The sequence below is a fragment of the Phormidesmis sp. 146-20 genome, assembly GCF_052939475.1.
In genome coordinates this window covers 1-49,793 of the sequence record NZ_JBJPHT010000054.1, presented here as the reverse complement: position 1 = coordinate 49,793, position 49,793 = coordinate 1, and the positions used below count along the sequence as shown (strand labels likewise).

The window sequence follows — 49,793 nt, the reverse complement described above, 5'->3', positions numbered from 1 at the left end:
CAAGTTGGCTCGTAGATTAAAGAATCCCCGTGCGTTCACGCCGGGGAGTGTCAAGACTCACAAGGCAATCTGGTTTTGTTAGCTGAGGAGTTAGCCCACGTCGCTCAACAGCAAGCCGAAGAAGAACGTCAACGGGCCGATCGCCTTGCCACTCGTCTGAGAGAATTAGGTATTGATCCTGACCAAGTTTAGTTTATGCTGACGGACATCGATCGGGTTGCAGTTCTTCTCCATGAAGGCATTCGGGGAACTCAGGGAAAAACGGGACTGGCTCTAATTCGCTATCGGCCAGAAACGATCGCCGCTGTCATTGATGCAGACTGTGCAGGAGAATCGTTGCAATCGCTTACGAATATTCCCTGTGATGCGCCGATCGTAGCCTCTGTTTTAGATGCACTAGCCTATCAACCGACGGTATTAGCCATTGGTATCGCGCCGTCTGGCGGACGGTTGCCCGATGCTTGGCTCTCGGAACTGAAGGAAGCGATCGCGGCTGGCATGTCTATTATGAACGGTTTGCATACGCGAATGTCGGCAATTCCTGAACTGCAAAATCAATTACAACCAGGGCAGTGGATTTGGGACATTCGGCAAGAGCCATCGGGGTTAAAAGTAGGAAGTGGAGTGGCGCGATCGCTTCCCTGCCTTAGAGTTCTTACCGTGGGGACGGATATGGGCGTTGGCAAAATGGCGACGAGTTTAGAATTACATCGGGCTTCTCAAAAACGAGGGCTGCGATCGCGCTTTTTGGGCACAGGTCAGGCTGGCATTATGATCGCGGGCGATGGCATTCCGTTAGATGCAATTCGGGTGGATTTTGCGTCTGGAGCAGTCGAACAGTTGGTGATGCGTCATGGCAATCAGGCAGACATTTTGCACATTGAAGGACAGGGTTCTCTACTCAGTCCGGCTTCAACCGCAACGTTACCGCTAATTCGAGGCAGTCAGGCGACCCATTTGATTTTGGTGCATCGAGCCGGACAAACTCACATCCGCACCTTTCCTGATTTTGCCATTCCACCGCTTGAAACTGTAATTCACCTCTATGAAACGGTAGCAGCCGCAGGCGGATCGTTTGCACCGACAAAAGTTGCAGGCATTGCATTGAATACAGCCCATTTGGATGAAGCAGCAGCGAGGGACGCGATCGCTCAAACTCAACAACAAACCGGACTGCCCTGCACTGATCCCGTTCGCGATGGTGCCGATGTGTTATTGAATGCAGTCGTGTGACGGGCGCACCATTTTATCTAGGAGACGGTCAAGAACGGCAGGCAGATCTTGGCAAAGTCCAGTATGCACCCGTGAAGTCTGAATGATGGTACTTCGAGACGCTACCAGCCAATAAAAACGCTCTCTCAAAGGCAGTTGACCGATCGCACCCGCTGGCAACCCTCCCGCACAAATTAGAGGAATTACCGCCAAATGGTCACGAATGGTTTCAAGATCTACATGGGGATGAATCGCACTCAATCGCTGTTCATCTAATTCGATCTGGGTTTTGAGAAACTTTCGAGGCGCACAGCAAACAATTACGGCTATTAGAAAACTGAAGTGCAGTTACACGCCCCGCCAAGAGTCTGCAACTGCACGGCTGCAAACTTTGGGTAAGTAAATCATGACATACAACGCCGATCGTAGTGATTTTGCGTCAGAGATTTCTGTGACCTATCGGGAGCGATTGAAGTGTTGGGTGATCGTTCGCTTATTACCGAGAATGCAGCGAGTGGTGGTCGATCGCTTTCACAAACGCGCCGATGCCGACGGTCATATGTACTTTTTACGGCAACAGATTCCCGACGGCACCTTTGTTGTAATGTTTGATGTGCAGATTGATCGCGTCGATCACGACTGTCTTTAGGCCGCTTTGGCTTTCTTGCTGCCTGCGATCGCTAACCCTATGAGCATGAGGGCGGCGATCGTTCCCGGTTCGGGGACTTTCTTTTGGATGGGAGTGGTGCCCACTTTAAGCTGATAGGCCAGCGCAGAATTGTTGGGTCTGGTTCCTGCCCAGGTCATCGTCGATTTACCAGTTAGCTTGAATGCGCCCGATATCTTGCTTAATTGCAGATAATCAACATCGCTGGAGGTAGAACCAGACGACAGCACATTCGTGATTGCTAGATTTTTGGACTTGGCATCGCTGAAAACTAGATTGCTCAATAACATACTGCTGTTAGCGGCAGCACGAGTGCGGAAGAAGATATCGCTCACAGCTCCACTAAATACATTACTGCTGATAGTTTGATTGCCGACGATGTATTTCACCAAAGAGCCGTCATACTCCAAAGAGAAATCAACCGCTTGCCCACTTGTCCACTGACGTTGTTTTTGATCGACGGGCAATAGATTGTTTTTAGGGTTTAGGAGATCGATTTCTTGAGTGCCGTTGGTGGCATTATTGCCGATGCGACTTTGAGCCACAAAGGATTCTGTAAATTTGCCTGTGGTAATGAGCTGCTCAAACCCTGAATCAGTCAACGTGGTTTGGGGAACGATCGTCGCAGCTTTGGCGTTTAGAGAATTGGCAGCTAAACCTGTTGTAGACAATACAAGCGCAACGAGTAACTGGTGGGGTTTGATCATGGATGTATTTAGTATCAGATATGACAAACGATGTAATTTTACTTTGCCCGAATATTTCTAGTTTTCAGGCTAATCTAGAAAATCTTCACGTTCCTTTCGCATTGGCTTTGCAAACATACAAACGAGTGGCAACAGCCGATCGCGACTTACAAAACGTTTAGACATTCTTTGTTGACTAGAGCGATCGGGTAACCAGTTCCATAAATGCACTGATGTTTATGAAAGTGACGTTTAAGATGTGGCTTGATTGGTAGAGCAAATCGCTACTTAATAATCGCCACCGGATAATCAGGATTAACAGGATTAGGAATTAAGCATTGATTTTTGTAATCTGGCAGGAGATCTAACTTTTCTAAAATTACTTGACCGATCAAGATTTCATCACCAACCACGAGTGCTTCATCAGTTGTATTGCGTCCTTCACATTCAATCATGATGCCTTCTGTAACACCTACCAGTTCTTCAGATCCGTCGGCAAATCGAGCAAGCTGCTGACCGCGAATTCGTAAACCCAACTGCTCTGCCACCGTTTGAGGAATAACTAACCTGACGGCTTCCGTATCGACCAATGCCCGTCCCTGATATTGGCGAAGCTGTTGTGGGGCAAGCACTCCACGCTTGATCATTTCTTGATCAGCAGAATTTGTGATTGTGACCTGTGTGTAGACTGCTCCCGTCTCTGTTGATTGAACTTGTTGAACCAGTGTGTCTCCTGATTGAGCGTGTTCTTGATTTGAGTCAATTTCTATCTCGCTGGTTTCAATTAAGAACTTTTCTGCCAAACGATCGTAGGTTCCCGGCCCGACAAACTGAGGAAATTTATGCGATCGACTGTATACCCAGACCAATTCTCCATTTTCCAGAATGCGGATATCGCTAAACCACTTGCATTTTGGAATTAACAATTTGCCTGCTTCGAGAGCATCTGTCCAGCGATCGTAGGTTTGAGAAAATCCAGGTGTAATAACTTTGAACATGGGAAAAGGGCAATCCAAACTCTTACTAGCAGTGTATCTGTTGCGACTCTTGAATCGCTGCTTTCTCAAATGAGTGGAGTGTGCATTGCTTGGTAAGATACCTTTGTAAGTTTTGATCACTCTTCACATGTCACCCGAAACAAATTCAGAGATGCAGTCCACGACGGGCGCAGATGCGATCGATGTTGCGATCGCTCAGGGCATTGATTTCGACGGTTCGCCTATTCCGACCGCCAAGCTTGACCTTTATACCAAAGTCATGGGGCTAGAAGCGGGTCGTCAGCGGAGCGGTGTTTCTAATACAATGCGCTCTAGAATCGTCCGAATTGGCGCAAAGCACATTCCCCAAGACGAACTCAACCAAATGCTCACCGCAGCCGACTTTGCCCCTCTCAAAGAGAAAGAAGTCGCCTTCTATTACGGCGGAAAATAAAGGGCGGGAAATCAACGACCTGTAGGCGCGGTTTGAACCGCCATATCCTATGACTGATCAATCCTTGTCTTTGCCCGCGATCGCTCACTCTGACATCGAAGCTGCCGCCAACCGACTGTTGGGAACGGCTCATCGGACTCCCGTTTTGACTTCGACAATGGTGAACGATCGCACGCGCAGTCAGGTCTTTTTTAAGTGCGAAAACTTTCAGCGGACTGGCTCTTTCAAATTTCGGGGAGCCTTTAACGCACTGTCGCTGTTGTCTGACGAACAGAAAAATCGGGGCGTTCTGGCCTTTTCTTCGGGTAATCACGCTCAGGCGTTGGCGCTGGCGGGACAAATTTTGCAGATTCCCGTCACGATCGTCATGCCCGATGATGCGCCTGCGGTTAAGCAAGCTGCGACCCGTGGGTATGGAGCCGATATTATTTTCTACAATCGCACCACTCAAAAACGCGAAGAAGTGACGCAGAGAATTGCTGCTGAACAAGGCTCAACCCTGATTCCCCCATTTGACTATGCGCCCGTGATTGCGGGACAGGGGACAGTGGCTCAAGAGTTGATTCAAGAAGTCGGAGAATTGGATATTTTGCTGGTCTGCTGTGGCGGAGGTGGGCTGATTTCGGGATGCGCGATCGCTGCTCACACGCTGTCTCCTCACTGTCAAGTGATCGGAGTTGAACCCAAAAAAGCCGACGATGCTACGCGATCGTTCTATAGTCGCACGCTGCAAACGGTTGAGAATCCGACCACGATCGCGGATGGGGCCCGTTCTACCAGTTTGGGAAATCTGACCTTTCCTTTGATTTTGCATTATGTGCAGGATATGGTGACGGTTTCAGAGGCGGCGATCGTGCGATCGATGTTCTTTTTGTGGGAGCGGATGAAACTTGTGGTAGAGCCAACTGGAGCCTTGGCCGCGACTGCTTTACTCGAAGGCATTATTTCGGTTCCGGATGCGCGGATTGGCGTGATTATCAGTGGCGGCAATGTTGATCTCAAGGAAGCCAGCAAACTCTTCTCTAAAACAAATTCCAAAACCAAACGTACGCCTCGACTGCCTCTGGCCCAAGAGTTGAGTTAATTAAAGTGAATTCGACGAAATACTTCGCTCTGACTGCAAATTCGGGAACGCCCCCTAAATCCCCCACAAGTGAGGGACTTTGAACTGGAATTCTTGTCTTAAAGTCCCCCAATTTTGGGGGGTTGGGGGGCAGTAGCGCTAAACAATGAAGCGAAAAACTTTATTGAATTGATATCACTTTTCTTATGCAGACTTTTATTACACAGCTTCGAGTTCGACATTATGAAATGGATGCTTTAGGACATGTTAATAATGCAGTTTATCAACATTATTTAGAACAGGCGGCGATCGAGCATTCTGAACATCTGGGCTTTTCGCTAGAACGATACAGAGAACTGGGTGGCGTTTTTGTGCTGCGGCGAGTTGAGATTGAATATTTGAGTTCGGCGATCGCAGGTGACAATTTAGAAATCAAAACTTGGTTAGAAACGATGAAGGGCACTCGCGCCACGCGCCACTATGAGATTCGGAGACAGGGTGAAGAAACGTTGTTAGTAACGGCAAAAGCGCTATGGGTTTGGGTCGATGAAACAATGCGCCCTCGACCGATTCCCAAAGATTTTTTGACTGCATTTGGCATAGTTTCTCCCTAGATCACAGCTTGGATGTTGCGGAGTCACAAGTTTTGCTAATTTCTCTATCAGATTGGGCAAGATTGGAGAACTTTACGACCGGCCTTCTCCGTGAATTGCATGTTTGCCCCTGTATCTAGTCAAGACCTCCTGCTAGAGAGGAAACTCTGATGCCCTCTACTAATTCGCCCTCTATCCTGCGCAGGAATGATCTGTTTATTTCTTATTCTCGTCGAGATAAGGAATTTGTTCAAATCCTGGATGCTGCCTTTCGCAAACTCAACCGCGATCCGTGGATCGATTGGGAAGACATTCCGGCTGGGGAAGAATGGCGCAAAGCGATCGCGCACGGCATCGAGAATGCAGACACCTTTATTTTTGTGATTACGCCTGATTCGGCCGCTTCTAAAGAATGTATCAAGGAACTCGAACAAGCGATCGCATTAAATAAACGCATTATTCCGATCGTTCGTCGCGAAGCAACAGGCGTACACCCAGTTTTAGCCGAGTTGAATTGGATCTTTTTTAGAGAAAATGATGACTTTAACATTGCATTTCGCAAGCTGATTAAAGCAATTAATACCGATTTAGCGCATGTGCAAGCTCACACTCGGTTACTGCGTCGAGCAATCGAATGGGAACACGGACGCGATGACGGATTTCTCTTGCGCGGAAAAGATTTGAAATCGACTGAAGAATGGTTAGCACAATCAGGAAAGAAAGAGCCGATACCGACAGAGTTACAGCACAAATACATTACCAAAAGTCGTGAAGTTGAGGCGGCCGATCAGCGACTTGCAGACGTAGGCCGTAGAGCAAAACAGATCGTTCGGTTGAGCGCGATTCTCTCTTTGTCGAGTTTGATCAGTGCAACCGTTGCGATCGTATTCGCAGTTCATCAAGCCAATCAAACGATCGACGAACGCAATCAACAAATCCAACAACTCAACACCAATATTGAAGCTAGAAAGAGCCAGATCGAGGGGCTAAATCTACAGCAGCGAAGACTCAATCAAGACAAAACCGTTTTGATCAAACAGCTTAAGAAGTTTGGCTTTACTGATAAAGGAGTCGAAGATCTGTTGGCCAGCTCTCCCGCAGAACAAGATTATCGAGTCGAGCAGATCAAAAAGGCTAACGACAGCTATCGTCAAACTATTGAAAAACTTGCGGCTCAAACGGATGGAAGCTCGATCGCCGAGACAACGCCCTCATCCGAAACGATCGCTCCTGTACCCTCTCCGATGCCTTCTACAACCCCTGCTGCGCCTGACCAAACTCAAATCATGGTGCAGAAATCTCAGCCAATTACAGTTGAATACTATCCCAAAGATGTTGACCCAGAAGCACTACAAGCAACGCTAACCAAACTGGGATTTAACCTGGAGATTAAAAAACCAGAAGTGACTGACATTCCAATTAACATTCTTTTATATGGCAAAAATGTTAGTGAAGATAATGTCAAACTGGTGGCTTATACCTTGATTCGGGCAGGGGTGCAAATTAAAGCGATTCAGCCTTTTACAAGACTGGCCGACGAGAAAGCGATGGTTATTCAAGTGGGTGCGCTGTCAGGACTAGAAGATAAGCCAGCCTTGGAGGTAGAAGAGATTCGATCGCAGTCCCTTCCTTTACCGCGTTAGAGAAGACGCAGACTTTAATGAATTCTACATCTTCTCTGTTGGCTATATTCTGTTGGCTATGATCCGAATTCGATGAGATTTATCGCTTCGTTATCAGCCCTTCTGCCCCCCAACCCCCCAATTTTGGGACTTTTAGATCAGATTCCCGGTTCAAAGTCCCCCAGCATTGAGGGATTCAGGGGGCTACCCGGATTAATCACCGTATCGAACAATTTCATCGAATTCACGTCATACCCAATCAATTTGTTAATGCTATAGATCCTTCGCCCCCTAAATCCCCCATTCTGGGGGACTTTGAGAATCCGATACTTCCGCAAAGCTGACGGTGTACAATCACATACGCCTCTGAAGTTATTACGCCTAATACCAAATCAACCAACAAACGATACTCATAAAAATCAGTTAATTAACCGATTTCCATCTCTCAGATTTGAAAAAAACCTATCAGGGAAGCCGTTTCAAAGTCCCCCAAAATGGGGGATTTAGGGGGCGAGGATCTGTATCAGTAACTAGTGAATTTGGTATAACTTTAGATGGAAGTCCTCGGAGTCTGATTTCCTAGATCAGATTTCGGGGCGCTTGATCCACCTGCGGAATATCTTACACAAATTTTTGGTTTTTTGGAATCCTAATTTTTTGAGAAGGAGCGATCGCGGTTAGTGCAGAGTGAGCGATCGTTTTTTGACTGTCGATTTTGAACAAACAAAACTCTTTAGTTATAAGAAATACTGAAGATTTTGCAACCCCTGATTTGCACCGAAGTATCATTTACGTAGTTCGGCTTAGATTCCTCAAGGAAGCTCTAGGTGCAGGCTATCGGAATAACTCGCAGGTTTTGGGAATCAACCTCAAGGCAAGTGTCCATTTATTAGGTCATTAGACTGCTCAACTTACTGTAGAAGCGCAGTTATAAGATTGTTGAAGCATAGTTGCCTTATCCATTAAAAATTATCCTCAAGGGTACTACGAGAGGCTAAATCTAAGACACATACTGGAAGTAAATTTACCCATCAGCAATGAGAACGCTCGGAATTTTGTCTGTCCATGATCATTTGCTTGCAAGCACTTACACTATTGATCTTTTAGTTGGGGATCTACCTATTGGAAACTAATTGTTGAATTACCAAACGTGGAGGAAACGATGAACCATAAAAAAGAATGCAATTTGACTGGTTCAGATATGACAGAAACTAAACTTGAATCAAGAACGATTGGAAAGATTTCAAAATTTTATGAGAAGACTCGGTGGCTCGTTTTTTTCTCAACCACTGCTTGCGTTATAAGCTTCTTGCTGCCCATCTCTGCGATCGCAGCACCTGTCATGACACGCTTCAAACCTAACGAACACGGCTTCAAATTCACAAACCGTTTCAAAAACATTTTCATTAGCGAACTCAATTGGACAACAAGTGGGCTATGCGGTGGAATGGCCTATTCTGCACTTGACTATTTCAATGCTCGAAGCCAAATTCCGCAGCAAGACTTCATGCCTGCTGAAGGGACAACCCTGCAAAGCTATCTCTACAATCGTCAGGTCAACTCGATCGAGCGCAATATTGATAAGTGGGCAGAATATGGGTTCAATCCCGGTGGGGCACGTAATCGCGAGTTCTTCAACTGGGGGCTTCAGTTTGGGGGAGGACGATTGGGAGAACTGCGCCAGCGTCTTGACCGAGGACAACCTGTACCCCTAGGTCTGCAATCCTGCGGTAGCGATTGTGGATGCCCAAAAGGTTGTCCTGGCAACCACCAGGTACTTGCGATCGGGTACGATTTGGGTGACTACACAGGCAATCTCAATGCTAATGCTGAAGATGTTTCGATTTTTGTGTATGACCCCAATTTCCCGAACCGAATCTTAACACTCAAACCCAACGTGGCAGGTGCCATGTACACTTACGCCGAAGAACCCAACAAACGCTGGCGTGCCTACTTTGTCGATACCAAATACTCGCGTGCTACGCCACCAACCGTTACAGACCGACCGAATGAGTTAGTCGTCCAGTTTGATACGGGAAGTGACGATTTGCGCGGTGGCAATGATAATGTCCATCTCTCACTGATTTTACGCACAGGTACTTCCATCCGGTTTGATAATATCAACGATCGCAAACGCTGGATTGACAACTCAAGTCAGTCTGTATCACGAACTCTACCCGCAACCCTTCAACCTGAAGATATTCTCGGTGTTAGGTTGGAAACAACCTTTAGCGGTGGAATTGGTGGCGACAACTGGAATCTTGATGGTTTGCAGGTGAGAGTGCGACTAGGGGGCAAGGGTCGGACGCTACTCACTCAAAAGGGAACACCGCTTTTCCGATTTACTGGCGATCGGCGTGTTCGCGAGTTTCGCTTCTGAAGGTTGCATTGTAAGATCCTGATTAGCTTGCATCTACCTCGCAGGTCTAAAAACTGTTGCACCGTATTGTTTAAATGGACTAATACCAACCATTAAAAGAAATCTGTTTAAGGTGGAGAGTGACTACTGATGCCTAAGACATCTTCAGAAGATCAAGAGAATCAGTCTAAGAAGAATAAACTTGACCCAACTATCTTTGTGGCGATCGTCACTTTGATTGGAACAGTGATGACTGCTGTATTTGCCAGCCCTGTTCTAATCGCATGGATTCAGAAAACACCTGATGCAAAGATCGCCTCTCCTCAACCAACATCTGAGCCGAGTGTTACCCCGAATACTGAGAAGCCAACCAGTAAACCATCGTCTTCACCGGATGTGATTGCAACGAACACACCAGCGCCAAAATCTACCCAAACAGTTTGTATTACATCGTTAGACAATCCTCAAGCACCAGTTGCAGTCGATGCAAATTCTCTCAGCTTTAGTGGAGGTTCTCGTTTACCTTTAGTGAGTGGTCAATTGATTCCTTTTACTAACATGAAGCAATTTCAGGTAACAGAAGTAACCACAAGTCCACCGCCTGTCATTAGCGTGACTTCTATAAAAGTTGTGATCACATTATTTGATGGCACGATCGTATCGGATGCTCTAAACGGTAATGGGTATTTGAATGGCAAAACAAAATTCGGTGGGTTTATAAAAGCTCTCCATAAAATCAAGAAGGTTGAATTCAAAGAACAGGCTGCTTGTTAGTAAACAATAAAGTGTATATGCTCTGTGTGCAAGTTAGACGTAATCTACAGATTGTATTTTAGTTTGTAGAATGCTCTAGCGACTCCACAAACCTGGTTCGATCGCTTGCAAAAACACATCTCCAAAACACACTACTCTGCACAAGCAATCCAAACCACACAATTAGAAGTGCTGTCAGATCAATGTTCAACTTGTCAAAGACAGCAAGACAATCACCAAAGCCACAACAGACGCTAAAAATAAAGTCGATCAAATTCCTATTAACGTCAGTTCGATAAAGTCTTTTCGCTTCGTTGTAAAGCGCTTCTGCCTCCCAAGCTGCCAATTTTGTGGGACTTTAAAGCAAGACCTCCAAATCAAAGTCCCTCACTCGTGGGGGATTTAGGGGGCTACCCGGATTGACAACCGCAGCGAAAGATTCCGTCGAATTCACATCATATTAAAAACAACTCCCCCCATGCACAATGACCCTTGAGAGGAGTTGTTCATTAGACAGTGCTAATCAGAGCTATGAACTTATGGAGCCGGAACCGCAACCCGATTATCAGGAACAATCTGCGTCTGATACGAAAACACCTCGCGACTACGCGGATTGACCGTCACCTTGAGCCACTGCACGTCGTTGTTGCCAGTTGCCGCACTATTGCCAAAGGTTTCAACACGAGTGAAATTCTCTAACCGTCTGCCTTGAGCATCCAAGAATGGTCTATCAATGCGGTAGTAGTGCGAGTCACCATGCACGTAGGCGATTGGCTTACGAAAAGCAACCACCTCGGCGCGCAATGCTAATAAAAATTCTTGGAAGCCATCGGGCTGTCCATCCGTCTGGGCAAGGGTTCTTGGGTCACGCAAAGCTGCTCTGGTTCCGTCGCTGAGATCCCACCCCGGATTGGCTTGAGAAATCAACATCACCGCCACCGAGTTACGTGCCTTTGCCACTCTAAAGGTCTCTTTCAGCCAGGCGATATTAGCTGCATTTCGGGCTGCATACTCCTGTGGGTCAGGCGCAGTGTCGCACAGATTGTTACACGAACCCTGAATGTTGAGTGTTGCATAAGTCACTCTACCAACTTCCCAACGGCGGTTTTCGACACAGGGCACGGCACCCTTTACACCGAGACATAGAGGCCCTTTTTGAACTGCCTGAGCCAGTTTACGCTGACCAAGAGAAAACTTTGTGCTAAAGAATATCTCTCTTTGACGATCGAGACGTTCGCGCGAGTTAAATGCACCATTTGAGGGGCGATCGCAGTCAGTCCAATCGTTGTCGCCTGGTGTGAAGATCGCGGGAGCTTTCAAATCGTTGAAGTAGCGAAGCGACTGGATAAAGAGAGCATCGTCGCAGGTAGTTGGCGTGACCGAGTTGGGCGTGGAGTTGCCTGCTTTCAGGTCGCCGTTGTGGGCTGTGAAGGCTAGTTTTTGCGCGTTCATGTCAGCAATCAGGTTAGGTACGCCTGTCTGCGCCTGCACGTCTGAGTAGGGTAAATCGCCCCAAAGTCCGATCGCGTATGATTCATTTCCGCCTTTGTTCTCTTTTTGGTTAGCCGATGCAAAACCGATCGTAGAACTTGTCAGAAATGGTACAGCCAGCGCCAGTACACACACTTTACGTAGCAAACGCGCCGTGGTGATGCGTTGAAACACTAAGTAGCCAAGCTTTGTCATCATCTATATCCCTAATTATTCTCTAAATCCGTGAGCGCCATTTTGGACAGGTAGCCCCAACCCGTTGCACTCTAGGTAGAAAATTAGATTACCGGATTGTTCAGGATAGATGGGTTACGACTGGGTTATGGACGGGTTACGAGTTCACTTTTTTATCAGTACTTTACAGATACTTCACAGATAGTTTACGACTCCTTCACAGACCATCTCCAGGTTTCTGGTTCCTCTCGGCTACTTGTTCTCAATTCTTTGAATATTTTGAATATAGAGATTGTGTCGCTGGTAATGATTAGTTGGCGACGAGTTCTTTGAGCGTTGTTTCGACCGATCGTGGGTTCCATCCGAGTTCTTTTCTAGCTTTGGCACCTGTGACACGGACACAGCGATCGTAGACATAGTGCACTCGCTCACGGTCGATCGGGGGTTGCCAGGAGAGCGATCGTCCGATTCCATCTAACACGGTTCCGACGACGCGCACGATCGATTCGGGCACTTCATATGGGGGAGAAATTCCGGTTTCTTGGCTAAAAACTTGGAACATGTCGCGAGTGGATAAATCGCCTGCTGACGCAATATAGTAGTCGCCCGGTTTGCCCTTTTCGGCTGCGAGGATCATCAACTCTGCCAGATCATCAACGTGAACTACACCCGTAATGCGATCGCCGCCTGCCCAAACTTTTAAGCGCCCCTTGAGAAAGGAATTGAGGACGGGCATAAAGTGAGGATCGTCGAGTCCAAAGATTCCAGAGGGCATGACGCTGACGATCGGAAAGCCTTGAGCCGCCGCTTGATCAACGAGTTGTTGTGCTTCGTATTTGGTGCGATCGTAGGCTGAAGAAAAGTTTTTTTGAACTCGTTGAAAGGTCTCATCGATTACTTTGCCTTGAGTGTCACCAAAAATGCCGATCGTGCTGCAATAAACCATCTTTGAAATGTTGGAAGATTGAGCAACTTGAAGGAGCGATCGGGTGCCTTCAACGTTGACTTGTTCCATTCGGGCCGCATCGACTAAACCCAATTCAACATAGGCTGCCGTGTGGAAGATCGCATCGACTTTTTGAATGGCTTGTTGGAGAATGGAGCGATCGGTAATATCGCCATAGATCAACTCAATCTTTGTACCTGCCAATCGGGATAGATCACTTGATTTTCTTGCCAATCCAATTACAGAATCTCCTCGTTTTTCTAGCGCTTTGACGAGATGAGACCCTGTGAAACCGTTTGCCCCTGTTACAAATGCTTTCATCTGAAAATAGTCCTCTGTTTTGTATCAGGTTAAACTAAGCTTTTTTCATACATTCGGTAGGTTTTGTAGATCTTTCCACCAGACGCTTCGATCAGTTTACGTGAGGGAGAATTGTCTTCATAGACCCAGGAAAGTTCTGCTCGTTTGTAGGGTTTTCCTTTTTTAATTCCGCCCGTCATTCCTAAATAAATTAGCCCTAACGGAACCATTTTTCGCCTAAATTCTGGAAGCGAACAGATGGCGATTACTCTTCCTTGATCGATCTGTCTACGGTGCCAGAGAAACTTGAGGATTCCTAACCAATTCAATTTGCCGTTGACGTGTTTGAGCGCGATATTATAGTCAGGCAATCCCATCCAAAAGCCGATCATTTCACCGTTGTATTCAGCGATCGGAAACACGTCCGGATCGACTAAACTTTGCAGCGATTTTGCTTCTTCTAAAAATTCTTCCTGAGTGCGCGGGGTCGAACTCCAGTTATTAGAAAAGGCTTTGGTAAACAACTGATAAAGGCTAATTGCATCTTTCTCAAATCCTTCTTTTGTATTCAAAGGACGAAACTTAACGCCTGATTTGCAAGCAATTTGATAGCCTTTTTCAAACTCTGGAGGCAACGGTTTATCTAACCGAAAATCATAAGCGTAGGCATCTTTTGCTTTGTGCCAATGATCCTGCTCTAAAAATTGTGGGTAGTAAGCGGGATTGTAGGGCATCATCACCATCGGCGGCGAGTCAAATCCATCAACCAAAAACAGACAATTGTTGTGAGTTGAAAGGTCGATCGGGCCTCTCACTCTCGTCATTCCCTGTTCTTTTAGCCATTCACCCGCCGCATTCAACAGAGCTTGCGCCACTTCAAACTCTTCAACACATTCAAAGAAACCAAAGATGCCGATCGCCATGCCTTCTCGTTCAACCAAGCGATCGTTGACGGCTGCGACAATTCGCCCGATCGGGGTTTGATTTCTAACGGCGATAAATTGCTGAAGTCTGCCGTATTGAAGAAAGGGATTGTCTGCCGCAAACTTTTTGGCTACATCACTTCGCAGTGGAGCAACCCAATTGCGATCGTTGGTGTATACAACGTTAGGCACTTCTAAAAACAGAGCTTTTTCTGCTGCATTGGTGACCAGAATAACCTGAAAAGAAGATGATACAGAATCTACAGAGTTTTTGATAACAGAGGGTTTCACGAGTAGACTATCTCCTCTAAAGTTGAAGTTATTGCTATGGAAAAATATACCAGGCTTTCAGCAGTCAAACGATTTGCAAAGTCATAAAATAAGCGATCGCCCCCTCGTTTAGAAGCGATCGCCCGTTCACCCATTAAACACCCAATCTGAAATTGTCTAAGCGCTAATTGTGGGTTGGTAAACCAGATCGCGACTCTTGACCATACCCGTCACCAAGCGATCCATCTCTTCTTTGGTGTGCAGGGCGTTGACGGTGATCCGAATGCGCGGCTTGGCGATAAACCAGATCGGAGACACCCAGATGCCAAAGTCCATCAACTCCCTGGCATATTCTTTGGGGTTGAGTTCGGGGGGCAACAACACAGGCACGACGTTGGTTTCGCCGATCGCCACAAAATCATTGGCCGCAAGGTGCGATCGCAGATATTTCGTGTTTTCCTGCAAGCGCTCTACCCGTTCTGGCTGATTGGCGACGAGACGAATGCTCTCTAAAGCAGCCGCCGCGGTCGGGGCAGGAAGCGAAATCGTGCCGATCGAAGTCGGGGACACATTCAACAGCGGAATCAGTTCCGGTACATGAGAACTAATCGCCGCCCCCGCTGATGCCGCAAACTTGGAAAATGTCGTCATAATCAACGGATTGACACCACGCGCGATCGCATCTTGAGGCTTGAGACCAAAGTATTCGTAAATGCCTCGACCTGTGGCCCCGATCGCCCCACTCGCATGAGCCTCATCCATGAGCAGGGTGCTGTCTGGATAATTCTCCAACACGTCTAACATCTGAGGCAGAGGCGCAATGTCACCATCCATTGAGAAGACCGCATCCGAAACCACCATGATGCGATCGTCCGGTTGAGCATAGCGTTTTAGCTTTCGAGCCAGATCCTCTACATCACAGTGACGATACGCCCGCACCCGCACCCTTGCACTATGCCCAAACATTTTTCCAGAACGAGTGCCCGCATTCGCCAGAGCCGTCACGATACAGCCGTGGTTCAACACATCCGTCAAGATCAGCGTTTCGCGGTTGTTTTGAAAGCCAGGAACCGGAATCGCCAGATGACAAAAGGCATCCATCAGCGCCTGCATCGCCATCCAAGCGTTGAGAAATAGCTGCGTATTCGGCAAATGCTTGAAGGCAGAAATTTCGTTTTCTAGCTGACGGTGGAGATCGATTCGACCACTTAGCACTGAGGTAGAACTATTAGACGTTCCGTACTGCAAAATGGCATCGATCGCCGCCTGTTTGACCGATTCTTCCTGGGTCAGCCCCAAAACGTCATTGGTACAAAAGGTGAGAACGGTACGGCGTTTGCCCGTTTCAGCCTCTTCAATTTCAACAAAGTTTCCTTGGCGTTTATGGCAGATGTACTCATCGGGGTCTAATCCGCTTTCGTACCAGCGCCGCACATACTCCTTGACAACTTGCACAGTTAGCTCCTCTCACCTTTCTAGATCGCGATTCCTCTGAAAAAATCCACCTGAGCAACCCCTTGCGGGTAACTCGAAGCGACCCCTTGCGGGTAACTCGAAGAGATCGCTTTGACTCAACAGTATATTTGCCTGCGAAAGATTTCGCTTATCAATCAGATACAAAGCTGGATATTAGAAACATGCATTTGATCGTCAATTGTCTGAATACAGCTTATCAGTAAGCACTCGAAGTCAGGAGGTACAAACTAATGATTCACAAAAAAAGACCGCCTGAGCCTCATAGCCAGCCGTGAATGACTGGGGGTACGACTACTCACAATAGGACGGTCTCGAACAGGATTTAGTTGCAATGAGCGATCGGAAGGAATGGACAAAATGCAAGTTTCTCAAATGCAAGTTTCTCATCAGCAGTGAATCAGAGACGGTTAGACAACAACGCTCAGGGGAGCGATCGTCTAAAAATGGGCCGTCCGCATGTCTCCTAAATTTACGTTGGTTCGATGAAGTTCTTTCGCTGCGTTGTTGAGATCTTCTGCCCCCCAAGCTGCCAATTTTGGGGGACTTTTAGACAAGATTTCTGGGTCAACGCTGATAACCGCAGTGAAAGATTCGATCGAATTTACGTTAAATTTCTGCGACCGCCCGTTCGATCAAGCGTCGCGCCAGGGTTTGCGTTCCGGTGTGGGTGTAGTATTTGACCGCCACATCTAGAAATGCGCCCACGTAGTCCAGTTTGTCGGCGGAGATATCGACGTACTTTTTGACGTTGCTCAACAGACTTTCTTGGGTCAGATTGCGAGATCCGACAAAATCGCCCATCCAGCCCTTTACCGAGTCAAAACTTTGGGTAATGAATCCCAACTGACCCGCAGGATTGCCACCGGGAATCAGCGGACTGACGCTTTTAAAGGTCTGGTTTTTTTGCAGTTCGTCGGGGCTGGTTTGAGAAATTGTAGACAGCCCCATGTTGATAAAGTCTGCGCCCAGCGGAATGATGCCGTCAAAGCAGACCAGGGCGGCCATTCGCATCAGAGACTCGCCGCTATAGTCGCCCAACGCCCCCAAAAAGTCGCCAATGCTGTCACCCGGAATGCCGTTAATCTGGCAAAAAGCCACCAGTTCGACGACCAATTTGATCGTCAGGTCGAGACTCTGGACTTTTTCTGGCTTGGGAGTCAAGTTGCCCAAAAATCCTAAAAATGAGATGTCTTGACCAATTTTGTTGGCCATGGCCGCCGCGCCCAAAGCACCCGCTGCGTTGTCTACGGTCTGATAGAGCCACATTGCCCGCTGATAGCCCTGAGATTCGTCATTGTAAAGGTAGACGGCTCGATCGCCGATCGCCTGGATCATTGCATCATCGCTTTCACCCGTCACCGCGCGAATCGTATTGGTAAAGCCTGTCAAATTTTGCCACTGACCTGGAATCACAAAATCCAGCGAGTTGAGCGCTGTCACCGTGGTGCCGCCTTTGGGCAATTCGTCCACCAGTTCAAAAATGGGTTTGCTCATGAATGCTCCTAGCTAATAACGGTTTTTAGGTCTTTTCAAGGGTTTCTAGCTGAGTTTTTCTAACCCTTTGAGGTTAAATTTTTGTAGCCAGGCTTCGCGATCGGCTGGGGTAAATGACGGATCGCGAGACTGAACTTTGACCTGATATTTGCCCACAAGCACGCTAGTAGTTTGGTTGCCCAGAGTGACCATTGGGTAGCCGCCGATTTTTTCGGTACTCTTGGTGTACTTTTGTGCCGATCCAGCAATACCCGTGGTGTCATTGATCGAAAGCATTGCTACATTTTTGCCGCCTTTATTGAGCTTGGCTTCAGCAAAACCTTTTTTCTCTTGAGAGAAAGTACGACTGTACCCCGCACTGGCAGCCGGGAAAAATTTATTAAATTCACTGCCTTGAGTCGCATCTTTCGCAACCGCAGTCACGCCTTTTTGAGTGCTTTCTTGTTGAGCTTGAGAAAATTGAGAGGGCGCTTTTGGCTGGCAGCCCGTCACCAACAGAACGACAGAGAGCAAGAGGGCAACCCCGACTCTACGCCAGTGTTGAACAGTCATTTGGTTAGTTCTCATAAGATGTGATGAGAGGGAACGTTTGCAGGAGATGGACAGCATTTCCATCGGGTACTTTTGTAATTTAATGCGATCGCACTCCGATTGGGCGACTGTGGAGACTACATTTTGCAACAAACAAAGATTATCGGCTCACAACTTTGGGCTGGGGCGTTTCGACTGGGCGCGACAAAGCGTGCTGTTTAAAGGCTTCGTATTGTCGCACCATCAGTCTTTGTACGGCGATAATTGCTGGATTAACTTCGACATAGCGGCGTTGAGGATCTTTGAGATAGTTTTCTTGTTCGCTCTCGATCATCTCGATGTCCTGTCTCAAAAACGGCATAAACAGCAGATTTGAGATAATGGGCTGCAAAATGGGGCGCAGCAAGTTGACCAGACGTTTGGGCAGGCGCACTTTGAGAAACATATAGGTAAACGATCGACTTTCTTGGGGTGCGATCGGCAGTCTCATCAAATACAGCGACGAAATGCCTTGTAAATCATTCACATAGTTGGGGTAGCGATAATCGACCGAAATAATTTGTGTGGTGACGCAATCGCTGACTTCTCCCAGTCCCAACAGCTTTGACAATACGCCTCGATAAGACACCTGATAGTCAGCCTTAACAGAATTTTCGGTCTCTTGCAGCTTGAGCAAAATTGGGTCGAACCAGCCTTGTAGATTTTTGTGTAGATAGCCGTGAAACACATCCATCGTGTTCTCATTGCAAATGGTGAAATGTGCTTTAAAGTGTCCGTTTATCGGAATCATCAGCCAGTCAGGGTCGTCATATTGAGGAATGTCGAGCAAAGGAGTCGTGTCTGCGAAAGCGCGATCGCCCGGAAAGATCCAGATCAGCCCATATTTCTCCTGTACGGCGAAGGGACGAAGTTGAGCGCAGGGGAGTTTTTGCCCAGACTTCCAGTAGGGAATATTTACACAGTTGCCTTCACCATTAAATTCCCAACCGTGGTAGGCGCAAGCGATCGCATCTCCTTTGACCTGTCCCTTATCCATCGCTACGCCCTTGTGAGGACAGACATTTTCAACCGCCTGTACCTGATTTTGACTGTCGCGAAAGAGGGCGATCGACTGTTGCCAAACCGTTACTGATAGAATCTTTTTGGGCTGCAAGTCGGTTGCCCAGGCCACTGCGTACCAATGATTGCCATTAATGCCAATTTCCCGCACCTGATTGCGAACTGCCTGACCTTTGAGAGTCGTTGCCAGTTCCATATGTTCACTCCTTGTGGGATGGATTGTGAGTATTATCAGCGATCGGGCGAGGGATGAGGGAGGGCTTTGCCCCGCATTCGCGAGGAGGGAGAACTTCGATGATCTGTTCCCCTTTGGGGTAATCCGCTTCGCAAGGAGGGAGGAGAATGGCTCTTCACTCTTGAAGCGGTGCAGTAAGATCGAGTCAGAATGACTTCACACTATCTTTACCTGTAAGCAATGAACTCCGATACTGTCACTCAGCTATTGCAAAAAGGGTTTCACGTCACGATCGGGGCAACCGCCTCCCTGGTCGAATCGCTGCAAGACCCTCAAAAGCGTGAGCAAAATCTTTCAAGGTTAAGGTCAGAGTTTAGTGAGTTAACAACACCATCTCTGGTCGAGTCGCTGCAAGACCCTAACAGGCGTGAACAAAATCTCATAAGGTTGAGGTTAGAGCTTGATGAGTTGACGCAAGCGTGGGCCCAAAAAGGCGAAGTCACAGAACGTGAAGCGCGGGCCTTTGTCGATACGATGCTGGCCCAGCGAAATCAGGGAACCTCGTCAACGACGACCGTCACGACGACTGCGACACCCGTTTCGACCATTTCACCAGAAGTACAGTTAGAACTCCAGGCGTTGACGGCTCAGTTGGGAGCGATTCGGGCTGAGTTAGAGCGGTTGCGGAGTGAGGAAGAGATGAGGGATGAGGGATGAGGGATGAGGGATGAAAAAATTGTGGCAATTGGCGTTGATTTTGGAAGTAGCTGATCGATTCAACGAGTCAGCCTTCTGATCGACCAAAAATGCAAAAGATCAACATCAAGTCAAGAGAAAACGAGGCTAATTCTTCTTTCATCCCTCTTCCCTCCTTTTATCCCTCACTTCAAAGCGCCCACAAAATCAGCCCTAGTGCAAAAGGGTTGCTCAAATTGGGGTGTTTGGGCAAGATTCGCAATGACAAGCCTTGAAGACCACTGGCAGAATAGGCGATCGTGCCTGTATAGAGGCTGTGGCCCTGGGTATCGGATTCTTGCCACTCCATCACAACCGGAACGCCATTTACGATTTCACCATCGGCGTTGAGTGTGCCTTGATAAAGCTCAACCTGTACGTCGCTGGGAGATAGAGAAGCTAGATTTAGACGGGCTTTGACGGCGATCGCTTGATTGACTTTGACATCGGCTGGCTCAGAAATGTCTACGGCTTCGATTTTGATGTCGTACCAGTGTTCAAACAGTTTGGCTTTCCAGGCGGCGAGATCTTTGGCGGGGGCAAACTGATCGGCGGTGAGATTGGCGTAGCGATCGCTGGCCGGAAAATAGCCGCGGGTGGCATATTCACTCACCATGCGCGCTGTGTTGAAGTGAGGGCAGTTTAAGCGAATGGTGTCCTTCATTTTGGCGACCCATTTGCGGGGCAAGCCGTCTTCGTCGCGATCGTAAAACAACGGGACGACTTCTTTCTCTAGCAAATCATAGAGGGCGTTGGCTTCTACGGTGTCTTGAAAGTTGATATCGTCGTAGTCTTCGCCATGCCCGATCGCCCATCCGGTTTTTACGTAATCGGCTTCGTCCCACCAGCCGTCGAGAACGCTGAGATTGGGCAATCCATTCATTGAGGCTTTCATGCCGCTGGTGCCAGAGGCTTCTCTCGGACGACGGGGTGTATTTAACCAAACGTCACAGCCTGCAACCATTAACCGCGCTACATAAATATCATAATCGGGAACAAACACAACATTGTGAACGCCACTGGTGCGAGTGTAGTGAATGAGATCGCGAATCAATTCTTTACCCGGAATATCTTTGGGATGGGCCTTGCCTGCGATCACAAACTGCACTTTATGACGATGGTTACCAGAGAGGATTTTGTGAATGCGATCGAGATCCCGCAAAAACAACGTAGCCCGCTTATAAGTTGCAAATCGTCGCGCAAATCCGATCGTCAACACCGACGGATCAAGCACTTCTTGCGCCTGTGCGATTTCAGTTGGAGAAGACCCCCGATCGCGCAGACTTTTCTCTAATCGATCGCGAATAAACAGCACCATCTCCGATCGACAGCGTTCATGATTGCGCCAGAGTTCTTCATCGGGAATAGATTTGACGCGATCCCAGATGGGGGAATAACTGGGGGCATCTGACCAACCGAGACCGAGGTAGCGATCGTACAGTTCTTGAGTGGGTTTTGCGACACAGCTTCGCGCATGAACGCCATTCGTAATTGACGTAATCGGCACTTCTTCTAAGGGCACTTGAGTCCACAGGTTTTTGAACATTTGCCGTGAGACTTGACCATGTAGTTTGCTCACCCCATTGATAAAGCCAGCCATCTTAATCGCCAAAATCGCCATGCTAAAAGGGGATTCCAAGTTCCCAGTTTTCTCGCGTCCTAGTGCCAAAAATTCTTCTCGATGTAAGCCAAAAATCGAGGCGTAGCGGCCGACTGAATGCATCAATTTGTCGGGTGGAAATAGGTCAATCCCGGCGGGGACGGGCGTGTGTGTCGTGAAGATCTGTGTGGCTTGGGCGACCTGTTGAGCTTGAGCAAACGTCAATCCGTCTTCTTGCATCATCAGGCGAATCCGTTCGAGTGACAGAAACGCGGAGTGACCTTCATTCAGGTGGTAGACAGTGGGATTCAACCCCAACGCTTTGAGCATCTGCACACCGCCAATTCCCAACATGATCTCTTGATCGATCCGCATGTCAAGGTCGCCGCCATAGAGTTGATCAGTGATGTCGTGATCGTATTCTTTGTTGGGTTCAATGTTGGTGTCGAGCAGATAAAGCGGAACGGTGCCTATTTGGACGCGCCAGATACGGGCGTAGACAGTGCGATCGGGGTACTCGACTCCAATTCTCAATTCTGCTCCGGTTTTATCTCGCTCCAAATGCAACGGCATGTTGTAAAAGTCGTTGATCGGATAGCGTTCTTGTTGCCAACCGTCAGCGTTTAAATATTGGGCAAAGTAGCCTTTTTGGTAGAGCAATCCCACACCGACCAGCGGCAAGCCCAAATCACTCGCAGACTTGAGGTGATCACCCGCCAGTACGCCCAAACCGCCAGAGTAGATGGGCAGACAATCGACTAGACCAAACTCAGCAGAGAAGTAGGCGTAGCATTCAGAGTGAGGTGTGAGGTGTGAGGTGTGAGGTGGGGTTTCGGTGGGGGTGCGGGTTTTGCGATACCAGGTGCGGTCTTGGAGGTAGTCGTCGAGTTGGCGATCGACTCGTTCCATTTGGGCAATAAATCCGTCGTCTTCAGCGACTTCTTGCAGGCGCTTTTGGCTGATTGTGCCCAACATGAGAACGGGGTTGTGGCGGGTTGATTCCCACAGGTCAAAATCGAGGCGACGAAATAAATCTTTAGTTTCTACATTCCAGTCCCATTGCAGGTTGTAGGCGATTTTGCGAAGCGGTTCGAGTCGAGTCGGGAGTGCAGGCGAAACGTTGAATGTCCGGATCGGTCGCATCACAGAATCCTCCAAAACAGCTAAAGCTATTCTCTCTTGAGTTTGAAGGAACTAGTTATTAATAAAACTTGAACTCGATATAAGTGGCTGCGCTGTGCAGATCTTCTGCCTCCCAAGCTGCTAATTCTGGGGGACTTTAAGACGAAACTTCTGGCTCAAAACTGTTCTATTGACTTACTCGAAATCTCAGGACGAACGACTCAGCCCTTCAGAAATTAGTCGAAATCGCTTGCACGGGGCAGGTGGGAATACACTGTTCACAAACGATGCAGCGCGATCGCGTAAAGGTCAATCTAAAAGTTTGGGGGTCAAGGGTCAGCGCCTCGGTGGGACACACGCCCGTACACAAGCCACAATCAACACAAGCCACTTCATCGATCACAATTTCTCGACTGGCAAATGACACGCCGATATCCTGCGATCGCATCCAATCCAGGGCGGCATCTAGCTGATCAATATCGCCCGACAACTCAACCACCAGTTTGCCAATCTGATTGGGCGCGACCTGAGCGCGAATAATATTGGCCGCTACATTAAAGTCTTTTGCCAATCGATAGGTGACAGGCATTTGTACAGAGCGTTTGGGAAATGTCAGCGTCACTCGTTTTTTCACAATCGGATTTTGGCAGATTTTGGCAGGTCATCTTCCCATTGTAGAGAGCAGATCGAGTGCATTCCTGAACTTCGGAGTTATGGAAATAGCATCTTTGTAAAGGCACGATCGCGATCGCTCAGTAGACTAGAAATACAAGACTACAAATACAGTGACTCTTCACAAGCATATGGCTACGGATTCACCCAACTCGACGACTCCTGCCCAAAATGGGACACAACTCAGAAACTTTTTGATCGTGATGGTGGCGATCGTGCTGACGGTTGCTTTTTCATTGGGGCTAAAAACTCAGACAACCTCAGTTTCACTTGATTCGATGGTTAAGGAGGCGATTCCTTTAGAGGTTGCGCTGAGTAATCACAAGCCGACGCTAATGGAGTTTTACGCTAACTGGTGTACAAGCTGTCAGGCGATGGCTCCAGAAATGAAATCGCTTAAAGATCATTATGGCGATCGTATTAACTTTGTGATGCTCAACGTGGATAACGAAAAGTGGCTTCCCGAAATTTTGCACTATCGAGTCGATGGAATTCCGCATTTTGTTTATATGAAAGCAGGCGGAGAAGGAATTGGACAAGCGATCGGAGAACAGCCCCGCAGCGTCATCGAAGCTAATTTAGTCGCTCTGACAGAAGGAACTGCCCTGCCTTATGCACAAAGTACCGGACAAACCTCAGCCTTCTCTACTTCAGTCGAGACGAAAGATAGTGCGGCCAATAGTGCAGCCGATCCTCGCAGTCATGGCAGTCAGGTTGTTGATAAAAGTTAGTTCGCAAGTTTTTTCGCTGCGGTGCTGAGATCCTGATTGACTGACAAATCCTTTCAGGTAGGTTGGATTGAACCTGGTGAAACCCAACGTTAGCAACGGTAGAAAGGCTGCTGTTGGGTTTCGCGTTGCTCAACACCAACCTACGAAAAATCGAGGGTTTCAGGAGTTTTGTCAGTCAACCAGGCTGAGATCTTCTGCCCTCCAACCTGCCAATTTTGAGAGACTTTAAGACAAGAGATTCGATTTTAGAGTTCTTATTGATGAGGGAATTAGTCGATCTGTAGAAACGCACCCATTTCAATTGGCTCTTCAGCGTCCCAGCTTATTTGGAATCCCTTCACAGCCACCGGGAATGGTCGATCGCGTCTTTGAGCCGCCCCACGCACAACAGTAATAACGCTGCTCAGGAGACATATCTTCTGCATCGGTAAAGTCTGCATTTTCAACGACTGCACCCGTTTGGGCACCTGTTTTGTAGTTGGGTGGGTCAGTGCGACTGCGCGGAGAGGCGGCTTCGGCGGTTCCATAAAAGAGGCGAGTTCCATTTAGGTCAGCCCCCCTCAAGATGGCACCATAGAGAATGGTTCGCGCCATGTTTGCTTTGACCAGATCACAACAGGTCAGGTTAGCCCGAATCAAATTTGCCTCACTTAAATCTGTCCAGCGCAGGTCAGTCTCCGACAGATTTGCCCCCGCCAACATCACGCCCAAATCAATCACTCTGGTTCCGTAGTTGCGATCTTCGGCATAGCCCCCAGAGCCATCGAGAATTGCCCGTCCCAGTCGTCGATCGCGCTTCAGAGGTGACAGCAGTTTGGCACGAGACAGAAATCGAAGAATCTTGGCTTTTCCAGATCCGTCTACACTGCTCAAAATGGCGGCCGTTCTGCCTTCTGCGATCGCGCGCTCTTGGGGCCAATCTTCGAGCAGTCCTTCTTCGTCTAGTACCAGTTCAGAAATGCCCTGAAAGTAGGTGTCGATCGTTTGTTGCTGCGTGATCGTGTTTTGTTGAATCGTCAGATCTTTAGAAATCACATACTGTCGCCAGGCAATGTAAACCGCCAGAATCGCGATAAAAATCTGCCCCAACGCCCCAAACACTTCGCCCAATGCTCCGATCGCGTCCCAGTTTAGCTGTTTGTACCAGATGAGGAGCGTGTTCCCAAATCCAACCAGTTTCAAAAAGCCAACCACGGCCGCTGTCAGCCCCAACGAAGCGATAAAAATCGCCCCTTCTTGCTCAGAAACCAACTCCGCCAAGATCGGTCGCAATACAGGATAAAGCACCCGTATCGACAAAATCAGGGTGACGATCGCCCCCGCCAACACCAGCCAAAAACTATTGATCCACAGTCCCGCAATCAAAATGACGATCGCCACCAGCAAAATCAGAGAAATTGCAGGGCGAGCGATCGTCAAACTCGATATAGAATTTTGAGCGTTTCCTGATAAGCCAGAGGCAAAGGTTGCGGCCGTTCTTTCTCTAGAAATCTCAGCTTTAGAGGGAATGGCAGCACTGACGGGATAGGGTTGAGCGCCATTTTGTTCTACGCCATTTTGTTCTACGCTTTTTTGAGCATCCTGGGGGGTGGGGTCGATCGTCATGTTGCAAACAGCATTCAAAGCTTATGCCCTATCGTACCTGCTTCCAGAAAGCTGAGTCTTTTTCTCACGGTGGGATTGTTGAATAGAACAGGCTGCCATCAATGAGTGATCGGATTTTCAATAAAGTCGTGGACAGGGTACTTGACAAAATCCCATGCAGTATACCTTTGCGACAAATTAATTCCCAAGGCTGACTTCACCAGATATAGCGCGTAGAGGCATAAGAGAATTTGCAACGATCGGGTGACATATTTCATCAGTTTCAAACCGTAGTCCTGTGTCGCACTCTATTCACGCAGCTTTACATTAAAGTGAACCAAAAGCGTCGGGGATGTGTCAGATGCTCTGACTGTTTGCGCCGCGAGTTACTTTTTCACACTGGTTGCAAGGTTGGGTTGCTCTCCAAATCCTCCATCAATCGAGAACTTTAAACCAGAACTCTTGCCTAAAAGTCTCCAGAATTAGGGAGCAGAAGCGCTCAACCACGAAGCGAATCTCTTTTACGGAAGGGACGTTAATTTTGATCGTCGAGAAGCCAATTCAATCCACTGCCCATCCACTTCTGCCCATCTACTTTGGGGTCGATCGCCGCTAAACTCACCCATTTTGAGCCTCAACCCCCAAAACTCTGGAGATAAATCGGATAATTTTAGTGCAAATGGAGAGTTTTAGAGTATTAATAATGCTGTGGCTCTTCTCAGACAGCCTGCTGAACGATGAGCTACTGTCATTTTTGGTTGCATCTCAATGGTATCTGATGTCGTGTGTGTGGGAGTTGAAGTATGAACGCAGGTGATCATTATCAGCCATCGGTTGTAGAACTGGCCCGCTCAGGCAACTTTAGGGCGATCGCTTATTGGCTTAACGTGTTTCTCCTACCTCATAATCTTTATGCGCGAGTCGAGGCAGCCCTTCAGCCAGGCTGTTTGCAGATACTCGTAGAGTTTCACCCGTCACCCGAACACGATGCCAAATCGCCGGAATTTCGGGGCAGTCTGGTACGGTTTATCTGCCACCATCTCTGGAAACTCAACTCTGAAGTGATCGAAGGTGTGCAGGTGACGGCTCGATTTGTGGGTCAGCCCCAAACCCTCTGGCAGCAGTCGGTTCGCGTCATGTCTCCGGCTCGTCGCGCCAAACTGGGTCGCAAAGCTTCTCCAAAACCTTCTTTAAATCATTCAGCAAATCATCCGCTGCCTCTGCGATCGCGCGTTCAGCAAGCCACTCGCCAAAAAGTTCAGTTTCGGGCACTGCGATCGCTGCTTTTGACGGGCACGACGGCGGCGGCTTTTATCATGGGCTGCTGGCTGGGGTATAGTGATGCGCCTGCGGAGCAAACCAGTGCGTCTGCGTCTCCGATGGCTTCGATCCGCCCGGATAGCATTCTCACGGCGATGGGCAACGTCCCGGTTGAAAAGCACGAGACGACCGATTCCACTGATCCCACGGCTACCCTGATGTTTGGTGGAGATGTCGCCCTGACGGATGCCTACACAGATCTGGTGGGCAGCGATCCCAAGTGGGCGTTTGCAGGACTAGAAGAATATCGTCAGGCAGATGTGGCGATGGTGAATTTAGAAGCTCCGCTGACGACTGCCACCACGCCTCAACCCAACAAAGAATTTAACTTTAAAGCCAGCCCTGAGACGGCGCAAGTCCTAAAAAATGGCGGCATTGATATCGTCAACCTGGCCAACAATCATGTGATGGACTACCAGACGATCGGCTTAGAGGAAACGCTGAAAACGCTCGATCAGGCAGGCATTGACTATGTGGGCGCAGGCCGCAACGCTCAAGAAGCCCGCCGCCCCGAAATCATCGATGTCAAAGGTCAGCGCATTGCGTATCTGGGCTACTATGACGGAGACTTTCAGACAGCAGGCGACTCTACCCCTGGCACAAATGAGGGACAGCAAGATCGCATCGCTGCCGACATCAAAGCTATTCGAGATCAGGTCGATTGGGTGGTCGTCAATTATCACTGGGGCGTGGAGTTGGCGAAATATCCCACCGATGCTCAGATGGATCTGGCCCACTTCACGATCGACCAGGGCGCGGATCTGGTGGTGGGTCATCATCCTCACATTCTTCAGGGTGCAGAGATTTATAAGGGTCGCCCGATCGTCTATTCGTTGGGCAACTTTATCTTTGGCGGAAGTTCTCGCAGCGACTACGATACCGCCGTTCTTAAAGTCGGTCTAAAAGACAATCAGATGAAGGTAGAATTTTTGCCTGTCGAGGTGAAAAGCTATCAGCCCAAAGTGGTGAGCGGCGATCGGGGCACTGAGATTTTGCGTCAGATCGAGAATGTGTCTGATATTTTTCAAGAGCCACTCAAGTCGCCTGTGATTTTGGATGCGCGATCGCGTACGGTGATTTCTACGCCCGCCCCATCGACACCCGCTAGTCAATCGCCCGATCCTGCTCCATCTGCCGAACCGCCCAATTCTGAAACGGCTCCCGCGATCGAGGCTCCCGATTCTGAGATGCCGATCGACAGTCCATCTGCCGAACCGCCCAACTCTGAAACGGCTCCCCCCACCGAATCGCCTGCTGACACGCCCCTCCCTCAACCCAGTGACGATCCTTCGGGCGCTCAACCCTGGAAAAACGACTCCTTTATCTCAGATCCCACGCCTAGCCCAACGATCGTGCCGGATACATCCCCCAGTCCCACGGCGACAGAGCCTCCCAGTCCCGACGCAACGCCCCAACAGCAAGGAGACGCTTCGGGGAATCTCAGCCCAAATGGGGTCGCCGTCCCTTCAATTTCTCCGACCGCATCTCCCAAACCAAGCAATAGTTTAGAACCGATGAAAAAGCGCTACGCTCAGGCTCCCTTGCCTAGAGAAGTCGCAGCAGCTATTTCTTCTGAAGAGTAAAGTAGTGAACACCGCGTTCTTTTGCAACTTGCTACGCTATAAGCCAATGATTTATCAGGGATAAAGCCTGTGTTTGCGATCGCCTTTCGACGACAGCAGTATGACACCTATATTCTCACTGACCAGGCTGCCCAGTCTCGGCTAGAGGTGGTTCCCGATCGTGGAGGCATCATCACCAGTTGGCAGGTGCAGGGTCGAGAGTTACTTTACATGGATACCGCCCGGTTTGCAGATCCCAGCCTTTCGGTGCGGGGGGGCATTCCGATTCTGTTTCCGATTTGTGGCAATCTGCCCGACAACACTTACACGCACAACGGACAAGCCTACACGCTCAAACAGCACGGATTTGCACGAGATTTGCCGTGGGAGGTGCTGGATCGAGTCACTCACGATCGCGTCAGCATTAAGTTAGGACTTTCGAGCAGCGATCAGACTCGTGCAGTTTATCCGTTCGATTTTCTATTAGAGTTCACGTACACCCTGCAAGGTGAAACGTTAGCAACTCACCATCGGTTTACTAATCGATCTCATGAATCAATGCCGTTCTCGATCGGGTTTCATCCCTACTTCTTAGTGCCTGATAAAAATCAACTGCGCTTTGAAATTCCAGCGAATGAGGCAAAAGATCACCAAACTCAAGAAGTGCGATCGTTTTCCAATACCTTTGACTTCGATCGCGATGAGATTGATTGGGCGTTTCCTCACCTCAGTAGTCAGGCGGCCAGTGTTAGCGATCTGAGCCGTCACACGCGCATGACGCTGACTTATAGTAACAACCTTTCCACGCTAGTTTTTTGGACGATAAAGGGCAAAGATTTTTATTGTTTGGAACCCTGGAGCGCGGGTCGAAATGCGTTGAATTCGGGCGATCGCTTGTTTTATCTTGAGCCAGGAGCCAGTTTAGAAACCGAGATGAATTTGAGAGTAGATTTTATCTAGCTTTGTATAACTTTTTTGTGAAAGCGGGCGACATGTCTTAAAGTCCCTCAGAATTGGCAGCTTGGAGAAAGTGCTCATCACCGTAGCAAAAAAACTTCATCGAACTAACTTCAGAAGTGCTGTGCTGCTTGAAACGTTAGAATCTTTTTAGTCCCTAGCCTCGGCTCCTAACATGTTTCAGGCAACTCGTCGTCGGCTTGCACTCTGGTACACAATGGTCACGGCAGTGTTGCTGTTAGTGTTTGCCAGTGGGTTTTATTTATATGTTCGCAGTACGTTAATTGAACGAATCGACGACACGCTTAATCATGTAGTAGAAGTAGTGCAGCGATCGCTCGTCATCGAACCGATCAATCTTCATCAAGAAGGCGGCGGCGTGCGCGTCAATGTCGAGTCTAGCTTTCGCGATAACCCAGTTCCGATCGAAGACGATCACATTGAGTTGGAGTGGTTTAGTCCGATGGGGGATGTGCTTTGGTCAACGCTCAAAACGCCGCTGATCGTTCCGCTACACGTCAATAAATATGGTGAAACGGTGAGAATGTCAGACGATCGTCTGCTGCGACAAGTCACCCAACCAATCCAAATTGGACGGCAAACTTTGGGCTTTTTGCGAGTGAGTGAACCCTGGTTTGAGTTTACCAAGCCGACTCGTCAACTGGTCTGGGATCTGATTTTGGGCACGAGTGTGATGGTGGCGATCGTGGCGACTAGTGGCTGGCTTCTCTCAGGTCTAGCAATGCAGCCGATTCGCGAGTCTTACCAGCGATTGAAACAGTTTACAGCAGATGCCTCTCATGAATTGAGGAACCCGATCGCCATCATTCAAACTAACGTTCAGGTTGCACTCGCCGATCCAGACTCAGAACCTGAAACCCAACGCTATCACCTACAGGTCATCGAACGCTTAACTCGCCGCTTAGGACGATTAGTAGATGATCTCTTATTTCTGGCGAGACAAGACAGTGGAATCATTCAGCAAAGATGGGTATCGATTGATTTTAATGATCTGCTCATGGAAGTGGTTGAGGAACAGGATACGATCGCCACAGAAAAAGAAATCACGCTCTCAATCACTCTGAACTCTGAAGATGAATGGATTTTGCAAGGCGATCGCGATCAGCTTTCTCGATTAGTTACGAACCTGGTGAGCAATGCAATTCAGTACACTTCTGCAAATGGCAAAGTTATTGTTGAGTTGCAAAAAATAAAGCGTTTAAGTATTGACTACTTTCAAGTCAAAATTACAGACACCGGAATCGGAATTCCAGAAGAAGCGCTCCCCCATTTGTTCGATCGCTTTTACCGCGTCGATCCGGCTAGAACCAAGGCAACAGGCGGATCAGGACTTGGACTGGCGATCGCTCAAGTGATTGCCGAAAACCACAGCGGACAAATCCAAATCGACAGCCAAGTTAACCAAGGAACCACGGTTACAGTCACGCTGCCACAACATCACCCCGAAGCGGCGATCGGTTAAAGAGGTACATTAAAACTCTTATCCAAAAGTCCCCCAGAATTGGCAGCTTGGAGGGCAGAAGCGCGAACATCGAAGCGAAAGAACTGTATCGCACATTCGCTGTATATTGATCTATGCCACAATTGAGGAAAGACCAATTTTACCTACTGATGAGCAAGCTCATGCCTGCCTGCGCGTTTGTCAATTGTTCTCTAGCTACTATCGAGATGTTCAGCTTTTTCGCTTTGATCCCCTTACTGGATATGTGTTCATCTTAGTCAGCGAAGAGCTTCAAATTCTTGTGCCACCTGATGGACTTTGGGAATTTATATCATGACGAAACCGAATTTTGATGAAATGAGTGTTCCTGAGCTTAGAGCCTACGTTTTGAGCCACCGAGATGACTTGGAGGCAATCCGTAAGCTTTTCTTTCATCCATCGCTGAAATATCAAAAAATGCCTCCTCTATACGAAAACGGAAAGCCTAATGAGGAGAATATTCGCTATGCTGAAGAAAACTTTGAACGTTTGTTTGGGAAGAAAGACGGCCATTCTGAAGAAGGTTGAATCGCTAGACTTCAACTAGCTGAGATTCGGCTTCCTCAACTTCTTGCCAACCAGAGTTTGTTAACCGATCGATACCCCGATCAATAATCACCAATCCCTGCGCCACATTCTCGATCACACTTAACTGACCGCGCAATTCTGCCGCCCCCGCAAAGCCTTTTGCATACCAAGTCATATGTTTTCGAGCTTGTCTGACTCCCCGATCGCCCTTGTATTCCCACAACATTTGGAGATGCTCACGGGCACATTCGAGACGCTCGATCGGGGTGGGTTTGACCTTTTCAACGCCCGTTTTTAGAAAGTGATCAATTTCGCCCACCAAGAAAGGATAGCCCAGCGTCCCCCGCGAACACATCACTCCATCTGCACCCGTCTGCTCCAGACATCGCACCGCCGCCTCAACCGAAAACATATCACCATTGGCAATCACCGGAATCGAAAGCACTGCTTTGACGCGCCCGATCCACTCCCATTTGGCAGGCCCATTGTAGCCTTGAGCGCGAGTCCGGCCGTGAACGGTGATCATTTTTGCGCCCGCATCTTCCATGCGTTTGGCAAAGTCGAGAATATTGATTTCTTTTTCAGTCCAGCCGATGCGAGTTTTCACCGTCACGGGAATATCAACCGCTTGCACGACCGCCCGAACGATCGCTTCCGCCGTTTCTGGATCGCGCAACAGAGAAGACCCGCCGCCATTTTTGGTAATTTTATTGACCGGGCAGCCCATGTTGATATCAACCGTATCGGCTCCTTCTGCAACGGCCATCTTGGCCGCTTCTGCCAGGAAATCGGGACGACAATCAAAAAGCTGGATGCTGATGGGGCGTTCGTTAGGGTCAACATCCATAATTTTGGGCAATTCTTTGACGTAGTGCAGCCCTGTTGCGTTGACCATTTCGGTATACATCATCGAATCTGGCGCAAACCGACGCACCAACCGCCGAAACACCAGATCTGTCACGCCCGACAAAGGAGACTGCAAGACACGACTTTTGACCTCAAAGTGACCGATTTTGAGCGGTTCTGCGAGTCTAGCTTTCAGGTGAGGAGAGAGCGAAATCATGGCGTTAGAAACGAATCGATACTTCCTTTAGGATAGTTGATCGGCGCGATCGTTCTCCAAGGTTCAGACCCGACACACTTGATGAGTTTCTGCCGATCGTCGCGCCGCTTCTGCCACTCGCAAGGTATATAAACTTTCTTCAGCGCTGACGTATAAAGGCGTATTTTGAATTAAATGATCCAAGACTGCGGTGGTGTCTTTGATGAATAACCCGCGACGGGCACCAACGGCGATCGCTTGACTACCTTCCGCATTAATCAACAGCCCGCCATCGCCATCAAAGACCAGCCCGCCTTTTTCGCCCTGCACTTCCATCTTGCGCTCAGATTGCCAGAGAGCATCGCCCTTGCCATATAGCACATCTGCAATTAGCCCACTTTTGAACTGCAACTGAGCCGCACAAAGACAAGCACTATAGTAAGAATCGTTGAGTTGCCAATAGCGATTTTGACAATAAACAGTCTCAACTTCTCCAAACGCATGAGTTAGCCGATGCAGCCGAGACAACGCTCCAAATAGTGGGAAGCCAAACAATTCAGTATGATAAGTCCACTTTTGCGGAACGGGATGCTGAGGAGTCACGGTGGCATAGCGAGCATAAATAGGAATGCCAATTTGCGGCAGAGACCCGATCAGCGCTTGATGAACGCCACCCAGCAGTTCAATATGTTCAACATGTAGTAAGCAGTTTTTGGACTTGGACAGGGCAATTAATTCTTCAGCTTCTTTGACATCCAATGACAGGGGATATTCAACTACAACATGTTTGCCAGCTTGCAGGGCCGCACGAGCGATCGGGCCATGATCTCGATTGACCCCAGAAATAATGACCAGATCTAGACGAGGATTATCGATTAATTCTTGCCAAATACTAAACGCTTGCGTCTGATGGATATGACCAAACTCCTGAGTCTTTTCTGACCTGTGCCCCGCAACGCCATTGAGCTGTGCCCGTGGGTCTGCGTTGATCGTCTCTGCTCGAAGTTTGGCTGCAAAGCCCGTACCCACCAATCCGACTTGCAAAGGCAGCGTTCCTGAGAAATTTGTCATTGCGATCGATTCATCAACGTCATAGATCAACTTAGTGTAAATCAGGTGACCAAACCAATTGAAGTTCTCTGATACAAAGTGCAAGAGGGTAGCCTAATCACTCCCATTAATTTTTCAATCCCTTGGCTCCTACTTTTGGGCAGTAAAGTAACTCTAGCCACTCCATTACAAAACTTCTCTCATGAGAAAAATTATTGCCGGACTGCACGACTTTCAGACTCACTACTTCGCTGAACACCAGGAATTTTTTGAGAAGCTTTCTCACGAGCAGCACCCCAGAGCGCTCTTTATCACCTGCTGCGATTCGCGCATTGATCCCAATCTGCTCACCAGAACTGATCCAGGGGAGTTATTTATTATTCGCAATATTGGCAATGTGATTCCGCCGTTTGGGGCGACCGATGGAGGCGAAGGAGCGGCGATCGAGTATGCAGTTCAGGCGCTAGGCGTACGGCAAATCATTGTTTGTGGACATTCAGACTGTGGCGCGATGAAGGGCTTGCTGCATCTCAACGACCTTCAGGAAGACATGCCGCTGGTTTACAACTGGCTCAAACATGCCGAAGCCACCCGCCGCTTGATCAAAGAAAATTATCAGGGGTATGAAGGCGACGATCTGTTGGCGGCGACGATCGAAGAAAACGTCCTCACCCAAATTGAGAATCTTCGTACCTATCCCGTCATTCACTCAAAGCTGCACAAAGGCGAAATCAGCATCTATGGCTGGGTTTACAAGATCGAAACGGGCGGTGTTTTTGTCTATAGTATGGAGCGCTGTAGCATCGGTGCAGACCACGAGCCTTTTGAACTGGATGACTCGATCCCCAATCCGCTGAATGGGAGCGCTGTTCATTAACCCTTCTTTATAAATTCTTCTTCAACCGTGGTTAAACGCACTGATCAACCACTTAACTGAACAATTTCCTCAACAATCGAGAGTGGCATAGAGAGTGGTACTGTAGAAAGAAGGGCTGAATCTATGCCCAATTTTCCTCGTTTAGTAAACATTTCTGTACTTTTCAAATCGAAACTTAACGCCCCCGCAAAGCTGTGTTAGCCTTAATCTCAAGGTTTATTTTCGGCTGTGTAATTCGTTTTTCGACGTTTCTCCGAATCTAACTCCCTACACTTCCTGATTCTGGAGATACGTTATGTCAATTTACGTCGGCAACCTGTCCTACCAAGTGACGCAGGATGACCTGACCCAAACCTTCGCCGAGTACGGAACCGTCAAGCGGGTGCAGCTACCCACCGATCGGGAAACCGGACGACTCAGAGGGTTCGCTTTTGTAGAAATGGAAAACGAAGCCGAAGAAACAGCCGCGATCGAAGCGCTCGATGGTGCTGAATGGATGGGTCGTGATCTCAAAGTCAACAAAGCAAGACCCCGCGAAGAAAGAGGCACCTCTGGCGGCAACTGGTCGGGTGGCAATCGCTCTTCTCGTTATTAAACAGGCGATCTAGGTCGCTCTAAAGTTTTGAGGGTAGGCAAGCTGTCTGCCCTTTTTTAATGCTCAGGTAATGTTTAGGATCGCGAATTAAATAAGATCGTTTATTGCCAAGCGACTTCGCCCCCTAAATCCCACATTCTGGGGGACTTTGAGATCAAAAAAATTCTGGAATTCAAAACGGGCTCAAGCTTCAAAGTTCCTCAATTTTGGGGGATCTAGGGGGCTGCAACCCATTGAAACGAAGCCAAAATCAACTGACCAAGCATATTTAAAGAATTTCAGGTTAATAAACTCGCGTCCCTTAGATTGGGTAGGTCAACATCACATTTGATGCCGATCGCTTCCAGACCGGAAGATAAAACAGCAATTGAACTTTCTTACCTCAGTTCTCTCCCACAACGATAAAAATGGTCGATACTCTGATTGCAGTTGCAAGTTCCTCTGGAAGCGGTTCTCATAAGAGAATTTGACTCTGAAATCATCGCATGATTCTAACTTGACAAATTTTTTTCTAGCGCGAGTTGAATTAGTCGATCGACCAGATCCAAAAACGGAACGCCCGTCGCAGCCCACATTTCGGGATACATGCTGGTAGATGTGAAGCCAGGAAAGGTGTTGATTTCGTTGATCAAGACTTCTCCGGTGGACTCAACATAAAAGAAATCGACTCGCGCTAACCCGGCCGCATCGACGGCGGTGAATGCCTGAATCGCGCTTTCTCGAATTTGGGTCGCGATCGCTTCTGGCACATTGGCAGGAATGATCATTTGAGCCTGACCCGCCGTATATTTTGTCTCATAGTCGTAAAAGTCGCTCTCAAAAGTGATTTCTCCCACCACTGAGGCTTGAGGCTGATCGTTGCCCAAAACAGCACATTCGATTTCTCTGGCAACCACGCCCGCTTCGACAATGATGCGACGATCGTAGCTGGCAGCGCTGTCTAAAGCGGCTTCGAGTTGGGCGCGATTTCTGACTTTGGAGATGCCGACTGAAGATCCTAGATTGGCAGGTTTGACAAAGCAGGGGTAACCGAGTTCCGATTCAATCTGGTCACAGAGTTTGGGGAAAACACAGGGATTGGAGTAGACCTGAGCGCGCGTTACCGCCAGATACTTCACCTGGGGCAATCCAGCCTGAGCAAAAGTCGTTTTCATGGCGATCTTATCCATGCCCATTGAGGAAGCCAACACTCCTGATCCGACAAACGGCACCTGCATCAGCGTCAACAACCCTTGCACCGTACCGTCTTCACCATTGGGGCCATGCAAAACGGGAAACCAGACCTCTACGTCAGCCGCCTGAGTCGGAAACTGCCAGCGAGACGCTCCGGCTTGAGAGACCGCAACCCCCGATGTGAGCACCTGTTGAGCCACGTCTCCCCCTTGCCAGTAGCCATCTTTTTGAATGTAAAACGGCAGCACCTCGTATTTATCAACATTGGCACCCGTTCTCAACGCTTTGTTGATCGCACCCGCCGAGACGATCGACACCTCATGCTCTCCCGAACACCCCCCAAACAGCAGCCCCACTTTTAACTTCATAGCCTCATCCCTACAGAGTTTGATTCAACGTGAATTCAACCAGGTCTTCGCGCTGCGTTGTTGAAATCTTCTGCCCCCCAACCTCCCAAATTTGGGGGACTGTCAGACAAGAATTCTAATGAAGGATCTGCTCAATGGAGACGCTGGCTCTTCTGGATTCACAACCAGCATGAGAAACTGCATTGAGTTCACGTTTGATTTAAGCTATTTTGCATCCAATTGGGTCATCCGGGAAGAGTCGATCAAGGCAGAATTGACGGTTTGTGATTTATCACCGCCCATCAGAAACTCTTGATACGTTTGGGAACTCAGCGTCTTCAGACCTGAGCAGAAAAACGAACTAGCGGTTTTAACTGTCTGCCCGCCATAATGAGCGTATTCGTAGCGGGAACTGGATATGCTTCTCACTCAAACTAATCGTTTGAAATTGAATAAAGCAGAGACGGAGATTGCAAAACAGCTTTGTCGATTGAGCAAGAATATGTTCAACGTCGGGCTGTACAACGTCCGTCAATACTTCTTTCAAGAGCGAAAGCATCTTCGGTATGAGGGCAACTATCATCACTCGAAGGGGAATGAAAATTACGAATTGTTGGCGACAGACATTGCTCAACAGACTTTGAAAATCGTTGACCGTTCGTTTCAATCGTTCTTCAAGTTGCTTGGAATGAAACAACGTGGAGAATTGAGCGTGAAAGTAAATATTCCTGGCTATTTGCCCAAGGAGGGATACTTTCTGTTGGTGATTCCAATTCGCCCTAGAGACCTCGAAAAGATGCCTAGCAAGAATTGGGAATTCACCGTTCCCACATCGAGAAAGTTTCGACGGGAGTACGGCGCAATCTCTTTCACAATCCCTGAAAGACTCAGAGGGTTAAGCATCAAAGAAATTCGCATTCTCCCTAAATTGGGAGGACGCTACTTTGATGTCGCCTACGTCTATGAAGGTGCTGAAGAGAAGCAAGTTAACCCGTCTCAAGAGATGTTGAGCATCGATTTGGGATTGGATAACTTTGCAACCTGTGTCAGCACGACACGAGAATCGTTCATTCTGAACGGACGTGAAATTAAGTCGATTAATCAGGGATACAACAAAGAAAATGCACGACTGCAATCGATTCAGGATTTGCAGGGAATCAAGGGTTTGACGAACCGACAAGCAGCATTGCTGAACAAGCGGAATCATCAAGTTCAAGATTTCCTGAATAAATCCGCTCGTTACGTGATCAACTGGTGCATCGAACGAGACATCAGCACGATTGTTGTGGGATACAACCCTGACCTGAAACAAGGGATCAATCTGGGCAACCGCAACAATCAGAACTTCACACAGATTCCCGTTTTTACCTTTATTAAGCGCAAGCTGGAAAGCCTCTGCGAACGGTACGGAATTGCCGTGATTGAGCAAGAAGAGTCGTACACCAGCAAAGCAAGTTCGCTTGATGGCGACCCGGTTCCGGTTTGGAATGCGGATAATCCAAGAACTTATGAATTCAGCGGCAAGCGCATTAAGCGCGGACTGTACCGCACCGCTCAAGGGTGGGTCGTCAACGCAGATGCGAATGGGGCACTGAATATCTTGAGGAAGCATACAAGTAAGCTGGATGATTTTCTCGGACAGTTTAGGGGCTGCTTGGCACAGCCGTTAAGGGTTAACCTCTCTTAAGAATCCCCGCGTCTTCAGACCGGGGAGTGTCAACTCCCCCAGTCTTCCTTACAATGAGGAAAAGTCCCCTGATCCCTTCTCTGTATGTCGCAACAACCTGCTCGGATTTGCATTCTTGGTGGTGGCTTTGGTGGTCTGTACACCGCACTGCGCTTGAGCCAACTGCCCTGGACAAAAGCCACTAAACCTGAAATCGTCCTGGTCGATCAGCGCGATCGCTTCCTATTTTCGCCGCTTCTTTATGAGTTGGTGACGGGGGAACTGCAATCCTGGGAAGTCGCCCCCCCGTATCAAGAGTTGCTCGAAGGGACAGGCATTCGGTTTTGTCAGACGGCGGTTGAGCAGATTGACCTCGACCAAAAACGGGTGCAACTGCAAGATGGAGAAACGGTGACCTACGATCGCTTAGTGTTAGCAATGGGCGGCGAAACTCCGTTAGATAAAGTGCCTGGAGCCGCTGAATTTGCCATTCCCTTTCGGACGATCGCCGATGCCTACCGTCTCCAAGAACGCCTGCGCGAACTCAAAGAATCGGACGCTGACAAAATCCGAATTGCCATTGTCGGAGCGGGCTACAGCGGCGTAGAGTTAGCGTGCAAATTGGCGGATGTGTTGGGCGATCGAGCCAGAGTGCGATTGGTCGAGCAGGGCGATCAGATTTTACGGTCATCTCCCACTCACAACCGAGACGCAGCGACCAGGGCGCTAGAAGAACGCGGCATATGGGTCGATTTAGAAACGACGGTTGAGTCGATTACAGCCGATTCGATGTCGATGCTTTACAAGGGGTCAGTGGATACGATTCCGGTTGAGTTGGTGCTGTGGACGGTGGGCACTCGTGTCAATGAAGTGGTGCAAAGTTTGCCGCTCAAACAAAATCAACGCGGACAATTGCTGATCACGCCTACGCTACAGGTCGTCGATCGTCCCGAAATTTTTGCGCTGGGCGATCTGGCTGACTGCAAAGATGCAGATGGGCAACAGGTGCCACCGACAGCTCAAGCAGCGTTTCAACAGTCCGACTATGCTGGCTGGAATATCTGGGCCTCTTTGAGCGACCGCCCCCTGCTGCCTTTCCGCTATCAGTATTTGGGTGAAATGATGACTTTGGGCATCGACAACGCCACGCTGACAGGATTAGGAGTTCAGCTAGAAGGGCCTCTCGCATATGTCGCTCGTCGTCTGGCTTACCTCAATCGGATGCCGACTCTCAAACATCAGCTTCGGGTTGGGTTAAATTGGGTGACCAAGCCGATCGTCGATGTGCTGGTTGGCAAAAATGGATGAGCGATCGTGCTTCTCTCAATCTTGATCTCTTCTCTCAATCTTGATCATAGAAATCCTTGATGCTTTTAAAGCACAAAATTCTCTAGCAAATCCTGACGATTGAGTAGGATGAAAAGGCATTCAGCGTGAATTTTTTTACCCCAGATTCCTATGCGGTTGTCCACACCTGATCAATCTCTAGCGATCGTGAAAAGCGAGTGGGAGGGTTTGACGGTTGAGTATGGTCGGCTGGATGCCGTGGGCGAGTTTGATTTTGCAATGCCTAAGCACAGTTTGAGTATTGCCTTTGCGCCGCACGAGGAAGTGATTTGGTCAGTGGATGGTCAGTCTCAGAAGACGAGCTTACCTGCTGGCAGCGTCTTTCTGTATGGAGGACGAGAGTTTGTTTGGCACCGCCGAGTTAAGCCGAGTGAGTATGTCAATTTAACCCTCGACCACGCTTTGTTAAATCAGATTGCAATTGAGAATGGACTGTCTTCACTAGACGTTGAACACCGAGTTATCTTTCAAGATCCCACGATCTTACATATCTCACAGCTATTAAAAACAGAGGTGTTGACCGCAGGAATGGCTGGCAATTTATATGTAGAGTCGTTGCGAAATCTATTAGCCGTTCATTTACTCAGAAACCACACCAAAACCTCAATCAAATCGACCCTTGAAGACAATCATCTCAATGGTCTAAAGCTAAAGCAACTTAAGGACTATATTGAAGAAAATTTGACCGAAGCGTTAGCGATCGCTACTCTAGCCGCTCTGATCCCTATGAGTCAGTTTCACTTTGCTCGCGCCTTCAAAACGGCCACCGGAGAACCGCCCCATCGCTACATTACCCAGCGTCGGATCGAACGAGCCAAGGTTTTACTTTCAACCACACGGCTTTCGGCCGCAGAAGTCGCTTATCAAGTTGGGTTTTCTAATCAGAGCCATTTCACAATGCAGTTTCGCAAAGCGATCGGGCTAACTCCAAAACAATTTCGTGAGTGTGTTTAATGTTTGCACGCTTCGGTTTGCCAGGCGTGTAATAAGTGTGTGGTGAGAACCGTTGCGATCGACGAGACCACGATCTCACTCATAACTTGGGGGGCTTGTATCTCAGTTTGCAACAGTTGGACAAGATGCAATAGAGCGGGATCAGTGACAGTGCAGTTGTAATTGAGCGGTAGAGAGATAGGGTGAATTTGTTGAGCAATGCTGAAGTCGAGTGAACCGAGTTTCACCATCATATGCAGATTGCTAGTTGGGTGTGGAATGTTCTGGAGAGGAAAGTCTTCAGCGATCGTGCAGCTAATGACGACATCCTGGGAATCGGTCAATGATTGCGAACATTCCACGATTAACTCATGCCAAGAAACTCTGAACCTTGATCCACAACATGGGATTAAATCAGAAGAGACAAGCGCCATTTTCTAAAACTCAGGGATAGCAGTTCTTCATTTAGCAAATTCGGCGGGAAGCCCCGCGCTCTACCTGTACTCACAAGCGTCGGGATGAAAGCCAAGGCGCTGACGAATTGATGTCTTGAACAAGACGAAACGTCGTTGAGTGAGAGATTGACATCGATGAGGAAACGCCACACTCTTACAACTCACCACGAGTTACTTTGTCTAGGAGTTCTTTTGGTTGTGTCTGCACATATCGAATCAGAATGTCTAGCTTTGTGACACCCACCGAATCAATCGAGTAAGACTCATTCCAAAATACTCTAGCGGTCTTCTCGCCAGTTCTACGACTGATTTTTGGGGAGTAGATTTTTTCTAGATGTTCTGCAAACTCCTGGTTCATTTTGCGACTTGAAACACTTTTGATGTTGCCAATAAATTTATCAAGATCAGTTTGGGGGAAGAACCTGAAAACCAAGTGAAAGTAATTTGGCTCTGCGTTGCCTTCAACGTATTCACACTGCCACTTGGTGCAGAGATCTTTAATAATCTCTTTCAGTCTTTCCAGCATCGGTTCTGTGATCACGCTGTATCGATATTTGGTTGTCAATACTAGATGAGCGTGTAGATTGCTAACACCTCTAGAACGTGTCTTGTACTCGCGCTTCACTGCTTTTCAATAAATGAACGTGTGCTATAATTATCGCATGAGAACCGCATACCAGTACCGATTACGTCCAACCTCTAGCCAAGCCGCCACCATGAGCGAGTGGCTAGATTTGTTGCGTCGTCAGTACAACTATCGCTTAGGTGAGCGGTTTTCTTGGTATGAGCAAAATTGCTGCGACATCAACGCTTGCCCGTTGATTTGCCATATCCCAGAGTTGAGAGACAATCCTGATTTTTATTCTCAGAAGCGCGATTTGGTGAATTCTAAGGCGCTGTTTCCTGAGTATGCAGAGATTCATTCTCAAGTGCTGCAAGACTGCATTGCGAGAGTAAAGAAGACGTTTGACCGATGGTTGAAAGGGGACGGCAACGGTAAGAAATCAGGGAAACCACGATTCAAAGGACATAGACGATATCGCTCATTCACATTCCCTCAGATCAAACAAGACTGCATTCAAGGCAAGTTTATCAAGCTTCCGACAATTGGCAAGGTGAAACTGATTCAGCACCGTCCGCTACCCGATGGATTCACAATCAAGACGGCAGCCATTACTCACAAAGTTGATGGTTGGTACGTTGTTTTGAGTCTCGAAGATGCTTCGGTTCCTGCTCTCAGCCCTGATATTCCAGTGATGGAAAATACTATCGGGATTGATGTAGGTTTGAAGTCATTTCTAACGGATGATTCAGGCGTAGAGGTTGCAATTCCTCAGCATTACCGCAAAGCTGAAAAGCAACTGAAACGACTACGAGATATTGGATTCTTGCGCGGCGTTATCAAAATCTTGCTGGCTCCTAATTAGTGATATAAAGTTCTACAGTTTCACGCAAAGGCGAGGCTAAGAGGGCGATGAGTCAGCAAGTTTTGGGCATTGACTTAGGCGGAACGGCGATCAAGTTGGGGCGGTTTGATTCACAAGGGATTTGTTTGCAGTCTCTCACCGTGCCGACTCCTCAACCTGCAACGCCCGAAGCGGTTTTGACGGCGATCGTAGCGGCTATTTCACAAGTCGATCCAGACGGACAAAGCACAGCGATCGGCGTTGGCACCCCTGGCCCAGCAGACGCTCAAGGACGAATTGCCAGAGTTGCGATTAATTTAACAGGCTGGCAGAATGTCCCGCTTGCAGACTGGCTCGAAGCAAAAACGGGGCGATCGACGATTTTGGCAAACGATGCAAACTGTGCTGGATTGGGCGAAGCTTGGCTAGGAGCGGGGCGATCGTTTCAAGATTTGATTTTGTTGACGTTGGGAACAGGAGTCGGGGGCGCGATCGTGCTCAATGGCAAGCTGTTTGTCGGGCGAGAAGGGGCGGCGGGTGAGTTGGGGCTGATTACGCTGCATCCTGAAGGGTTTGCTTGTAATAGCGGCAACCGTGGCTCATTGGAGCAATATACGTCAATTCAGGCGGTTCGTCGGCGCACAGGGCTGGAGCCTGAAGAATTGGGCAAGCTGGCTCAGGCAGGCGACCCAAATGCGCTGGAGTTTTGGCAGCTTTATGGACGCGATCTGGGAATTGGCTTGAGCAGTCTGGTGTATGTGTTGACCCCAGAAGCGATCGTGATTGGCGGCGGCATTAGTGCCAGTGCTGAGTTTTTCTTTCCAGCGATGCTGACAGAAATCGAGCAGCGAGTCATGCCCAGTTCTCGAAATGGATTGCAGTTGCTCAAAGCCGAGTTAGGCAATCAAGCGGGCATCGTCGGTGCGGCAAAATTGGCCTTGGAGAAGAGTTGACATCCAATCAATTTTTAGGTGAAACAAATTGACCTTTCCCAACCCCTCTTTAGTGCGGGGAGCTAGAAAATTCCGCTTCTATAAAATTCCCACCCTGCTACCGTGTACACACAAGTCGTTGTCGCTTCGTTTCAGGCGGCTTCAGCCCCCTAAATCCCCCATTCTGGGGGACTTTGACAAAGGAAAGATTTCCAAAGTTCAAAGCCAGGACGACGGCTCAAAGTCCCCCATTTTTGGGGGATTTAGGGGGCGAAGGATCTCAGCAATGACAGATCGATCAACGTGTGTGTACACGGCAGCCCTTATAAGAGGAGATGCCGTAGTCAGGGGGGCGCACATTTATAGCAATGAAAGATCAGACTAGTATTACCTCTAGTATTACTTCTGATAAATCTACTTCACAGCGTTTGTTCGTTGGTTGTATCGCTTAGTTCAATTAATGTAACTTCTCTAAATTCTTCTGGACTCATCACTTTCAATTTCTAGCAATATGAGCTGGAGAAGTTGTACAACAAAACTATGATTCAACACAGGATTCAACAGGCGATCGGGGAGTCGCTTTAGGTCAATGTTCCTACTCTCCGAGACGATGGATGTAACCTAATTTTGCAACGCCTCCAGCCTTTCGCAAATCATTCATGTAATTTTACATACAAACTGCCTTCATGGTTTTCCCTTAAGTCTCTCTACAGATAGTTAGCGCTGATGTGCCAATAAAGAGATAATTCTCAATACATATACTCGGATAACCGATCGCTACAGTGCATCTGCTACTCGTAATAACATAATTAAAATCAGCGGAGGAACTCTATGAACCGCTTGACGAAGAATTGGAGATTTAACAATATCTACAGTGCTTTAGGACTTTTACTGACTAGTTACAGTGTGTTTGCGCTGGGCGGCTATGGTAATGATGACGATACTTATCGGATGCTGAATACCTGGAATACACTAATCAGTCAAGGAAAGTATGTGTCCTCTCGGTTTCAGGGATACTTAATTCCAGAAATCGCGATCGGGCTTGCCTCCCAAATCGGAGGGTTCTTTCTTGCTAATCTTGTTTCTGTCGTGTTGTCTGTGACTACGTTGTTTATCTTCTATCGGCTACTTCGTAGAATTACAACGACTAGAATTGCTATATTATCGGTGCTGGCGATCGGGGTAAATCCCTTTTGGGTGATTGCGTCTGCTACGTCGATCGATTACATCTATGCTGCATTTTTCTTTGTGTTGGGTGTCTTTCTGTTAATTGATCAGAAATTCAGATGGGCGGCGTTGATCTTTGCAGCGGCCGTTTCTTCGAGGATTACCTATGGGCCGATGGCAGCGATCGCTTACTTCCTTTACTTCTGCTATGTTCAAAAAGATTCTAAATCTAGAAGGCTTTTAGTTCAGAGCTTTATTCTTTTTCTGGTTGCATCGGCTGTCTTTTATTTACCTGTATTCTTTGCGTCTGAGATGACCCTTTCTTTTTTGGGAATTGGCCCCGATGCGTCTGGCGGGTTTGTGGGAATTATTGCCAGATTTGTTTATAAAAACATCTACTTTTGGGGACTGCCTGCTTTTGTTTTACTAGGTGCTTTTCTCTTTCAAGAACGGACTTTTTTAGTTAGAAAGATTGCCGATAATCCATTCCAAAATACTCAGGCTGAGAAACTGATCTTTTATAGTACTTTTCTATGTGTGGTTTATAACCAGATCATGTTTTTCAGGTTGCCTCATGAATATGGATATCTGTTTCCTGTGTTGTTTTCGGTGATCTATTGGATTGCCACCTCTGAGAAAGTTAGAAAGGTGCAATACCTCAGTTTGCTGATTGCTTTGCAGATTGTATATGGACTGGTCTTTAACTTTGATGTCATTCAAACCTATCAGACTGATATCAATCCCAAAACAATTCATTCAGATTCTGCCAGAGTTCACTTCTCGATTAAAGAAGGGGTTTTGATTCGAGATTGGCAGTGGCGATCGATTTACCAAAAGTATCAGCTAGAGGAGTACCGCAAAAAGTGGGGCAAATAAAGTGACATACTCCTACACCAACCTTTCGGTATGGAGTAGGCTTCTCAGTGACTCCTGCTACTGCATCGGACGTTACCTGAGCTTTGTTTTAGATCCACGGAATGCCCTACCGCAGATTGTGAACAAGTACAAAAAGTATGTTCAACCTCTGTACTGTCAGAATTTTACGCACCAACAGAAAGCGACGCAGAACGTCTATTACTCGGTGCAACCCCATATTCTGAGTTGTCGTGGTTCAGATTTCAGAGCGGCGATTAGCTCAAACCCTTGCCCTGATTATATCACACTCGTTTTGTGTCATGAGAGATTTGCTCATTTCCTCCATCTCCCCTTCCCGCGCCTTTGGCATAGATCAGCGCCCAACCCTGGAGGAGGGTTTCCCTCCGTAGGGGATTGGGTAAGAGAGGGGAGCGTCGTCAACTCACTCGCATTCATCTCAACGCCAAATCAGAGATTATGGCGTGAGGCTTCTGCTGCTTCAGCTAAAGTCAAGTTTCTCAATCGGAACTAAGAATTTGCAAACACTTTGGCCGCTGCCGCAACTCCAGCACCCGACTGCACTCCTTCATATCCGAGTTCTTGGAGCGTGGCTTCTAGGGCACCGATCGCCGTGAGAATGTCGCGATCGCTCACAAATCCCAGATGCCCGATGCGGAAGATTTTACCTTTGAGGTGATCCTGTCCACCCGCCAGCACGATGTCAAACCGCTTCTTCATCACAGAGCGGATTTTTTCAGCATCCACGCCACTCGGAATCACCGATGTAATCGCAGGACTCGCACACTCATCGGCCGCAAGTAAAGGTAAGCCCATCGCTTTGATCGCGGCACGAGTCGCCAAAAGTAAGCGTTGATGTCTTGCAAAAATGCTTTCTAAGCCCTCAGCCTGCATCATTCTCAGAGCCGCTTGTAGTGCGAAGAACAAATTAATTGGAGGCGTGAAAGGCGTAGTATCTTTGGCGGCATCTTTGCGATATTTGCCCAAATCTAAATAGTAGCGAGGCAGTTTAGCCGTTTTGTAAGCCTCCCACGCTTTAGCGCTCACCGCCACAAACCCCAACCCCGGCGGAATCATGTAGCCTTTTTGCGAACCCGATGCCACGACATCCAACCCCAGCGCATCTACAGGAATATTCATCGCACCCAAACTGGTCACGGTATCGACAATGATTAGCGCTTCTCCGTGGGCTTTGACGTGACGGTTAATCGTCTCCAGATCATTGAGGACACCTGTCGAGGTTTCGCTGTGGGTGACGATGACAGCTTTGATTTGTTTTTGGGTGTCTGTCTCTAGCGCTTGACGAAACTGGTCTGGGTCGAGCGGTTTGCCCCATTCTGCCGTAATGCGATCGGTCTTCAACCCATATGCGTCAGTGACCTCTGCCCAGCGTTCGCCAAACTTGCCATTGGAGCCAACCAAAACTCGATCGCCCGGACTCAAGAAGTTAATGATCCCCGCTTCCATCACGCCCGTACCGCTGGCCGTGAGAATCAACAGATCATTTTGCGTCTGGTGCAGCCATTTCAAATTTTGGGTGACTTCTGCCATAATCTTGCCAAAATCACCGCTGCGATGTCCGATCGGATGTTTAGCCATGGCCAACAAAACCTGCTCTGGTACAGGCGTTGGGCCGGGAATCATCAACATTAATTTGTCATCCATGTGAGCATCCTTCCTGTGGTTTCTGGTGCATGATCCAGGATTACACAAGAGATCCGCGATCGGGTTTAATGCAATTGGAAATTAACTTTCTTGGCTCACAGTCTGGCCGCACACAACGCCGCACCAATCAGACCGACTTGAGGATTGAGAACAATGTGAATCGGAATTCTTTCTAAAACCGAACTCATCCGACCTTTGTGAATAAAAGCCTGCAAAAATCCCTCTTCTTTAATCAACGGGAGAATCTTGGCTGCAATGCCTCCCGCGACATACAAACCGCCGTAGGGAAGGAACTTGAGCGCCAGGTTGCCCGCCTCTGCGCCGTAAGATTCGACAAACATTTGCATGGTTTTTTCGGACAGACGATCGCGATCTTCTAATGCCGCCTTTGAAATCGTCGCCGCTGCATCCACCGTTTTAGGAGTCCGCCCAATTTGAGATTCCCATTCTCTCACCACCTCTGCGACTTCAGGCGTTTCGGTCGCATAGTGTCGATCGCGCAAAAACTGATAAATTGCCACCACGCCCTGACCCGAAATCACCCGCTCTGCGGACACTCGCTCAATGTTGTGTTTGGCCAACAAGTAGCTGGATAACTGAAACTCTAAGTCCGATCGGGGCGCAAAATCAGCATGACCGCCTTCAGATCCAAAAATATGATAATTGCCATCAAAATGAATCAGATAACCCTGTCCTAGACCCGTTCCTGCGCCGATGACGGCGATCGGTGCATTCTTTTGGGCGCATCCCACTTGCAGCGTGTGCAGATCCGCAGGTTCCAGACCGAGAATGCCATAGCCCACCGCTTCAAAATCGTTGATCAGCGTCACTTTGGGAATGGACAGCGTTTGAGAGATGCGATCGGCTTCGAGAAACCAGCCCACGTTTGTCACTTTGGAAGTGTTGTTGATGACCGGCCCGGCGATCGCAAAGCAGGCTTTTTGGGGCGAGACAGATTCTCCTAATTCCTGGGTGGCAGCCGCCAAAAACGTCTCAGTCATCGGCACCAAATCCGGGAAGTCACTGCTGGGATAGCGAACCTCATAAAGCGAATGAAGCGACCCTTGGTCGGGCTGCAATTCGACCAATCGCAAAATCGTCTTCGTTCCGCCGATGTCTCCGGCCAGCAGCAAGTTCATGAAGTCACTCCTAGAGAAGGGGAAATCGCACATGATAGCGCTCTCATTGAGGATTGATCAATTGTCCACATCCAGCAATCACCTTCTCGATAGAAATACAATGCAGGAAGGATAGGAACTTCAATAGAGATGGATATGTCGATCGCAGATTTGAGGAAAGACTACACGCTTCGCGCACTCACCGAACAGGACGTAGACCCCGACCCGTTTCGACAATTTCAGCAGTGGTTTGATCAGGCCGTCGCAGCCCAACTGCTCGAACCCAACGCTATGACGATCGCCACTGCCAGCAAGGAAGGCATTCCGTCGGCCAGGATTGTGTTACTCAAACATTTTGACGATCGCGGCTTTGTCTTCTACACCAATTACGAAAGCGACAAAGGCAAAGAGTTGATTGAGAATCCTCATGCGGCGATCGTCTTTTTGTGGGCTGAGTTAGAGCGTCAAGTCAGAATTGTTGGCGCAGTTGAGAAAGTTTCTGATGCAGAATCCGACGAATATTTCTACAGTCGTCCTGTCAACAGTCGCCTCGGTGCCTGGACTTCGGATCAGAGTCGCGTGATTCCCGATCGAGCCGTTTTAGATCAGCGATTAGCCGACTTAAAAGTTCAATACGAAAATCAGGAAATTCTCCGGCCGCCTCATTGGGGAGGATTTCGCGTCAAGCCCAGCGCGATCGAGTTTTGGCAGGGGCGATCAAGTCGATTGCACGATCGATTACGGTATCGACGGCAGGGAGAGGGGTGGGTTGTCGATCGGTTGTCGCCTTAGAAGGGATGCGCGGTCGGGAATGAAGGATGCGCGGTAGGAATTCTCTAATCTTGTCAAAATGACGGACAATACAGCTACATCATTTTCCCTTCGTCTCTATCCAACCAAATGTCTTTTGAAATTGGCCCGTTTGCCTTCGCTGTTGAAGCCACTCAGATTGCAGGAGCCTGCTTGTGGGCACTGGCGCTCTATTTGGGATTTTCGCCCGTGGGTGAATGGGTCACCGAACAATTGAATCGATGGCTTAATTTTGCGGAGCGATCGCTCTACACGTCTGCCGAAGAATTTGAGAAAACCCGCCCCGCTAGAGAATCTCAAAACGCCTTCTATGCTTCAATTTGCAGCATTCTTCCTTTTCTAGTCGTCGGCACACTCTGCAACGTCGTCACCGAAATCAGCCTGGGCGAAAGTTGGGGAATTAGCCTCGGAATTCTCGCCTGTATGGGTTGCGGTATCTACGAATTAGGACGACGCGATGGAGAATCCTCTGATTGATACCAATCAATCTTTGAGTACAACCCATCTACAACCTCCCCAACCTCTCTCAGGCGAGGAGCTAGAAATCCCACCTTGATCATCTACCGTGTATACATAAGTCGTTAATCGCTTCGTTTGAATCGGCTTCAGCCCCCTAAATCTCCCACAAGTGAGGGACTTTGAATCAAATGTCTTAAAGTCCCCCAGAATTGGGGGGTTGGGGGGCAGAAGACTTGAATAACGAAGCGAGATTCATCGAAATCACGTCTTTCTAGCTCACGATCGCGCTAAGGGACTTGCCAAGAAATAGAATCCCGGTCATTCTAGGGGAGAAGAGTTCC

Annotated in this window: 45 protein-coding genes; 25 read left to right on the top strand and 20 right to left on the bottom strand. The window is 48.4% G+C overall.

Annotated elements, in window-relative coordinates; translation table 11 throughout:
* The first annotated feature begins 195 nt into the window (after positions 1-195).
* Positions 196-1,233, top strand: coding sequence for a DUF1611 domain-containing protein (locus tag ACKFKH_RS28075; RefSeq protein ID WP_446861657.1), 1,038 nt, complete (start codon positions 196-198; stop codon positions 1,231-1,233).
* Here the strand turns inward: ACKFKH_RS28075 and ACKFKH_RS28070 are convergent.
* Positions 1,213-1,533, bottom strand: a complete 321-nt coding sequence (locus ACKFKH_RS28070; protein ID WP_446861658.1) for a DUF3037 domain-containing protein — start codon at positions 1,531-1,533, stop codon at positions 1,213-1,215. The genes ACKFKH_RS28075 and ACKFKH_RS28070 overlap by 21 nt on opposite strands.
* Before the next feature lie 85 nt (positions 1,534-1,618).
* Between ACKFKH_RS28070 and ACKFKH_RS28065 the strand changes: the two genes are divergently transcribed.
* Complete coding sequence (locus tag ACKFKH_RS28065) at positions 1,619-1,861, top strand: hypothetical protein (protein ID WP_446861656.1); 243 nt, start codon at positions 1,619-1,621, stop codon at positions 1,859-1,861.
* Here the strand turns inward: ACKFKH_RS28065 and ACKFKH_RS28060 are convergent.
* Positions 1,858-2,586, bottom strand: coding sequence for a choice-of-anchor W domain-containing protein (locus ACKFKH_RS28060; RefSeq protein WP_446861655.1), 729 nt, complete (start codon positions 2,584-2,586; stop codon positions 1,858-1,860). The two genes, ACKFKH_RS28065 and ACKFKH_RS28060, sit on opposite strands and share 4 nt — an antisense overlap.
* A 263-nt stretch (positions 2,587-2,849) precedes the next feature.
* Positions 2,850-3,563: a hypothetical protein gene (locus ACKFKH_RS28055; protein ID WP_446861654.1), complete on the bottom strand. Its 714-nt coding sequence runs from the start codon at positions 3,561-3,563 to the stop codon at positions 2,850-2,852.
* 127 nt (positions 3,564-3,690) lie between these two features.
* On the opposite strand from ACKFKH_RS28055, the gene ACKFKH_RS28050 reads away from it, so the two are divergent.
* The 6 genes from ACKFKH_RS28050 (at position 3,691) to ACKFKH_RS28025 (ending at position 10,407) form a co-directional block, all read left to right on the top strand.
* Positions 3,691-3,996: a small RNA NsiR4-regulated ssr1528 family protein gene (locus ACKFKH_RS28050; protein ID WP_446861653.1), complete on the top strand. Its 306-nt coding sequence runs from the start codon at positions 3,691-3,693 to the stop codon at positions 3,994-3,996.
* A gap of 49 nt (positions 3,997-4,045) precedes the next feature.
* Complete coding sequence (locus ACKFKH_RS28045; protein WP_446861652.1) at positions 4,046-5,080, top strand: threo-3-hydroxy-L-aspartate ammonia-lyase; 1,035 nt, start codon at positions 4,046-4,048, stop codon at positions 5,078-5,080.
* Positions 5,081-5,265: 185 nt separating this feature from the next.
* Positions 5,266-5,673: an acyl-CoA thioesterase gene (locus tag ACKFKH_RS28040; RefSeq protein WP_446861651.1), complete on the top strand. Its 408-nt coding sequence runs from the start codon at positions 5,266-5,268 to the stop codon at positions 5,671-5,673.
* A gap of 149 nt (positions 5,674-5,822) precedes the next feature.
* On the top strand, positions 5,823-7,295 hold the full coding sequence (locus ACKFKH_RS28035) for a toll/interleukin-1 receptor domain-containing protein (RefSeq protein WP_446861650.1): 1,473 nt from the start codon (positions 5,823-5,825) through the stop codon (positions 7,293-7,295).
* A gap of 1,321 nt (positions 7,296-8,616) precedes the next feature.
* Positions 8,617-9,654 carry a hypothetical protein gene (locus ACKFKH_RS28030; RefSeq protein WP_446861649.1) on the top strand — a complete coding sequence of 346 codons (1,038 nt, stop codon included), beginning with the start codon at positions 8,617-8,619 and terminating at the stop codon, positions 9,652-9,654.
* A 129-nt stretch (positions 9,655-9,783) separates the two neighbouring features.
* Complete coding sequence (locus ACKFKH_RS28025; protein WP_446861648.1) at positions 9,784-10,407, top strand: hypothetical protein; 624 nt, start codon at positions 9,784-9,786, stop codon at positions 10,405-10,407.
* A 516-nt stretch (positions 10,408-10,923) separates the two neighbouring features.
* Here the strand turns inward: ACKFKH_RS28025 and ACKFKH_RS28020 are convergent.
* From ACKFKH_RS28020 to ACKFKH_RS27990, 7 genes are all read right to left on the bottom strand, one after another.
* Complete coding sequence (locus ACKFKH_RS28020) at positions 10,924-12,072, bottom strand: hypothetical protein (RefSeq protein ID WP_446861647.1); 1,149 nt, start codon at positions 12,070-12,072, stop codon at positions 10,924-10,926.
* A 289-nt stretch (positions 12,073-12,361) separates the two neighbouring features.
* Positions 12,362-13,318 carry an NAD-dependent epimerase/dehydratase family protein gene (locus tag ACKFKH_RS28015; protein ID WP_446861646.1) on the bottom strand — a complete coding sequence of 319 codons (957 nt, stop codon included), beginning with the start codon at positions 13,316-13,318 and terminating at the stop codon, positions 12,362-12,364.
* 29 nt (positions 13,319-13,347) lie between these two features.
* Positions 13,348-14,511 (bottom strand): hypothetical protein, encoded by a 1,164-nt coding sequence (locus tag ACKFKH_RS28010; protein ID WP_446861645.1) that lies wholly within the window; start codon positions 14,509-14,511, stop codon positions 13,348-13,350.
* A 156-nt stretch (positions 14,512-14,667) separates the two neighbouring features.
* A complete protein-coding gene (locus tag ACKFKH_RS28005; protein ID WP_446861644.1) occupies positions 14,668-15,945 on the bottom strand; it encodes an aminotransferase class I/II-fold pyridoxal phosphate-dependent enzyme in 1,278 nt (425 codons plus the stop codon).
* 627 nt (positions 15,946-16,572) lie between these two features.
* Complete coding sequence (locus tag ACKFKH_RS28000; protein ID WP_446861643.1) at positions 16,573-17,460, bottom strand: hypothetical protein; 888 nt, start codon at positions 17,458-17,460, stop codon at positions 16,573-16,575.
* Positions 17,461-17,505: 45 nt separating this feature from the next.
* A complete protein-coding gene (locus ACKFKH_RS27995; RefSeq protein WP_446861642.1) occupies positions 17,506-18,012 on the bottom strand; it encodes a hypothetical protein in 507 nt (168 codons plus the stop codon).
* A gap of 139 nt (positions 18,013-18,151) precedes the next feature.
* A complete protein-coding gene (locus tag ACKFKH_RS27990) occupies positions 18,152-19,246 on the bottom strand; it encodes an aromatic ring-hydroxylating dioxygenase subunit alpha (protein ID WP_446861641.1) in 1,095 nt (364 codons plus the stop codon).
* A gap of 219 nt (positions 19,247-19,465) precedes the next feature.
* Between ACKFKH_RS27990 and ACKFKH_RS27985 the strand changes: the two genes are divergently transcribed.
* Positions 19,466-19,942 (top strand): hypothetical protein, encoded by a 477-nt coding sequence (locus tag ACKFKH_RS27985; protein ID WP_446861640.1) that lies wholly within the window; start codon positions 19,466-19,468, stop codon positions 19,940-19,942.
* A gap of 169 nt (positions 19,943-20,111) precedes the next feature.
* On the opposite strand, the gene glgP is transcribed toward ACKFKH_RS27985, so the two are convergent.
* A complete protein-coding gene (glgP, locus tag ACKFKH_RS27980) occupies positions 20,112-22,703 on the bottom strand; it encodes an alpha-glucan family phosphorylase (RefSeq protein WP_446861639.1) in 2,592 nt (863 codons plus the stop codon).
* Between the two features lie 208 nt (positions 22,704-22,911).
* On the bottom strand, positions 22,912-23,316 hold the full coding sequence (locus ACKFKH_RS27975; protein WP_446861638.1) for an NIL domain-containing protein: 405 nt from the start codon (positions 23,314-23,316) through the stop codon (positions 22,912-22,914).
* A gap of 169 nt (positions 23,317-23,485) precedes the next feature.
* Here ACKFKH_RS27975 and ACKFKH_RS27970 point away from each other — a divergent pair, with 169 nt between their 5' ends.
* The gene (locus tag ACKFKH_RS27970; RefSeq protein ID WP_446861637.1) at positions 23,486-24,085 is read left to right on the top strand and encodes a thioredoxin family protein; all 600 of its coding nucleotides are present in this window, start codon (positions 23,486-23,488) and stop codon (positions 24,083-24,085) included.
* Between the two features lie 309 nt (positions 24,086-24,394).
* Here ACKFKH_RS27970 and ACKFKH_RS27965 read toward each other — a convergent pair whose 3' ends face one another.
* Positions 24,395-25,708 (bottom strand): pentapeptide repeat-containing protein, encoded by a 1,314-nt coding sequence (locus ACKFKH_RS27965; RefSeq protein ID WP_446861636.1) that lies wholly within the window; start codon positions 25,706-25,708, stop codon positions 24,395-24,397.
* Between the two features lie 764 nt (positions 25,709-26,472).
* Between ACKFKH_RS27965 and ACKFKH_RS27960 the strand changes: the two genes are divergently transcribed.
* The 5 genes from ACKFKH_RS27960 to ACKFKH_RS27940 all read left to right on the top strand — a co-directional run bounded on the left by ACKFKH_RS27960 (position 26,473) and on the right by ACKFKH_RS27940 (position 31,537).
* Positions 26,473-28,572, top strand: coding sequence for a CapA family protein (locus tag ACKFKH_RS27960; protein WP_446861635.1), 2,100 nt, complete (start codon positions 26,473-26,475; stop codon positions 28,570-28,572).
* A gap of 69 nt (positions 28,573-28,641) precedes the next feature.
* Positions 28,642-29,511, top strand: coding sequence for an aldose epimerase family protein (locus ACKFKH_RS27955; RefSeq protein WP_446861634.1), 870 nt, complete (start codon positions 28,642-28,644; stop codon positions 29,509-29,511).
* Between the two features lie 172 nt (positions 29,512-29,683).
* Positions 29,684-30,991, top strand: a complete 1,308-nt coding sequence (locus tag ACKFKH_RS27950; protein ID WP_446861633.1) for a sensor histidine kinase — start codon at positions 29,684-29,686, stop codon at positions 30,989-30,991.
* Positions 30,992-31,097: 106 nt separating this feature from the next.
* A complete protein-coding gene (locus tag ACKFKH_RS27945) occupies positions 31,098-31,307 on the top strand; it encodes a DUF6888 family protein (RefSeq protein WP_446861632.1) in 210 nt (69 codons plus the stop codon).
* Positions 31,304-31,537, top strand: coding sequence for a DUF6887 family protein (locus ACKFKH_RS27940; RefSeq protein WP_446861631.1), 234 nt, complete (start codon positions 31,304-31,306; stop codon positions 31,535-31,537). The genes ACKFKH_RS27945 and ACKFKH_RS27940 overlap by 4 nt, the downstream gene beginning before the upstream one ends.
* Positions 31,538-31,541: 4 nt before the next feature.
* Here the strand turns inward: ACKFKH_RS27940 and dusB are convergent, their stop codons facing one another.
* Complete coding sequence (gene dusB, locus ACKFKH_RS27935; protein WP_446861630.1) at positions 31,542-32,600, bottom strand: tRNA dihydrouridine synthase DusB; 1,059 nt, start codon at positions 32,598-32,600, stop codon at positions 31,542-31,544.
* Between the two features lie 63 nt (positions 32,601-32,663).
* Positions 32,664-33,734 carry a Gfo/Idh/MocA family protein gene (locus ACKFKH_RS27930; RefSeq protein ID WP_446861629.1) on the bottom strand — a complete coding sequence of 357 codons (1,071 nt, stop codon included), beginning with the start codon at positions 33,732-33,734 and terminating at the stop codon, positions 32,664-32,666.
* Positions 33,735-33,831: 97 nt separating this feature from the next.
* On the opposite strand from ACKFKH_RS27930, the gene ACKFKH_RS27925 reads away from it, so the two are divergent.
* Complete coding sequence (locus tag ACKFKH_RS27925) at positions 33,832-34,506, top strand: carbonic anhydrase (RefSeq protein WP_446861628.1); 675 nt, start codon at positions 33,832-33,834, stop codon at positions 34,504-34,506.
* Positions 34,507-34,801: 295 nt separating this feature from the next.
* Entirely contained in the window at positions 34,802-35,101 is a 300-nt protein-coding gene (locus ACKFKH_RS27920; RefSeq protein WP_446861627.1) for an RNA recognition motif domain-containing protein, read from the top strand.
* Between the two features lie 491 nt (positions 35,102-35,592).
* Here the strand turns inward: ACKFKH_RS27920 and ACKFKH_RS27915 are convergent, their stop codons facing one another.
* The gene (locus ACKFKH_RS27915; RefSeq protein ID WP_446861626.1) at positions 35,593-36,642 is read right to left on the bottom strand and encodes a D-alanine--D-alanine ligase family protein; all 1,050 of its coding nucleotides are present in this window, start codon (positions 36,640-36,642) and stop codon (positions 35,593-35,595) included.
* 397 nt (positions 36,643-37,039) lie between these two features.
* On the opposite strand from ACKFKH_RS27915, the gene ACKFKH_RS27910 reads away from it, so the two are divergent.
* The 3 genes from ACKFKH_RS27910 to ACKFKH_RS27900 all read left to right on the top strand — a co-directional run bounded on the left by ACKFKH_RS27910 (position 37,040) and on the right by ACKFKH_RS27900 (position 40,588).
* Positions 37,040-38,308 carry an RNA-guided endonuclease InsQ/TnpB family protein gene (locus ACKFKH_RS27910; RefSeq protein WP_446861625.1) on the top strand — a complete coding sequence of 423 codons (1,269 nt, stop codon included), beginning with the start codon at positions 37,040-37,042 and terminating at the stop codon, positions 38,306-38,308.
* 84 nt (positions 38,309-38,392) lie between these two features.
* A complete protein-coding gene (locus ACKFKH_RS27905; protein WP_446861624.1) occupies positions 38,393-39,595 on the top strand; it encodes an NAD(P)/FAD-dependent oxidoreductase in 1,203 nt (400 codons plus the stop codon).
* A gap of 150 nt (positions 39,596-39,745) precedes the next feature.
* The gene (locus ACKFKH_RS27900; RefSeq protein ID WP_446861623.1) at positions 39,746-40,588 is read left to right on the top strand and encodes a helix-turn-helix transcriptional regulator; all 843 of its coding nucleotides are present in this window, start codon (positions 39,746-39,748) and stop codon (positions 40,586-40,588) included.
* On the opposite strand, the gene ACKFKH_RS27895 is transcribed toward ACKFKH_RS27900, so the two are convergent.
* Positions 40,585-40,929 (bottom strand): hypothetical protein, encoded by a 345-nt coding sequence (locus tag ACKFKH_RS27895; protein WP_446861622.1) that lies wholly within the window; start codon positions 40,927-40,929, stop codon positions 40,585-40,587. The genes ACKFKH_RS27900 and ACKFKH_RS27895 overlap by 4 nt on opposite strands.
* Positions 40,930-41,176: 247 nt before the next feature.
* The gene (gene tnpA / locus ACKFKH_RS27890) at positions 41,177-41,647 is read right to left on the bottom strand and encodes an IS200/IS605 family transposase (protein ID WP_446861621.1); all 471 of its coding nucleotides are present in this window, start codon (positions 41,645-41,647) and stop codon (positions 41,177-41,179) included.
* Positions 41,648-41,684: 37 nt separating this feature from the next.
* On the opposite strand from tnpA, the gene ACKFKH_RS27885 reads away from it, so the two are divergent.
* The 3 genes from ACKFKH_RS27885 to ACKFKH_RS27875 all read left to right on the top strand — a co-directional run bounded on the left by ACKFKH_RS27885 (position 41,685) and on the right by ACKFKH_RS27875 (position 45,403).
* Positions 41,685-42,449: an RNA-guided endonuclease InsQ/TnpB family protein gene (locus ACKFKH_RS27885; RefSeq protein ID WP_446861620.1), complete on the top strand. Its 765-nt coding sequence runs from the start codon at positions 41,685-41,687 to the stop codon at positions 42,447-42,449.
* A gap of 47 nt (positions 42,450-42,496) precedes the next feature.
* Positions 42,497-43,381: an ROK family protein gene (locus ACKFKH_RS27880; protein ID WP_446861619.1), complete on the top strand. Its 885-nt coding sequence runs from the start codon at positions 42,497-42,499 to the stop codon at positions 43,379-43,381.
* 810 nt (positions 43,382-44,191) lie between these two features.
* Positions 44,192-45,403: an ArnT family glycosyltransferase gene (locus tag ACKFKH_RS27875; protein ID WP_446861618.1), complete on the top strand. Its 1,212-nt coding sequence runs from the start codon at positions 44,192-44,194 to the stop codon at positions 45,401-45,403.
* A 507-nt stretch (positions 45,404-45,910) separates the two neighbouring features.
* Here ACKFKH_RS27875 and ACKFKH_RS27870 read toward each other — a convergent pair.
* Both ACKFKH_RS27870 and ACKFKH_RS27865 read right to left on the bottom strand, forming a co-directional pair.
* On the bottom strand, positions 45,911-47,065 hold the full coding sequence (locus ACKFKH_RS27870) for a pyridoxal-phosphate-dependent aminotransferase family protein (RefSeq protein WP_446861617.1): 1,155 nt from the start codon (positions 47,063-47,065) through the stop codon (positions 45,911-45,913).
* Between the two features lie 95 nt (positions 47,066-47,160).
* Complete coding sequence (locus tag ACKFKH_RS27865; protein WP_446861616.1) at positions 47,161-48,204, bottom strand: glucokinase; 1,044 nt, start codon at positions 48,202-48,204, stop codon at positions 47,161-47,163.
* Positions 48,205-48,333: 129 nt separating this feature from the next.
* Between ACKFKH_RS27865 and pdxH the strand changes: the two genes are divergently transcribed.
* Positions 48,334-48,975: a pyridoxamine 5'-phosphate oxidase gene (gene pdxH, locus ACKFKH_RS27860; RefSeq protein ID WP_446861615.1), complete on the top strand. Its 642-nt coding sequence runs from the start codon at positions 48,334-48,336 to the stop codon at positions 48,973-48,975.
* Positions 48,976-49,083: 108 nt separating this feature from the next.
* Positions 49,084-49,470, top strand: a complete 387-nt coding sequence (locus ACKFKH_RS27855) for a hypothetical protein (protein ID WP_446861614.1) — start codon at positions 49,084-49,086, stop codon at positions 49,468-49,470.
* Positions 49,471-49,793 lie beyond the last annotated feature (323 nt).

Coding starts and splice junctions, on each gene's coding strand:
- ACKFKH_RS28060 (WP_446861655.1), bottom strand. CDS start 2,586: ATGATCAAACCCCACCAGTTACTCGTTGCGCTTGTATTGTCTACAACA.
- ACKFKH_RS27865 (WP_446861616.1), bottom strand. CDS start 48,204: ATGAACTTGCTGCTGGCCGGAGACATCGGCGGAACGAAGACGATTTTG.
- ACKFKH_RS27900 (WP_446861623.1), top strand. CDS start 39,746: ATGCGGTTGTCCACACCTGATCAATCTCTAGCGATCGTGAAAAGCGAG.
- glgP (WP_446861639.1), bottom strand. CDS start 22,703: ATGCGACCGATCCGGACATTCAACGTTTCGCCTGCACTCCCGACTCGA.
- ACKFKH_RS27875 (WP_446861618.1), top strand. CDS start 44,192: ATGAACCGCTTGACGAAGAATTGGAGATTTAACAATATCTACAGTGCT.
- ACKFKH_RS28050 (WP_446861653.1), top strand. CDS start 3,691: ATGTCACCCGAAACAAATTCAGAGATGCAGTCCACGACGGGCGCAGAT.
- ACKFKH_RS27915 (WP_446861626.1), bottom strand. CDS start 36,642: ATGAAGTTAAAAGTGGGGCTGCTGTTTGGGGGGTGTTCGGGAGAGCAT.
- ACKFKH_RS28065 (WP_446861656.1), top strand. CDS start 1,619: ATGACATACAACGCCGATCGTAGTGATTTTGCGTCAGAGATTTCTGTG.
- ACKFKH_RS28030 (WP_446861649.1), top strand. CDS start 8,617: ATGACACGCTTCAAACCTAACGAACACGGCTTCAAATTCACAAACCGT.
- ACKFKH_RS27905 (WP_446861624.1), top strand. CDS start 38,393: ATGTCGCAACAACCTGCTCGGATTTGCATTCTTGGTGGTGGCTTTGGT.
- ACKFKH_RS28020 (WP_446861647.1), bottom strand. CDS start 12,072: ATGACAAAGCTTGGCTACTTAGTGTTTCAACGCATCACCACGGCGCGT.
- ACKFKH_RS28000 (WP_446861643.1), bottom strand. CDS start 17,460: ATGAGCAAACCCATTTTTGAACTGGTGGACGAATTGCCCAAAGGCGGC.
- ACKFKH_RS27940 (WP_446861631.1), top strand. CDS start 31,304: ATGACGAAACCGAATTTTGATGAAATGAGTGTTCCTGAGCTTAGAGCC.
- ACKFKH_RS27870 (WP_446861617.1), bottom strand. CDS start 47,065: ATGGATGACAAATTAATGTTGATGATTCCCGGCCCAACGCCTGTACCA.
- ACKFKH_RS27925 (WP_446861628.1), top strand. CDS start 33,832: ATGAGAAAAATTATTGCCGGACTGCACGACTTTCAGACTCACTACTTC.
- ACKFKH_RS28035 (WP_446861650.1), top strand. CDS start 5,823: ATGCCCTCTACTAATTCGCCCTCTATCCTGCGCAGGAATGATCTGTTT.
- ACKFKH_RS27970 (WP_446861637.1), top strand. CDS start 23,486: ATGGCTACGGATTCACCCAACTCGACGACTCCTGCCCAAAATGGGACA.
- dusB (WP_446861630.1), bottom strand. CDS start 32,600: ATGATTTCGCTCTCTCCTCACCTGAAAGCTAGACTCGCAGAACCGCTC.
- ACKFKH_RS27960 (WP_446861635.1), top strand. CDS start 26,473: ATGAACGCAGGTGATCATTATCAGCCATCGGTTGTAGAACTGGCCCGC.
- ACKFKH_RS27995 (WP_446861642.1), bottom strand. CDS start 18,012: ATGACTGTTCAACACTGGCGTAGAGTCGGGGTTGCCCTCTTGCTCTCT.
- ACKFKH_RS28055 (WP_446861654.1), bottom strand. CDS start 3,563: ATGTTCAAAGTTATTACACCTGGATTTTCTCAAACCTACGATCGCTGG.
- ACKFKH_RS27880 (WP_446861619.1), top strand. CDS start 42,497: ATGAGTCAGCAAGTTTTGGGCATTGACTTAGGCGGAACGGCGATCAAG.
- ACKFKH_RS28015 (WP_446861646.1), bottom strand. CDS start 13,318: ATGAAAGCATTTGTAACAGGGGCAAACGGTTTCACAGGGTCTCATCTC.
- ACKFKH_RS27885 (WP_446861620.1), top strand. CDS start 41,685: ATGAGAACCGCATACCAGTACCGATTACGTCCAACCTCTAGCCAAGCC.
- ACKFKH_RS28045 (WP_446861652.1), top strand. CDS start 4,046: ATGACTGATCAATCCTTGTCTTTGCCCGCGATCGCTCACTCTGACATC.
- ACKFKH_RS28040 (WP_446861651.1), top strand. CDS start 5,266: ATGCAGACTTTTATTACACAGCTTCGAGTTCGACATTATGAAATGGAT.
- ACKFKH_RS27855 (WP_446861614.1), top strand. CDS start 49,084: ATGTCTTTTGAAATTGGCCCGTTTGCCTTCGCTGTTGAAGCCACTCAG.
- ACKFKH_RS28025 (WP_446861648.1), top strand. CDS start 9,784: ATGCCTAAGACATCTTCAGAAGATCAAGAGAATCAGTCTAAGAAGAAT.
- ACKFKH_RS27950 (WP_446861633.1), top strand. CDS start 29,684: ATGTTTCAGGCAACTCGTCGTCGGCTTGCACTCTGGTACACAATGGTC.
- ACKFKH_RS27910 (WP_446861625.1), top strand. CDS start 37,040: ATGCTTCTCACTCAAACTAATCGTTTGAAATTGAATAAAGCAGAGACG.
- ACKFKH_RS28075 (WP_446861657.1), top strand. CDS start 196: ATGCTGACGGACATCGATCGGGTTGCAGTTCTTCTCCATGAAGGCATT.
- ACKFKH_RS27920 (WP_446861627.1), top strand. CDS start 34,802: ATGTCAATTTACGTCGGCAACCTGTCCTACCAAGTGACGCAGGATGAC.
- ACKFKH_RS27990 (WP_446861641.1), bottom strand. CDS start 19,246: ATGGAACTGGCAACGACTCTCAAAGGTCAGGCAGTTCGCAATCAGGTG.
- pdxH (WP_446861615.1), top strand. CDS start 48,334: ATGGATATGTCGATCGCAGATTTGAGGAAAGACTACACGCTTCGCGCA.
- ACKFKH_RS27985 (WP_446861640.1), top strand. CDS start 19,466: ATGAACTCCGATACTGTCACTCAGCTATTGCAAAAAGGGTTTCACGTC.